Here is a 57,671-nt window from a genome sequence, read left to right as displayed (position 1 = left end):
GAGGCGTACAGGTCTCAGTTTTCTGACATCCTGGATGCCGGAACCACTCCCCGCGGGGCGTGCGCTCACATAACATCGGGCCGTTGCAAACCAGTTGGGTTGGGGGGAGCCGGTGAAGCCGTCGGACACCGAACAGGCGGGTGTGTTCGCCGATCGCCTGGCACGGTTGAACCAGGTGCTGTACGAAGCCGATCTCGGCCGCCCTTTCACCGATCAGGAGATCGCCGATCGCATCGGCCTGTCCGTCAGCCAGGTGGCCAACCTGCGCCACGGCCGCTCCCTGCCGCGTGCGGACCGGGCACATCGCCTGGCCCAGCTCTACGGCGTGCGCTCGGAGTTCTTCTTCCTCCCGGCCGACGCGCCCTACGTCGGTCAGGTCGAAGCAGAGCTGCGTGCCATCGAGGCGGAACGTCGCGGTCTGCCGCACTCCCGCGTACGGCGCTCAGCCGGCGCCTCCCCGGCCGGTCCACCGGACCGAGCGGCGACGAGTGGAGCCGCCCGAAGCGCGAGCAACGAGGGCGCCACCGGAACCGCGGAGGAGGAGGAAGAGGATGAGCGGGTGCGCCGGATCGCCGAAGGAGTGGCGGAACTGCCCGCCGACATGAGGGAGACCGTCGCGACCCTCGTGGACCAGCTCCGGCGCGCGGTCAGCCGGCGACCCGGACGGCCCAACAGGAGCAACCGATGACCGAATCCCGTCTTGTGACGACGTGGCGGATACCCGAGGAGAGAAGAGGGGCCATGGGCATGCGTGCCGAGTGGCAACGGGTGATCAGTGCGCTGGAAGAGCTCGGACTGCCTCGTCACCCCACGATGAACGAGTTGACCACCGCATACGAACATCACACCGGACGTACGTTACGCATGATGGAGAGAGACATCGGGCCGGGCGAACCGTCGGGCGAATGCGAGCAGTTCCTCCTGGAGGACCGGGTCTACTACCCGAAGGGCACGTCCGCCGCGCACCAGGCCCTCGTCCAGTGCCACGAACTGGCCCACCTGCTCCTCGGGCACACCACTCGCCACACGGCCATCAGCCCGGACGTCATCCGGCGCGTCCTCGGCCGTGACCACTACGACGAACCAGCCGAGAGGGAAGCCGAGACCTTCGCCACCCTGCTCTTCCGGGAACTGAACCTCGAACCGCTCGAGGGCGTCGCGGAGCGAGTCGCCCCGGCTCTGACACACCGAGAAGGCCGTCATGCCTAACCCCGAATTACCGTACGACCTGGGGTATTCGGTCATCGCCGTCTGCATGCTCCTCCTGGCCGTCCACAAGACGCGGGCCTGGCTGAGCGAGCGTATCCCCAGTCTCCTCCTCATGGCCGTGGCCGCTCTGGCCTCGGGTTCCGGGTTCCTGACCGCGGCGCCCTACGTCTACCGCGCGATCGACCGCACGAGCGGTACGCCCAACCTGGCCACCTTGTTCGTCTACGGTTTCATCACCGTCTCCTGCGCCGCCTTCTTCCTCCTGGTCCGCCTCTGGTCGCTGCACGACCCGGTTGCGGCCGCCGAGGAACGCCGGGGCACCGAACTGCAGCGCCTGCGCGTCGCCGCCCGACTGGTCGCTCCGGCGTACGCGGTCGTCCTGATACTGATGGCGGTGTTCTTCCTGGCCTCCGGTCTCCCGGCCGGTGAACGGCCGCTCACCTTCGACTCCTCGTACGCGACCGTTCCCTCCGTCGTGGCGTTCCTCATGGTGTACCAGGCGGGCTACGGCTTCGCGTTGTGGTCGATGGCGTACCTCGCCTGGCGCTACTCCCGGGGCGTCGGCGACCCGGTTCTGCGCGGCAGCCTGCGCAGGACCGCGACGGGATGTGTCTTCGTGGCCTTCTACGGCGTCCTGAAGATCATCGCCATCGTGGGCATCATGTGCGGCGTCTCCTCGATGGCGCCGGTGAGCAACTCCGTCGCCCCTGCCTGCGCATCGGTCGGCGGGGTGGTCATCATCGACGGCTGGATCTACGCCGCCCGGCAGGTCCGCCGTCTCAGGCGCCGCGAGTTCCGCGCCCTCGAAAAGCTGTGGAAGGCGGTCACCAGCCACGAGCCGGGCCTCGTCCTGCGTACCAGGGTTCCCCGGTCCGACTGGGGACTCCAGCTCCTCGCCATTCGCCGCGCCGGTGAGATCCGCGACGGACAGTTGTCCCTGCGGCCCTGGCTCTCCGAGCGCGTCGTCTCCGAAGCGCGGCGTGTGGCGGAGGCGGAGGACCTGCGTCCTTCAGAGACGGAGGCCTTGGCGGCCGCGGCGGGGATCCTCTGGGCCCTGCGGGCACGGCAGGACAACGTGTTTCCCGACGTCACGTGTGCCAGCCCACCGGGGATAGGGGTGCCGCCGCACGCGGAGCGCCGGCATCTGAGCCTCGTCGGCAGCTACCTCGACCATCCCCTCGTCGAGCGAATCCTGCGGACCGCGACGTGAGCCGGCGGCCTTCCGCCGCGGGCGCGCCATCGCCGCAGCGCCAGCCCCCCGACGAGGACCCGGAGGCCGTTCTGCGGGAGCTGGCGTTGCGCCACTTCCCCGCCGACTACAAGTTCGGCCTCAACCTCGGCTTCTACCGGACCTTCGCCGTCCCCACGATCGCCCGGGCCCTCGCGCGCACCGAGAAGCTGGAACGGGAGCCGCGATCACGTGCCAAGGCGACCGGGCGACTGGTCTACGCCCTGATCGAGCACGGTCTCGCGAGCCCCGCCGCGCGGGAGGCCGTGTCCCGGCTCAGGACGCTGCACGAGGGGATCGACGCGGGCAACGAGCACTACGTGTACGTGATGTCCGCGTTCTGCGTCTGCCCTGTCCGCTGGATCGACGCCCACGGGTGGCGCCGGACCACACCGCAGGAACGCGCCGCCGCCCACCGGTTCTACGCGCGCCTCGCCACGGAGATGGGAATCGAGGACTTCCCCGCCTCCTTCGAGGGGACCCGGCGGTGGATGCGGGAGTTCGAACGACGTGAGTTCCGGCCGACCCCCGAAGCCGACCGCCTGGTGCGGGCGACCCGTTCCCTCCTGACGGACCGGGCGCCCCGGGTGCTGTCCCCTGTTCTCGACTCCTGCTTCTCCGCGCTCCTCGACGAAGAACTCAGGCGGGCGTTCCGGATCGCGCCGCCAAGTGCCGCCGTACGGTGGGCACTTCAGGCGGCGCTGTACCTGCGGGCGAGGATCCGGGCGTTGCTCGCATCGGCGGAGTGAGCGCGCGGCCGAACGAGTTTCCCACGTCCCCCCCCCGCATCCCACGTCTCCCCGCCTTCTCACGTCCCCTGCTTCCCACGTTCCCCGCGTCTCACGTCAACGGGTTCTCCGCCACGAACCGCCGCAGCTCGGTCGCGAGTGCCGTGGGATTGTCCAGCTGGACGAGCGTGCGGGCGTCGGGGATCTCCACGTACCGCCCGTGCGGCAGCAGTTCCGCGAGGCGCCTGCCGGTGGCGGGCGGCATCATCACGTCCCGCGCGCCCCACGCGACGAGCGCGGGCCGGTCGAACTCCCGCAGCCGCCCGGCCGCCTGGCGGTAGGTGTCCTTGCGGGTGGAGCGCAGGAACCGCGTCAGGTCGCGGCGGATCGCCGCGTCCGTCAGCAGCGGCCCGTACCACTCGCGCACCAGCTCGTACGGGATCGGCCGGTGTGCCATGCCGCCGAGCGAGAACGGCAGTCCCACCAGGAACGGGACCCGGAAGGCCTGGAGCATCAGGAACAGCCCGCCCGGGACCGAGCAGGCCAGCTCCAGCGCCTTGCCCTGCATGCCCGGCGGGTAGTTGTCCAGCGCCTCGCACGACGTCAGCACCAGGCGGCCGACACGCTCGTCCCGTACGCCGACCAGGAGTTGGGCGGTCCCGGCGTCGTTCTGCACGAGGGTGACGTCGCGCAGGTCGAGGCGTTCGAGGAACTCCGCGAGCAGCCCGGCCACCCCCTGCGCCGACAGGTCCGCGTCCGGGCGCGCGGGCCTGCGGTGCGCGCCGATCGGCAGCACGGGCACCACGATCCGGAACTCGTCGCGCAGCTCCCGGACCAACGGGTCCCACACGGAGGCGCCGAACCCCAGGCCCGGCACGAGCACGAGGGTCTCACCGGTGCCGCCCTGTCGCTCGCCGCCGCCCGGCTCTCCGGTGTCGGTGTAGTCGATGACGCCTGCGCTGAGTTCGATCTCGGGCATCGGACGCTGCCGCCTTCCCGCTGCAACGGACATCTCACGTGACGGATCGATCCGTTGGCAGCCTAGACCCGCGCGCCTCCACCCAGGGGGATCGCCTTCGAACCGGTACGGCCGTCCGGGTGGCCGGAGAGACGGGCGGCCGGGTGGTCGGGTGGCCGGGCGGTCGTCAGATGGTCGCCGTGTCGATCACGAAGCGGTAGCGGACGTCGCTGGCCAGCACCCGCTCGTACGCCTCGTTGACCTGCTCCGCGCGGATCAGCTCGATCTCGGCGCCGATGCCGTGCTCCGCGCAGAAGTCCAGCATCTCCTGAGTCTCGGCGATGCCGCCGATCGCCGACCCGGCGAGGGACTTGCGGCCGAGCATCAGCGAGAACAGGTTGAAGGCGACCGGCTCCTCCGGCGCGCCCACGTTGACCATCGCGCCGTCCACCTTCAGCAGCGACAGCAGGGCGCCGAAGTCCATCGGTGCCGACACGGTCGAGACGATCAGGTCGAGGGTGCCGGCCAGTTCCTCGAAGGTCTTCGGGTCGCTGGTCGCGTAGTAGTGGTCGGCGCCCAGCTTCAGCCCGTCGTCCTTCTTGCGCAGCGACTGCGACAGGACGGTGACCTCGGCGCCCATGGCGTGCGCGATCTTGACGGCCATGTGCCCGAGGCCGCCCAGGCCGATCACGGCGACCTTCTTGCCGGGACCCGCGTTCCAGTGCCGGAGCGGGGAGTAGGTGGTGATGCCCGCGCAGAGCAGCGGGGCCGCCACGTCCAGGGGCAGGCCGTCGGGGACGCGCACGACGAAGTTCTCGTCGACGACGACCTTCTCGGAGTAGCCGCCGTAGGTGGGCTCGCCGTCCCTGCCGACGGCGTTGTACGTGCCGACCATGCCCTGGAGGCAGTACTGCTCCAGGCCCTTGCGGCAGTTCTCGCACTCGCGGCAGGAGTCGACCATGCAGCCGACGCCCACCCGGTCGCCGACGGCGAACTTCGTCACACCGGAGCCGACCTGCGAGACCACGCCCGCGATCTCGTGGCCGGGGACCATCGGGAAGATGGCCTCGCCCCAGCCCTCGTGGACCTGGTGGATGTCGGAGTGGCAGATACCGGCGAACTTGATGTCGATCAGGACGTCGGACTCGCCGACAGCGCGCCGCTCGATGGTGGTCCGCTCCAGCGGAGCCTTGGCGGCGGGCGCGGCGTACGCAGCAACAGTGGTCATGCCGAGGGTTCTCCTAGCAGGTTTCCGTCCCCGGTTTCCTGTCCACCGGGCACGGCCCCCAGCCTGCCGGGACTCGCCTGCCCTACCCAGACCACGCCTTCGCGTACGACCGCTGTGCGTACCACTGGCGGTATCAGGCTGCCGGGCGTACGACCAGGAATACTGGACGTATGGAACGCAGTGACCTCACGGATCCCGCAGGCACCGGGGACGCACGGGCGCAGGCCGAGCCCGCCACCGGAGCCGCTGCCGGGCCGACCGCCGACGCTGCCGGAGCCGCTGCCGAGCCCTCCGCTGGAGACGCCGCCGGGCCCGCCGGGGCCGCCGGGCGGCCGCTGGACCGGCGGGCCGAGCTGAGCGAGTTCCTGCGCACCCGCCGGGCCCGCCTGAAGCCGGAGGACGTCGGACTGCCCGACTTCGGCCGGCACCGCCGGGTGCCGGGGCTGCGCCGGGAGGAGCTGGCGCAGCTCGCCGGGGTGTCGGTGGCCTACTACACGCGGCTGGAGCAGGGCAACGGCCGCAACGTCTCGGCGGAGGTCCTGGACTCGATCGCCCGCGCCCTGCGGCTGACCGACGCCGAGCACGCGCATCTGACGCACCTGGCGAAACCGAAGTCGCACAAGAAGAAGGCGGCGGCGGGGCGGCAGCAGCACGTGCGTCCGGCGCTGCGGGAGCTGCTGGACTCCATGGACGGCGTGCCCGCGTACGTCGTCGGGCGCCGCTCCGAGATCCTCGCCTGGAACCGGATGGCGGCGGCGGTCTTCGGCGACTGGGCGCAGCTGCCGCCCGCCGAACGCAACTGGGCACGGCTGGTCTTCCTCCAACCCTCCTACCGCGATCTGTTCGTGGACTGGGAGCAGAAGGCGATCGACATCGTCTGCGCGCTGCGCATGGACGCGGGCTGCCACCCGGACGACCCGCGGCTGTCCGCCCTGGTGGGTGAACTGTCCGTGAAGAGCGAGGAGTTCCGGCGGCTGTGGGCGACCCACGACGTCAAGGAGAAGAGCCACGGCGTCAAGCATCTGCACCACACGCTGGTGGGCGCCCTGGCCCTGCACTTCGAGTCCTTCCGCATGACGGACGGCACGGACCAGTCCCTGATCACCTACCACGCCGAGCCCGGCTCCCCGTCCGCCGACTCCCTTCGCCTGCTGGGCAGTTGGGGCAGTGACGTACCGGAAGCCACCGATCCGGCGGACCCTTCCCCGTCAGCGCGTCACCGGTCGTAACGGCCCTCAGTCGTAAGGGCGTTCGGTCGTCCGGCCGTCCGCCGCGACCTTCCCCATCCGTTCGACGGCCCGCGTGAGGACCGCCGTCGACGTGGCGAAGTTCAGGCGGACATGGCCCGCGCCGCCGGTGCCGAAGGCGGCGCCCGCGCTGACGGCGACCCGGCCGCGTTCCAGGAAGGCGGCGGCCGGGCCGGTGGACGCCGTGACGTCGCCGCGCGCGTCGGCGTCGTCCGCGCCGGGGTCGTCGAGGCCGAGCGCGGTGCAGTCCAGCCACGCCAGGAAGGTGGCCTCCGGACGGACCCAGCCGACCGCGGGCAGATGTGCGGCCAGCAGGTCGCCGAGCAGCCGGCGGTTGGCGTCGAGCCCGCAGAGCACCGCGTCCAGCCACTCGTCGCCGTCCCGGAGCGCGGCCGTGTGCGCCAGCGCACCCAGGTGGCTGGGGCCGTGCCCCACCTCCTCCGGCATCCGGGCGAGGTCGTCCGCCGCGTCGGCACCGGCGATCGCGACGGCGCACTTGAGGCCGGGCAGGTTGAACGCCTTGGACGCCGACATCAGCGAGAAGCCCGCGTCGCCCCCGGGCACATCGAGGTACGGGGTGAAGCGCGCCCCCGGCAGCACCAGCGGCGCGTGGATCTCGTCGGCGACCACGCGTACGCCGTACCGCCCGGCGAGCGCGGCGACGGCCGTCAGCTCCTCACGGGTGTGCGCCACGCCCGTGGGATTGTGCGGGTTGCACAGCAGGTACGCGGCCGGTCCGCCGCGCGTCGCGATGGCGAACGCGGCCTCCAGCGCGCCGGGTTCCAGTCGTCCGGCGGTGGTCAGCGGAGCCTCCACGACGTGGCGGTCCATGTGCTCGACGAACGCGTAGAACGGCGGGTAGACCGGGCAGTTGACGACGACCGCCCCGCCCGGCCGGGTGACCAGCCGCAGCACCTCCACCGCGCCCAGCATCACGTCGGGCACCAGCCGGGTGCGTTCCACCGCGATCCCGTGCCACCCCCAGCGGCGCACCGCGAAGTCCCGCAGCGCCTCCGCGTACCCGGTGCCGGCCGGGTAGCCGGTGTCGCCGCGCGCGAGCGCGTCGCCGACCGCCGCGACGACCGCCGGGGCCGGTGCCACGTCCATCTCGGCCACCCACAACGGCAGCACGTCGGCGGGGTGCGTGCGCCACTTCATGCTGGTGCGGCGGCGCAGTTCGTCAAGGGTGAGCTGCTCGAACGGGTTAGCGCTCGCCATGGGTCGCTCCTCCGGTCCGGCGCGCGGGCGGTGACCTCGATGGTCACGCGCGAGGCGGGGGCGGGCCACCCCTTGGACGGGGCGATCCTGTTCGGGTTGGACTTCGGGTTGGACGGGGCGATCCCCTTTTGGGCGAGCCGTGGCGCCGGTTCGGGGCAGATAGTGGCGCCAGATGGCACCGTGTGGCACCACATGGCGCCATGAGGTCGGCGAGAGACCCTGTGGGTGCGCCCCGGTACAGCTCCGACTCGGGCACGTTTCCGCAGATCGCAGGGCCTGTCCCCAATTCGATGGCATCTGATGCGCCGCCTCGTCTTGCCTGTGGCACCATAATGGTGCCATGATGGCGCTATGGACCTCGCCCCGTATGTCGACATCCTCCGCCGTGAACTCGCGGTGGCCGCCGAAGCCGGTGGGGAGGACGCCCGCGAGCTGGCGGAGCGGCTCACCGCTCCGCTGGAGTCGGCGACCCGGCTGACCATGCTCAACGTGCTTTCCGCCGCGATGGACGAGATCACCCGCGAGCTGGCTCCGGGATCGGTCGACGTACGGCTGCGCGGGCTGGACCCGGACTTCGTGGTGACGCCGCCGCCCGTCGCCGACGCATCCGACGAGGTGGCGGTCGTGCCCGTCGAGGCGTTCACGGCCCAGCCGCCCGACGAGGGCGACGAGGGCGGCACCGCCCGCGTCAACCTGCGTCTGCCGGCCCACCTCAAAGCGCGCGCCGAGGAGGCCGCGGGCCGCGAGGGCCTGTCGGTCAACGCATGGCTGGTACGGGCGGTGTCGGCCGCGATCGACGGCGGTGGCGCGCGGGCGCGTACGCCGAAGTCGGCCCGCGCCGTCGGACAGAACTACACGGGCTGGGTCCGCTAGCCGCACCCGCGCCTACGCCCGCACCCGCGCCATCCGGAACCCCCAGGACTCATGAGGACGGTACAGCCATGCCTGTTTTCGACACTCCCGGCCCGATCGCGGTCACCGCTCACGTGGGCGCGGGGACCCTCCAGTTCACCGCCGCCGACCGCCCCGACACCGTTGTGGAGGTGCGGCCCGGCGATCCGAAGCGGGACAAGGACGTGCGGGCCGCCAAGCAGACCGAGGTCACGTTCGCGAACGGCGAGCTGACCGTCCGGACGAAGGAGCGCACCCTCATCGGGCCCACCGGCACCGTCGACGTGACGGTCGAGCTGCCCACGGGCTCGCGGGTCGACATGACCGGCTCGTGGACCCAGGTGCTCGGCGAGGGCCGGCTGGGCCAGGTCTCGGTGCAGACCTCGGGCGGGGACGTCCGCCTCGACGCGACCGGGCCGCTCCAACTGACCGCCTCCCACGGCTCGGTCTCCGTGGGCCGGGTGGAGGGCCCGGCCGCGATCACCACCAGCTTCGGCGGTCTGCGCGTCGGTACGGTCGACGGGCAGGCCGTCCTGAAGAACTCGCACGGTACGACGACCGTCGGCGCCGCCCTCGGCGACCTGCGGGTGAGTGGCGCCCACGGCGACATCGACATCACGCGGGCCGAGGGTTCGGTCGTCGCCACCACGGCCGGCGGCGCCCTGCGCGTCGACGAAGTCACGCGCGGCACAGTCCAGTTGGAGAATTCGTACGGCGCCATCGAGATCGGCGTCCGCGAGGGCACCGCCGCCTGGCTCGACGTCAGCTCCGCTCACGGTCAGGTACGCAACAGACTCACCGCGTCCGACACCCCGCGGGAGTCTGAAGACACCGTCGAGGTCCGAGCCCGCACCCGCTACGGCAACATCGAGGTACGCCGCCCCCGCGTGTGAGCGCCACCTCCCGAACGCCCGCACCCGGCCCCCGAAGCGTCCTGACGGACGCCATGGTGAGCCGGGTGCGGGCGTACTGCGAGCGCCTGGGATCAGGCCTTCTTGGTCTCCCAGAAGATCGTGTCGATCTCGGCGATGAGGTCCAGCGCCTTCTGGCCGGTCTTCGGGTCGTTCGAACCCTTGGCCGCGCTCAGCGCCTTCAGGGTGTCGTTGACCAGCTGGTGCAGCTGCGGGTACTTCTCGAAGTGCGGGGCCTTGAAGTAGTCGCTCCACAGGACCGAGACGTGGTGCTTGGCCAGCTCGGCGCGCTGCTCCTTGATCAGGACCGCGCGGGTGCGGAAGTCGGCGTCCTCGTTGGCCTGGTACTTCTCCTGGACCGCCTTGACAGACTCGGCCTCGATACGGGCCTGGGCCGGGTCGTAGACGCCACAGGGCAGGTCGCAGTGGGCGCTGACCTTCACCTTCGGCGCGAACAGGCGAGAGAACATGGCTGTCCTTCCTCGTGATCGTCTTTGCAGATGGGACATTACTCCCTGAGGAGGCCCATTTCTCGGGTGCCCCCTGGTGCTTAGGACAAAAGTCTGGTGTCACTCTGGACCCGGTGGAGGATCGGACAGGAGGCGCGGCATGCGCGAGCAGGGGGCAAGGCTGCCGTTCGGGCTGGCGGAGGTCAACGGGCCTTCGATGGTGCCCACGCTGTACCACGGCGACCAGCTGCTGATCCGCTACGGGGGACAGGTGCGGGACGGGGACGTGGTGGTGGTGCGGCACCCCCTGCAACAGGACCTGCTGATCGTCAAGCGCGCGGTGGAGCGGCGGGACGGCGGGTGGTGGGTGCTGGGGGACAATCCGTTCGCCGAGTCCGACAGCAGGATGTTCGGGGCGGTGCCGGACGAACTGCTGGTGGCGCGGGTGCTGGGACGGTTCCGGCCGCCGCGGGGGCTGCGGCGTTCGGTGACGGCGGCGGTGGGGTGGGCGGCGTCGGCGGTACGGCCGGTGCCGGCGCGGCGGGTCAAGGCGCGCTGAGGCGACTTCCGGTCACCACGGCCGCGTGACGGTCACCACGGCCGCGTGACGGTCGCCACGACCGTGCGACGGTCCTGACGGTCACCACGATCGCCTGACGGTCAGACGGTCACCACGATCGCCTGACGGGTCGCGAAGAACGGCTACCGCTGCGCCTCCTGCCGCTTGCGGGCCCGGTACGCGGCCACGTTGGCGCGGGTGGCGCAGCGGTCGGAGCAGTAGCGGCGGGAGCGGTTGGTCGAGGTGTCGATGTACGCGTTGCGGCACGGCGTCGCCTGACAGATGCCCAGGCGGTCCACGCCCAGGTCGGTGAGCTGGAAGGCCAGCCCCATGCATGCCGTCGCCGCGTACGCGGCCGTCGCGTTGGTGGCGTGGTCGGCCAGGTGCATGTGCCACTGCGGGCGGTCGTGCTCGTCCAGGTGGCCGTGGCCGGAGATCTGCGGGCTGACCGGGTACTCCAGCAGCAGCGCGTTCAGCAGGTCCACCGCCCGTACCTCGTCGCCCTCCGCCGCCGCCTCGAAGACCGCGCGCAGCCGGGAGCGCACCCCGCGCAGCCTGGTCACGTCCGCGTCGGTGACCCGGCGCGCGGCCTGCCGGCTGGCCCCGAACAGCGCGCGTACCGCCTCGACGGAGGTCAGCTCGTCCTTCCTGCGCGCCGGCTCCTCGCTGTTGACCAGCCGTACCGCGTAGTCCGAGTAATAGGCCAGTTCCACTTGAGATCCTTACCGGCGCCGTCTAGGGTCGGGATGCGGGGAGTGCGTAATGGGCACGTTCCGTTCCAGGGTATTACATGCGGAGGGGTTCACCATGACGGCGACGACCACGGCACGCGACCCTTACTGGCAAGCATGGCAGGACAGCTGGGACCGGCAGCAGCAGTGGTATCTGCCGGACCGCGAGGAACGCTTCCGGGTGATGCTCGACCTCGTCGAGGCGGTCGCCGGGACCGCGCCGGTCGTGCTCGACCTCGCGTGCGGCACCGGCAGCATCACCGACCGCGTGCTGCGGCGCTTCCCCGACGCGCGCTGCACCGGCGTCGACCTCGACCCGGCCCTGCTCGCCATCGCCCGCGGCCACTTCGCGGGCGACGCGCGGGCCGCGTTCGTCACCGCCGACCTCACCGACCCGGCCTGGACGGACGCGCTGCCGCACCGCTCGTTCGACGCCGTGCTCACCGCGACCGCCCTGCACTGGCTGCGCGCCGAACCGCTGCGCACGCTGTACGGGCAGGCCGCGACCGTGCTGCGGGACGGCGGCGTCCTGATGAACGCCGACCACATGCCCGACGAGAGCACGCCCCGGCTCAACGAGGCGGAACGCACGCTGCGCCACGCCCGCCAGCAGCGGGAACGCGCGGAGGGCGTCCTGGACTGGGAGTCCTGGTGGCGGGCGGCGGCCGAGGACGAACGGCTCGCGGACGCGGTCGCCCGCCGCTTCGAGATCTACGGGAGCCACTCGGACGGGGAGGTCCACCCGCCCCGGTGGCACGAGGAGGCGCTGCGCGCGGCCGGGTTCGGGGAGGCCCGCACCGTGTGGCGGTCGGTGACGGACGCGGTGGTGCTGGGTCTGCGGTAATGGCCCCGGACGTGCGGGAGGCGGGCGTGATCCCACGCCCGCCTCGCCGTGTTCTTCCGGTCGTACGACTACCTGCGCGCGACGCCCTCCGCGCGGGCCGCCGCCGCGACCGCCTTCGTCACCGCGGGGGCGACCCGCTCGTCGAAGGGCGACGGGATGACGCAGTCCGCCGCCAGCTCACCGTCGACCACCGCGGCCAGCGCTTCGGCCGCGGCGATCTTCATGCCCTCGGTGATGCGCGAGGCGCGCACCTGGAGGGCGCCGGCGAAGATGCCGGGGAAGGCCAGCACGTTGTTGATCTGGTTCGGGTAGTCGCTGCGGCCGGTCGCCACGACCGCGGCGTACTTGTGGGCGACCTCCGGGTGGATCTCCGGGTTCGGGTTGGCCATCGCGAAGATGAACGCGCCCTTCGCCATCGTCGCCACCGCCTCCTCGCGGACCGTGCCGCCGGAGACGCCGATGAAGACGTCGGCGCCGTCGAGCGCCTCCTCCAGGGTGCCGGTCAGCTCCGCGTTGTTGGTGAACGAGGCCAGCTGCCGCTTGACGTCCGTCAGGTCGGTCCGGCCGACGTGCACCACGCCCTTGCGGTCGGTCACCGCGACGTCGCCGATGCCCGCCTCGACCAGGATGCGGGCGATCGCCACGCCCGCCGCGCCCGCACCGGAGATGACCGCGCGCAGCTCGCCCAGCGAACGCCCGGTCAGCCGGGTCGCGTTGCGCAGCGCGGCCAGCGTCACCACGGCGGTGCCGTGCTGGTCGTCGTGGAAGACCGGGATGTCGACCCGCTCCTGGAGCTTGCGTTCGATCTCGAAGCAGCGGGGCGCGGAGATGTCCTCCAGGTTGACGCCGCCGAAGGAGGGCGCCAGCCGGACCACCGTCTCCACGATCTCGTCCACATCGGTGGTGGCCAGCGCGATCGGCACCGCGTCCACCCCGCCGAACTGCTTGAAGAGGATCGCCTTGCCCTCCATCACCGGCAGCGACGCCTCGGGACCGATGTCGCCCAGGCCCAGCACCGCCGTGCCGTCGGTGACCACCGCGACCACCTGGGAGCGCCAGGTGTACTCGTGGACCAGCTCCGGCTGCTCGGCGATGGCGGTGCAGACCTTGGCGACGCCCGGCGTGTAGGCGAGCGACAGGTCGCCGCGGTCACGCACCGGAACCGTCGCGGTGATCTCCATCTTGCCGCCCCGGTGCAGCGCGAACGCCGGATCGATCAAGTCCTGCTCTTCCTGCATGTCGCTGTCGCTCCGGGGATTGACGATCTCCGCTGCCACAATTGACCCCTTTGTCTAATTTTCGTATGAGGGTACGGCCGTCGCCACCGGTCGCACACGGGTGACGGGGCCCTGGAAAAGAGGGGTGAAGGGTCCGTTCTACCGGAAGGAGGTTTCCGCTGACGAGTCGGTATAGGTTCCCTGCCGTGTCTCGGCCCCAGGTCGAGCTGAGGGGATGCCCCGGAACGAGGCGTGCTCGACGCCGACGACGGCGGGACGACCGGGGTGAGGGACTCGGTCTGCGGTCGCCCATCGTGGTCCGGCCATGGTGTACCGGCCCGATGAGGCTTCGGGGATCGCCCGTTCGTCGATTTTGCCACACGTCGCCGTACGGTCACGGGGTGAGTTGCGTCGCTTCCCGGAGCGGGCCCTGGCCGCTCCGGCGCGCCACGGCTACGTTCATGGTCATGTTCGCCGCCTACGCCGCATCGATCGACCGCGACCAGCCGCTCAACGGCCTCGAACTGGGGGAGCGCCCCGACCCGGAGGTCCGTCCCGGCTGGACCACCGTCACCGTGGAAGCGGCCTCCATCAACCACCACGACCTGTGGTCGCTGCGCGGGGTCGGGCTCGGCCAGGAGAGCCTGCCGATGATCCTCGGCTGCGACGCGGCCGGACGCGACGAGGACGGCAACGAGGTCGTCGTCCACTCGGTCATCGGCCAGAGCGGCCACGGCGTCGGCCCCCGCGAGCCGCGCTCCATCCTGACCGAGCGCTACCAGGGCACCTTCGCCGAACGCGTCGCGGTGCCCGCCTGGAACGTGCTGCCCAAGCCGAAGGAACTGTCCTTCGCCGAGGCCGCCTGCCTGCCCACCGCCTGGCTGACCGCGTACCGCATGCTCTTCACGAACGCGAACGTCCGCCCCGGCGACTCGGTGCTGGTGCAGGGCGCGGGCGGCGGCGTGGCGACCGCGGCGATCGTGCTGGCCCGCGCGGCCGGCCTGCGGGTCTACGCGACCAGCCGCGACGAGGCCAAGCGGGTGCGCGCGGTGGAACTGGGCGCGCTGGAGGCGTACGAGCCCGGCGCGCGGCTGCCGCAGCGCGTCGACGCGGTCATCGAGACGGTGGGCGCGGCCACCTGGTCGCACTCGGTCAAGGCACTGCGGCCCGGCGGCACCCTCGTCATCTCCGGCGCCACCAGCGGCCCGAGCCCCAAGGCGGCCGAACTCAACCGGATCTTCTTCCTGGAGCTGAAGGTGGTCGGCTCGACCATGGGCACCAAGGACGAGCTGGAAGGTCTTCTTCACTTCTGCGCCACGACGGGCGTGCGGCCGGTGATCGACTCGGTGCTGCCGCTGGACCGGGCGCGCGAGGGGTTCGAGAAGATGTCCCGCGGCGACCTGTTCGGCAAGGTCGTCCTCACCGTCTGAAAGAACCGCGCGCGGCGCGGCCGACCCCCGTACGGCCGCGCCCTCGCGCGCGGTTCAGCCCTTGTCGTGCAGCAGCCGGGCGATGTGGGCCGCGGCCGTGGACAGATGGCGGCGGGCCTCGCGCAACTGCTGGGCGGTCACGCCGTGGTCGCGGGCCGCGTCGCGCACGTCGTCGCGGAAGCGGTCGAGCAGCCGTTCCAGGTCGCGGCGCGGGTCGGCGGACGGCTCACCGGTCTCGGCGGCCCACTCCGGCCTCGGCCCCGGCTCGTCGGCGCGCTCCACGGTGACGTCGGCCTCCGGTCCCGCGCTCGCGGTCTCCTCCTGCGGCGGGCGGCCGAAGCGGCTCATCTCGCGGGTGAACTCCGCCAGTCCCTCGCGCATGGCGCTCTGCAGGTCGCCGCGGCGGGCGTGATCGCGCACTTCGTCCTGCACCTTGCGGACGATCCGCTGCATCTCCTCGACCGCCCGGGACTGCGCCTCCTTCGCCTGCTGGCGCGCGGTGCGGGCCTCCTCCTTGGCGCGACGGCTCTCCTCCTTCGCGCGGCGCGCCTGGTCCTTCCACTCCTGCTTCCAGAAGCGGAACTCCTCGGTGCCCGCCTCCTCCACGCGGGTGCCGCCGTGTGCCTGCCGGGTCGCCTCGCGCAACTCCCGGCGCAGATCGCCCGCGACGCCGCGTGCGTCGTCGCGGATCTCGGCGGCCAGCTCCGAGACCGAGTCCCGGATCTCCTGCTCCAGGTCCACCAACTCGCCCTGGCGGGACGCCAGTTCGGCGCGGCCCGCGTCGGTGAGGGAGTAGACCTTGCGGCCGCCCTCGGTGGTGTGGGTGACCAGGCCCTCCTTCTCCAGCTTGGCCAGCCGCGGGTAGACGGTGCCGGCCGAGGGCGCGTACAGGCCCTGGAAACGCTCCTCCAGCAGCCGGATCACCTCGTAGCCGTGGCGCGGGGCCTCGTCCAGCAGCTTGAGCAGGTACAGGCGCAGGCGTCCGTGCGCGAAGACGGGGGCCATGTCAGGCGTCCTTCCGCAACGAGAGGGGTTCGTCGGTCTCCCGTGGCGGCCTGCGCAGCAGCGCGATGGCACCCGAGACGGTCGTCGCCTTCAGCAGCGCGTCGCCCTTGCCGACCCGGCCGGAGATGCGCTTGGCACCCCACTGGCCGGTGACCCGCAGCTCCTCGAACGCGCAGGTGACCGCGCCGCTGGCGGTGTTGGCGTCCACCCGCGCGTCACCGGGGTCGGGCAGCCGGATGGCGATCTCGCCGGAGACGGTGTTGAGGTGGACGTCGCCGCCGCCCGCCGGGTCCAGGTCGAGTGCCATGTCACCGCTGACGGAGTCCGCCTTCACCCGTGCTCCCGTGCCCTCGACGACGGTCAGGCCGCCGGAGACGGTGCTGAACTTCAGGTCACCGGAGAGGGTCTGCGCCTCCAGCGCCCCCGAGACGGTGCTCGCGTCCACCGGGCCGCTCACCCCTACGAGGGTGGTGCCGCCGTTGACGCCACGCACCGCCGTGCGGCCGCTGATGCCGGTGACCACGGCCTCGGCCGAGACCACGCCGACCTCGACCCGGGTCGCGGCCGGGACGGTCAGCGAGACCACCGCGTGCCGCTTCCAGCTCTTGCGGTCGAGCCAGCCCAGCAGGCCCTTCCAGGGCAGGTCCTCGTACGCGATGGTCAGCTCGGAACCGTCCCGGGTGACGATCAGCGGCGGCCCGTCGACCTCGGAGACCTCCAGGCACGCGCCGGGGTCCTCGGTGCCGACGACGTTGACCGTGCCGCCGACGATCCGGACGTGGAGATCGGTGACCGGCCCTTCGAAGGGGATCTTCTGCCGTTCCGAGACGGTCCAACTCTGCGCTGACATCCAGGCCTCCCGCTGGCGACTGCGACGACGCAACATATCGCGTCGTCGACCTTCACGATATATCGCGTATCGCGAAAGTCAAGGCGCCGCGTGTGCGGGGGTGCGGCGGCGGCTACTCGTCGTCGTCCTCGTCGTCCAGCCGGGCCAGCCAGGTGGCCAGCCGCTCCACGGGGATCTCGAACTCCGGGTTGAGGTCCACGAACTCGCGCAGCCGCTCCGAAAGCCACGCGAACGTGACCTCCTCCTCGCCGCGCCGGCTCTCCAGCTCCTCGATGCCGCGATCGGTGAAGTACAAGGGGTGCTCCGCAGGTGATGAAGGGGTGAAAGGGGTGTTGGGGGCCAGGATAGGTGGGGTGCGGGGGGTTGTGTGGCGGGGTGGCCTGCGGCTTTACGGGGGTGTGGTAGCCGGGGTCCTTGTGCGGAGTGTCGCGTCTGCGCCGCTTCGCGGCGGCCTGGTGGGCGGAGGGTTACGTCTGCGCCGCTGCGCGGCTTGAGGGGCAGGAGGGGAGGGGCTCCTGCGCTGCGCGCTCCGCTTGATGGCCGTTCGCTTCGCGCCCGGCTCGGTCTGGCCGGGGTCGCAGGGTTCCTGGTCTGCGGATTGGTTGTCACCCCGTTGTCGGTGACAAGGGTTTTCGTCAACCTGGCATGCCGGAAAAGCTTGTCTCCGGCAACGGGGTGACAAGCGTTTCCCGGACTACGCTGCCGGTCGCGCAGCGGACGGCCCTCAGCGCAGCGCGCAGCGCGTTAGCCCCCCGCCCTTCCGCCCCCTCAAGCCGCGAAGCGGCGCAGACGTAACACTCCGCCCAAACGGGCCGCCGCGCAGCGGCGCAGGCGTGACACTTCGCGAAAGCAGGCCCCATGCAGAGGCCCGCCACGGAGCGACCCGGCGCGCAGCGGGAACCTCTCGCGCCCCCGGGCTTCAGCGGGCTAGCCTGATCTTGCGTCAACTTTGCTTACGGGGTCCGCGGGTTGGAGGGCGGTGGCGATGGGGGAGCTCGCTCGGCTGATCGAATTGCCGGACGGCACGCAGGTGTGGGCCCGGATGTCGCCCGTGCCGTTGCCGGACGCCGCCGATGCGGAGGACGACTACGGCGACTACGAGGACGTCGGCGCGCTCGACGGCGCGATCGCCCGGGTGCGCAACCTGCGCGCGCTGATCACCGGGGTCGCCGCCTCGGTGCGGGACGCGGCGGCGCAGGCCGCGCCCGACGAGGTCAGCGTGGAGTTCGGGGTCGAGTTCGCGGTCAAGTCCGGCGCGATCGTCAGCGTGCTGGCGGACGGGGAGGCGACCAGCGGCCTGAAGGTCACGCTGACCTGGCGGGACCGGTTCCGCGAGCCCGCCCCCGTACCGACGCAGCAGCAACAACCGCCCCAGCCGCCGCCCCTGCCGGCCGTGCCGCCCGCGCCCGGAGGCGGCGATGCCTGACGGGGGCCGCGGGTGAGCCCGCCGTCCGAGGCCGAGAGCAGACTGCGCGAGCTGGCCCGAGAGGTCTCCGTCGCCATCCAGGCCGCCCCGTACGGCACCGCGCCCTTCTGGGGCAGTGGACTGCTCGTCGCGCCCGAGTGGGTGCTGACCTGCGCGCACGTGCTGGTGCGCAAGGACAGCCTGGGCCGCAAGCGCTGGGCGGGCGACCACGAGATCGGAGTGCGGATCGGCGAGCGCACGGTGCCGGGCCGGGCGGTCTACGCGTTACCCGACCCGGACACGATGACGGCGGGGCGGGAGTTCGGCGACGAGCGGGAGTACGAACTCGCCCCCGATCTCGCCCTGATCAGGCTCACCCAGCCGGTCCGGCACGGCTGCGTGTGGCTCAGCGACCGCGCGGTGCCGCCGGTCAGCGCCCGGGTCGCGGCGCTCGGCTGGCGCGGGCCCGGCGGTGAACTCGAACCCTGGGACGGCACCTGCACCGTCCCCGGCAACGACTCGCTGCACGTCTTCCGGCTCGGCCCCGACTCCGAGATCCCGGCCGGCGTCTCCGGGAGCCTGGTGGTCGACCTCGCGCACGGCAGGGTCGTCGGCGTGGTCAAGGCGCGGCGTCGCACCCGTGACGGCGGCAAGGCGGTGCTGCTGACGGCGCTGCGCGCGCTGACCGAGTCCGAACCGCTCGCTCCGGCGCTGGCGTTGGGCGCCGACCCGTACCAGGAGCTGGTGCGCGCCCACGACCGCTGGCACTACGAACGCCAGCAGCCCCGGGCCTCGGCCCGGGCGACCTGGATCGACGTGCAGGGGCAGCTGTCCGACGTGATCGGCGAGTGGACCCCGTTCGACCGCGCCCGCGCCCTCGGACTGCTGGCCGAACTGCCGCCGCCCAGCAGCGCCGGTGTCGTACAGCGCCTGGTGGAACGGGTGCTGGGGCCCGGCACCGTGCACGATCCGCTGCCGGTCGCCTGGCGGGACGGCCACGGGCTGCTGTACGAGCCGGACGACGGCAAGCAACTGCTGGCGTTCGTCACCTACTTGACGCTGGTCGCCGACGAGGTGCAGTCGCAGGATCCGGAAGGCGCCGCGCGGGTACGGGAGTTCGCGATGAGCCGGGCGATATCGCTGCCCGCGCCGGACCGCCAGCGGCTGGTGGAACTGGAGCGCGCCGATCCCGAGCGGGAGGGCGGCGCAGGGCCCGCCTCGGTGCTGGTGGCGCTGGCGCCAGTGGTGTGGGAGGAGAACCTGCCGGTGCGTTTCCGCTGGGAGATCCAGCTGGTGCGCTCGGCCGAGGACCGGCAGATCACCACGGTCTGCGACGAGCGCGACGGCGTGGAGTTCGACGAGGCCGTCGCGCAGGTCCAGGAACCGCTGGCGCTCGCCCTGGACCGCGCCGACCGCTCCGGCCACCCGGCCACCGTGGAGATCGCGCTGCCCGTCCACCACTTCGACACCGCCGCCCATCTGTGGGTGCCCGGCGGAGGGCTGCGCGACCGGCCGCACCGCCCGGCCCGGCCGATGGGCGCCCGCCGGCCGGTGGTGATGCGCGACGTGGAACGCGTGCCGCCCACCCCGGAGTGGCGCGAGCGGTGGGCGGGGCTGGGCAGGCGCGGAGGGCTGACCCCGTTGCCGTTGCAGGTGCTCGACCGCACGCCCGGATACGGCAAGTTGCGCAACGCGCCGCCGGAGTCGGTGCCCGTGCTGTGCGGGCCCGCAGGGCAGGGCGAGGGCCTGAGCATCATGATGGACGTGCTCGACGCGGGCCACGGCGTGGCGCTGTGGCGCGGTGCGCCGCACCCGCGTGCCGAATGCGGCCCCGACTGCGTGGCGTTCCGGCACGTCACCGACGCGTTGCTGGCCGGGGTCGGCGACGCGGCCGGACTCCCCGAGGCGGTACGGGCGTTGCGCGCCCAGGCGCACGATCTGCGCCAGGGCGCGCCGGACGGGCGGCCGTCGTGCGCCGAGCAGTTGGTGCTGCTCTACGACGACGCCGACGCGCCGTTGCCCGATCTCGGCGCGGGGTACGGGGCGCACGCGTGAGGCGCTCCCACCCGCGTCCGGAAACCGTCGTTGGAACCGTCCTGGCTGGGTACTGTCATAGAAGGGGGTTCCGCGTGCGGTATCCCCTTGTGTGCGTGACGGACACGTATGTGCGCGCGAGCGCGTGCGGCGTGCGTGACCGCGGCGGCAGTGCCCTCGAACCCCGGGCCCCGGCCCGTACCGCGACGAGGAGCGCGATGTGAACGAATGGCTGATCTACCGAGGCACCGGCCAGCCCCACGGGGGGATAGACCGTCTGCCTGCCCCGCCGCCGTGGCGCAATTTCGACGGGCACCCGGTGGTGAGCGCCCCGGCGCCGATCGACACCGCGTCCACCCGCAGGCTCGGCCTCCAGCAGGACCTGGCCGAGCAGTACCGCCCCCGGCCGACCGAACTGGAGCTGGTCAACGCCGCGTTGTATCTGCGCAGGCCCCTGCTGGTCACTGGTGAGCCGGGGTGCGGCAAGAGCACCCTCGCCCACGCCGTCGCGCACGAACTGGGCCTGGGCCGGGTGCTGCGCTGGCCGATCGTCAGCCGCACCGTGCTGCGCGACGGGCTCTACCAGTACGACGCCCTGGCCCGCCTCCAGGACCTCCAGCTCGCCCGCACCGCGCAGCCGGAGCAGTGCCTCGGCCCCGGCACCCAGGAGACCTCGCCCGGCGACGGCATCGGCCGCTACATCCGGCTCGGCCCGCTCGGCACCGCGCTGCTGCCCGCCGCCCGCCCCCGGGTCCTGCTCGTCGACGAACTCGACAAGAGCGACATCGACCTGCCCAACGACCTGCTCAACGCCCTGGAGGAAGGGGAGTTCGCCATCCCGGAGCTGGAACGCATCGCCGACCGCCACCCCGAGGTCGAGGTGCAGGACGACGACGGCGGCCGGGTCACCGTGCGCGGCGGGCGGATCCGCTGCCGCGCCTTCCCGTTCGTCGTGCTGACCAGCAACGGTGAACGCGACTTCCCCGCACCGCTGTTGAGGCGCTGTATCCACCTGCGGCTCGACACCCCGGACGAGGACCGGCTCGCGGCGATGGTCCGCGCCCACTTCGGGCCCGAGGCCGCCGAGCGCAACCGGGCCATCATCCAGCAGTTCCTGGACCGCAGGCCCGGCGAGCAGCGCTCCGCGGACCAGTTGCTCAACGCCATCTACCTCACCCAGCAGGCCGGGGACGAGGACGTCGGCACGCGCGAGCGCCTCGCCGACGAACTCATGCAGCCCCTCAACCGGGTGAGGTGAGCCGTCGTGGCCCCCGGCTCGGACCTGTTCGCGCAGCTCGTGGCGAGGCTGCGCCGGGCGGGGATCGCCACCGACGCCGAGGGGCTGGCGGACGCGCTGTGGTTGTCGGGTCAGATGGCCGCAGGCGACCCGGACGCGGCCACGCAGGGGCAGGATCCGGCCACAATCGGTGACGACCGGTCTGGTGCGGTGGACGGTGCCGGGACGGGCGATCAGGCGCCGCCCGGGCACGACGCGTCGACGGGCGACAGGAGCGGCGAGGGCGACGAAGGCGGCGACGGCGCCGACGCGGCCAACCCGACCGTGCCGATCCACGCCGTGCGCGAGACCGAGCCGATCACGCTGGACGAGGCCCTCCAGATCCGGGTGCCGGTCGCCAACGCGTTCCCCCAACTGCTGCCGCTGGAGCGGGCGTTGCGTCCCCTGCAACGCTACCGGCCGCACGTCAGGGCGCGCCGCGGCAGCGAGCTGGACGAGATGGCGACCGCCGAGACCAGCGCCAGGAGCGGCCACATACTGCCGGTCTTCCGCGAGGTCAGGCGGCGCGACGCGCGGCTGCTGCTGGTCATGGACGACTCGCCGTCGATGGTGGTCTGGGACCAGATGCTGGAGGAACTGCGGCTGGTCTGCGAGCAGGTCGGCGCGTTCCGCGACGTCGCCGTGCACTACCTGCGCCCGCGGCCCGACGGCGAACCGGGGGTGGCGGCGGGACGCGGCGGGGACGAGACGCTCTCCCCGGCCGACCGGCTGCGCGACCCGACCGGGCGCACCGTCACGCTCCTGCTCAGCGACTGCTCCGGGCTGCTGTGGCGGCGCGGCGCGGCGCAGCGGCTGCTGCACCGGTGGGCGCGCACCGGCCCGGTCGCGGTGCTCCAGCCGCTGCCGCAGCGCATGTGGCGGCGCACGCTGCTGCCCGCCGAGCCCGGCGTGCTGCGCGGGACGTCCGCGGCGGGCGGTCGCCTGGAGTTCCTGCCCCGCAGGCGCCGTTCGCCGGAACACTCGCCGGGGGCGCTCGCGGTGCCGGTGCTGTCGCCGACCCGGGGCGCGCTGGGCGCCTGGGCGCACGCGGTGTCCGGCACCACCCTGGCCACCCTCGACGCCGCCGCGGCCTGGGTGCACGACCGGCACGTCGGCGCCGCGCCGCCGCCGCGCCGCGAGCGCACCGCGGAACAACTCGTGCAGGACTTCCAGGCGGTCTCCTCGCCCGCCGCGCAGCACCTGGCGGTGTACCTGTCGGCGGCGCCGCTCGCGTACCCGGTGATGCAGCTGGTGCAGCGCGCGATGATGCCGCAGACCGGACCCATCGAGATGGCCGAGGTGCTGCTCAGCGGGCTGCTGCTGCGGCAGGAGGACACCCCGGCGGAGACCCTGCGCCGCGAGGGCGGGCCGTGGTACGACTTCGCGCCGGGCGTGGAGGAGGTGCTGCTGCGCCGGCTGGGCCTGGGCGAGGCGACGCTCGTGCTCAAGCACTGCTCGCTGTACGTGGAGCGGGTGTTCGGCCGCAGGGCGCGCAACTTCCCCGCGATGGTGGTCGGTTACCTCTCCGGCGAGGGCGGGCCGCCCGACCCGGGGGAGAGCGGCGGCGTGCCGGTGCCCCGGCCGTTCGCCGAGGTGCCGCAGAAGGTGCTGCGCCGCTTCCAGCCCGGCGGCGTGGGACCGGCCGTGCTCGACGCGTACGGGCAGGACCCGGCGGCGGTGGCGGTGCCGTCGGGCGGGGTGCCGTTCGGTCATCAGGGGCGGGTGGTGGAGGAGGCCCGCGAGCGGCTGGCGAAGTTCCACGAGCGGCGCACGATCCGCGACCTGTGGGAGGCCATCCGGTTGCTGCGCACCGCGCCCGCCGACGAACGGCAGCCCGCCAGGACCGTCCCGCTGCGCACGCTGCTCGCCGAGTGCCTGCTGAGCCTGTGGGAGGCGCGGCAGGGCGACGACGCGCTGGCCGAGGCGGAGCGCACCGCGCGGTCGGCCGCCGAACTCGCGGACCGGGCCGCGGTGCCGGACGCCGCGGCGGGCCGGGCGCACCTGGTGCTGGGCCGGGTGCTGCGGGTCGTGGCGGGCCAGTCGCCGCCGCACTCCGCGGGCGCCGCGCGCTCCCTCGCCGACGCCGACGCGAGCCTGACCCGCGCGGAACACTTGCTGCTGGGCGCGCCGGACGACCTGCTCGCGGCGCGGTTGTGCCTGGTGGACGTGGCGAGGGAGCGCTACGCCCTCACCGGTGACCGCCATCTCCTGTACGGCGCCCAGGCGTTGCTGGACGTCGTCCTGGAGTCGTGGCCGCCGGACGCCCCGATGCCGCGCGGCCCGCTGTCGGTGCGCGGCGCGCTGCTGTCGGCGCTGTCCGAGGACGCGACGCGGCGGGACGCCACCGACGAGGCGCGGGCGTTCGCCCTCCAGGCGGTGGCGGACTTCGAGACGGTGGCGGACGCCGACGCGACGAGCGAGGAGGCGCCGGAGCGCGCCTCGCGGGTCGCCGCGCTGCTCGACCTGGCCGCCGCCCGTGCGATGGCCGCCGGTGACCAGGGCGCCCCGGAGGCCGTGGAGGACCTGGAGCGGGCGTTGCGGTGCGCGCACGACGACGGCGATCTGCGGCTGGAGTGCCTGCGCCGCCTCGGACTCGCGCACGCCGCCCGCTACGCCCGCACCGCCCGGGTCACCGAACTCGCCGAGGCGGACGACGCGTTGGCCGCCGCCCAGCGCCTGGTGGCCACCGACGACCCGGCCCGCGCCGACCTGCTGGTGGACCGCGGCAGGGTGCTGGTGGAGTGGGCGGGCCGGGGCGGCGGGATCGCGGTGGCCACCGACGCGGTGCGGGTGCTGCGCGAGGCGCTGGCGCAGACGCCGGAGAGCCATCCGCTGCTGGCCGAGCGGCGGTTGCTGTTCGGCCGGGCGCTGCGCCGCCGGAACGAGGCGGGCGGCGCGCTGACCGACCTGCACGAGGCCGAGTGGATACTCGCCCGCGCCGCGCGGGCCGCCGCCGACCCGGCCCGCGCCGATCCGGCCACGGCGGCCGAGGCGTGGCTGGAGCGCGGTGACGTGCTGCTCGGCCTCGCCTCGGGCGCCCCGGAACGGCTGGACGCGGCGGCCGAGTCGTACCACCGCGCGGCCGGGCAGGCGGCGTCGGCGGGCGATCAACTGCTCGGCGCGCGCGCCCACCACTGCCGGGGCACGGTCCTGGAGGAGACGGCGGGCCCGGCGCGCGCCCTGGAGTCGTACCGCGCGGCCTGGGCGCTGTGGCAGCACGCCGGCGCGGCCAGGGGACCGCAGGCCCGCTCCACGCTGGAGCGCATGCGGGCGCTGGGCGACACCGTGTGACGGGCGGCGCGGTGACGGGACGGACGGGACGACAGTGGGCGAGAGGTTTCCCGGCGGCCACCACGGGGGTATCCCGGTCCGGTCGGCTCGACGGGCGGTCGGCTCGACGGGCAGTGAGGAGTACGGCGTGATGAACCATGCGGTCGGCGCCGCGCCGGGCGGTGCCGGGGCGACGCTCCCCGAACCCGGCCACGGCCCGGCCCCCAGCCGCGAGGCGCTCCCCGACTTCACCGGGGTCGACCTCGACGACCTGCTGCCGCGCGTCAGCCATCCGGCGCTCGCCGCCGTGCTGCCCGGGCTCGCGGCCCGCTCCCGCAGGCCGGGCGAGGCCGCCGCGTACCACGAGGACGCCCCGGACATGCGCGCGGTGGACTGAACGCCCGCTCTACGAGGACGCGTTGGGCGGACATCCGGTCGCAGTGCTGGCCGAAATCGTCAGGCTTTGAGTCAACGAGCGTGCCTAACCGGTCAGTTGTGGTCACGAAACGTTTTTCCAGCCTGCCGCGCGGCGATGCCCGGCATGGGACCGCCCGCCGACGGTCGACAGCGGGGGATGCCCGCCGGACAGGAGGTGACGCCGTGCCCGCAGCCGTGCCCCTCGTACCCTTCGCGCCCCGCGCGCCCTTCCGGCAGTTCGTGCTCAAGGTGCGGGGCCGCTGCAACCTCAGCTGCACCTACTGCTGCCTCTACCACGGCCGTGACACCGGCTGGCGGGACCGCCCGGCGCGGGTGAGCGAGGCCACCATGGCCCGCACCGCGCAACGCGTCGCCGAACACGCCCGCGCCCACGGCCTGCGCGAGCTGCGCATCGACCTGCACGGCGGCGAACCCCTGATGTCCGGCCCCGGCGAGGTGCTCGCCTACACCGCCGCGATCCGGGAGGCGGTCGGCCCCGACCGGGTGGTGCACGCCGCCGTGCAGACCAACGGCACGCGGCTCACCCGCTCCGCCCTCGCCCGGCTCACCGAGGCGGGCATCGGCGTCGGAATCAGCCTGGACGGCGGCACCGCCACCCTCAACCGCCACCGCGTCGACCACGCCGGACGCCCCTCCTGGCCCGCCGCCTCCCGCGCCGCCCGGCTGCTGGCCGAGCACCCCGAGGCGTACGCGGGACTGCTGTGCGCGGTCGACGTGCGCGCCGACCCCGCCGAGGTCTACCGCTCCCTGCTCGCGCTGCGCCCGCCCCGGCTCGACCTGCTGCTGCCGCACGCCAACTGGTCCAGCCCGCCGCCGCGCCCCGAGGACGCCCCGCGCTCGGCCACCCCGTACGGCGACTGGCTCGCCGCCGTCTTCGACCTGTGGTGGAACCGCGACCCGGACGAGCGGCCGCACCCGCGCGTGCGGCTCTTCACCGAGATCGTCGGCCTGCTGCTGGGCGTGCCGAGCGCCACCGAGTCGGTGGGCCTGTCGCCCACCGTCGCCGTGGTCGTGGAGACCGACGGCTCGATCGCCCAGATCGACTCCCTCAAGGTCGCCTACGACCGCGCCACCGTCACCGGACTCGACGTCCACCACCACAGCTTCGACGAGGCGCTGGCGCACCCCGGCATCGCCGCCCGCCAGCTCGGCGCGGCCGCGCTCGCCGCCGTCTGCCGGGGCTGCCCGGTGGTGCGGGTGTGCGGCGGCGGCAACTACGCGCACCGCTACCGCGAGGGCTCGGGATTCGCCCACCCCTCCGTGTACTGCGCCGACCTCGAACGGCTGATCCGGCACATCGCGCACGCCCTGTCGTCCGCGCTGCCGCACGACACCGTGCGCGCGTCGGCGGCCCCGACGGCCGCCCCGGCGGCGGTGAACTCCACACGGGTGGACGTCATCTGACGTGGCGTCGGCCGGTCGCCGGTCACTTCGGCTATCGTGCGAAGACCACCCTTGGAACTGTTGGAACCCCGTTGGAACCCGAGCGGCCCGCGGGCCGCGACCGGCGAGGTGAGGGGAGAGTCCCATGGCTCAGCGGACGTCGGACGGGCAGGAAGCCGACCACTTCACCATCAGCCACGCCGGGTACAACCGGCCCTGGGCGACCTGGATCGCCCACCAGCTCGAACGCCTCGGCCACCAGACCTCGTTGCTGCGCTGGGACCCGCCGCTGAGCGTGCCGCTGACCGACGCGCTGCGCGACCTGCTCGCCGCGCCCGGGCGCGTGCTGCTGGTGCTGGACGACTGGTACTTCTCCCTCGGCCCGCGCACCGACACCGAGTGGACGCAGGCGCTGGGGGAGGTGGTGCCCGCCGACGCCGAGCGGTTCGCCGCCGTCAGCGTCGCGACCCGCGCGCTGCCGCCCACCGCCGCCGCGCTGCGCCCGGTCGACCTGCGCGACCTCGACGAGCACGAGGCGCGCCGCCGGATACTGCGCAGGCTCGGCATCGACCCGGCGACCCAGGCCGACGAACCGGCCGGCGCCGCCGTCCCGCGCTTCCCCAACGACCCCCCGGCGGTGTGGAACGTACCGCGCCGCAACGTGCGCTTCACCGGCCGCGACGCGGTGCTGGAGGAGATCCACCGGCGCTTCGAGGAGGGCGGAAGGCAGGGCGCCCGGGTCGCGTTGCGCGGCATCTCCGGCGTCGGCAAGAGCCAGATCGCCATCGAGTACGCGCACCGCTTCGGCAACGACTACGACATCGTGTGGTGGGCCAACGCGGGCTACCGCGCCACCGCCCGCGAGCAGTTCGCCGACCTCGCCCCGCGCCTCGACCTGCCCGCGGGCCAGGAGCTGGGCGAACGCATCCGCGCGGTGCACGAGGCGCTGCGCACCGGACGCCCGTACCGCCGCTGGCTGATCGTGCTGGACAGCGCCGACGACCTCACCCAGATCGAGGACCTGGTCCCCGAGGGCAACGGCCACGTGCTCGTCACCACCCTCACCCAGGACTGGGCCGCCGCCGGCAGCGTCACCGAGGTCGAGGTGGCGCCGTTCCGGCGCGAGGAGAGCGTCGCGTACGCCAGGCGCCGCGCGCAGCGGCTCACCGAACCGGAGGCCGACCAGCTCGCCGAGGCCGTCCAGGACCTGCCGCTGCTGCTCAACCAGACCGCGGCCTGGCTCGCCGCCAACCCCATGCCCGCCAAGGACTACATCGAGCTGATCCGGCGCGGCGAGGCCAACCAGATCGGCATCCGCATCTCCTCGGACTACCCGATGGGATTCCAGACGACCTGGTCGATAACGCTCAACACCCTCCAGGACAAGCACCCCGAGACCGTCGAACTGCTGCACCTGCTCGGGCTGTTCTCCCCGGAGGCCATCCCGGTCCGGCTCATCGAGTCGGCCCGCCCCGACAGCCTGCCCGAGCACCTCGCCGCGCTCGCCGCCGACCCCATCCGCTGGCACACCGCGCTGCGCAGGCTCTCGGAGTCCACGGCCGTGCGGATGGACTACGTGGAGGCGCACGAGTCCGAGCCGTTCGTGGACCAGGTCGCCATGCACCGGCTCTACCACGGCTTCCTGCTGTCCACCCTCAGCGAGGACCGCCGCGAGACCCTGGCCGCGGTCGCCGCCCGGGTGCTCGCCGACGCCGACCCCCGCAACCCCACCGACACCCGCTCCTGGGCCCGCTACGCCGAACTGCTGCCGCACCTGGAGACCGCGGGCGTGCTGTCCGGCACCGAACCCGGCAGCCGCGAACTGGTCCTCAACTGCGTGGAGTACCTGCGGGTGCGCGGCGAGAGCCGCACCGGCCTGCGGCTGTGCGAGCAGGCCGTGGCCCGCTGGCGCCCCCGGCTCGCCCCGGACGACCCCGACCTGCTGGTCCTGGTCCACCAGCACGCCAACATGCTGCGCCGCGCCGGGCGTTACCAGGAGGCGCAGGCGATGGGCCGGGCCGTCGTCGAGCAGCTGTCCGCGGAACGCCGCCCCGACGACCCCGACCTGCTGCGCGCCAAGAACGGCCTGGGCGGCACGCTCGTCGCCCTCGGCGCCTACCAGGAGGCGCACGACATCTTCGCCGACTCGGTCCGCGCCTGGAGCGAGATCCTCGGCCCCGAGTCGATGCGCACCATGCAGGACCGCAGCAACCTCGCCAACGTCCTCGCCCTGCTGGGCCGTTACGAGGAATCGCTCGCCGCGCACCGGGACATCCTGCTGGTGCGCGAACGGGCGCTGCGCCCGCGCCACCACCGCACCCTGCTGTCCGCGCAGCGCTACGCCTGGACGCTGCGGCTGCTCGGCCGCTACACCGAGGCCACCTCCCGCCAGGAGCTCAACGTCCGCGTGCTGCGCCAGGTCATGGACCGCTACACCCCGCAGTCGCTGTTCGCCGAGCACAACCTCGCCCTGTGCCTGCGCCGCGGCGGGGACATCGCGCAGGCGCACACGCTGATGGCGGGCGTGGTGGACCGCTGCGTGCAGCGGCAGGGACCCCGGCACCCGGACACCCTGCTGGTGCAGGCCGACTACGCGACGTTCATCCGGCAGCACGGCGACCTCGACCGGGCCCGGGAGCTGGCCACCACCGTCGCCGAGCGCTACCGCGAACTGACCGGCCCCGGCCACCCGTTCACCGTCGGCACCGAGGGCAACGTCGGCCTGGTGCTGCGCGCGTACGGCGAACGCGACGAGGCGCTGGCCGCCGCGGAACGCGCCCTGCACGGCATGACGGAGGCCGTCGGCGCCGCCCACCCCTGGACGCTGGGCTGCGCGCTCAACGCCTCCGGCGCCCGAAGCCTCGCCGGGGACGAGGAGGGCGCCCTCCGACTGAGCCGCGAGACCGTCACGCTGGCCAAGACCTCGCTGGGCGAGACCCACCCGCTCACCCTGTCCTGCCGGGCCGCGCTCGCCGACGACCTGCGCGCGCTGCGGCGCACCCAGGAGGCGTCCAAGGTGGAGACCGAGACCCTCCAGCAACTCGCCGAGACCCTCGGCCCGCAGCACCCGCACACCCAGTCGGTGCGCCGCAGGAAGCGCCCGTACTGGGACTTCGAACCGCAGCCCGGCTAGCCCGGCCAGCACGAAGAACGGCTGGAACGACGAAGGAGGGGCGGGGCCGACGGCCCCGCCCCTCCTTCACCACATCACGCGTCAGATCTCGAAGACCTCACGCACCAGCTGCTGCTGCTCCTGCTGGTGGCGCTTGGCCGAGCCCACCGCGGGCGACGAGGAGGACGGGCGCGACACCCGGCGCAGCCGGTCCGCGTTGTCCGGCGCCGCGCCGAGCACCAGGTCGAGGTGGTCGATCAGGTTGAGCGCGATGAACGGCCAGGCACCCTGGTTCGCCGGCTCCTCCTGGGCCCACACGAACTTCTGCGCCTTGGTGAACGGCGCCAGCGCGGCCTGGATCTCCGCGCCGGGCAGCGGGTAGAGCCGCTCGATGCGGATCAGCGCCACGTCGTCCGCCTTGCGGGCCTCCCGCTCCGCCTTCAGGTCGTAGTAGACCTTGCCGGAGCAGAACACCACCTTGCGCACGTCGTCCGCGTTGACCGTGTCGTCGCCGATGACCGGGCGGAAGCCGCCGGAGGTGAACTCCTCCACCTTCGAGGTCGCCGCCTTCAGCCGCAGCATCGACTTCGGGGTGAAGACGATCAACGGCTTGTGGTGCGGGTTGTGGACCTGCCAGCGCAGCAGGTGGAAGTAGTTCGACGGCAGCGTCGGCATCGCGATCGTCATGTTGTTCTGCGCGCACAGCGTGAGGAAACGCTCCGGGCGGGCCGAGGAGTGGTCCGGGCCCTGGCCCTCGTAGCCGTGCGGCAGCAGCAGCGTGACGCCGGAGGTCTGGCCCCACTTCTGCTCGGACGCCGAGACGTACTCGTCGACGACGCTCTGCGCGCCGTTGACGAAGTCACCGAACTGCGCCTCCCACAGCACCAGCGCCTCGGGCCGGGCCAGCGAGTAGCCGTACTCGAAGCCCATCGCCGCGTACTCGCTCAGCAGCGAGTCGTAGACGTTGAACCGGGCCTGCTCGTCCGACAGGTACAGCAGCGGGGTGTAGTCCTCGCCGGTGACCCGGTCGACCAGCACCGCGTGCCGCTGGCCGAAGGTGCCGCGGCGGGAGTCCTGGCCCGCCAGGCGCACCGGGGTGCCCTCCATCAGCAGCGAGCCGAACGCCAGCGTCTCGCCGGTCGCCCAGTCGATCGTGCCGTCCTCGACGGAGGCGGCGCGGCGCTGGAGCTGCGGCAGCAGCCGGGGGTGGACGGTGACCCGGTCGGGCAGGTTGACCTGCGACTCGGCGATCCGCTTGACGACCTCCTGGGAGATCGCGGTGTCCACGTGGACGGGGAAGTCCGGCAGCGTCTGCGGCTCCGGCGCCTCGGCCGGGGTGGCCTGGGTGGCCTCACGGACCTCCGTGAAGACCTTCTCCAGCTGGCCCTGGTAGTCCTGCAGGGCCTGCTCGGCCTCTTCCAGGGTGATGTCGCCGCGGCCGATCAGCGACTCGGTGTAGAGCTTGCGCACCGAGCGCTTCTTGTCGATCAGGTCGTACATCAGCGGCTGGGTGAACGAGGGGTTGTCGGCCTCGTTGTGACCCCGGCGCCGGTAGCAGACCAGGTCGATCACGACGTCCTTGTTGAACGCCTGGCGGAACTCGAAGGCCAGCCGCGCGACGCGGACCACGGCCTCCGGGTCGTCACCGTTGACGTGGAAGATCGGCGCCTCGATCATGCGGGCCACGTCGGTGCAGTACATCGACGAGCGGGAGGCGGCCGGGGCGGCGGTGAAGCCGACCTGGTTGTTGATGACGATGTGCACGGTGCCACCGGTGCGGTAGCCGCGCAGCTGCGACATGTTGAGGGTCTCGGCCACCACGCCCTGGCCCGCGAAGGCCGCGTCGCCGTGCAGCTGGAGAGGCAGCACGGTGAAGTCCGTGCCGGCCTTGCCGATGATGTCCTGCTTGGCCCGCGAGATGCCCTCGACGACCGGGTCGACGGTCTCCAGGTGCGAGGGGTTGGCCGCCAGCGAGACGTTGATCTGCTCGCCGTCCAGGCCGGTGAAGGTGCCGGCGGCGCCCAGGTGGTACTTCACGTCGCCGGAGCCGTGCATCGACTTCGGGTCGAGGTTGCCCTCGAACTCGCGGAAGATCTGCGCGTACGACTTGCCGACGATGTTGGCCAGCACGTTGAGGCGGCCGCGGTGCGCCATGCCGATGACGACCTCGTCGAGGCGCGACTCGGCCGCGGAGTCGATGACCGCGTCCAGCAGCGGGATGACGGACTCGCCGCCCTCCAGCGAGAAGCGCTTCTGGCCGACGTACTTGGTCTGCAGGAACGTCTCGAACGCCTCGGCGGCGTTCAGGCGGCGCAGGATCCGCAGCTGCTCGTCGCGCTCCGGCTTGGTGTGCGGGCGCTCGACGCGGTCCTGGATCCACTTGCGCTGCTTGGGGTCCTGGATGTGCATGTACTCGATGCCGACGGTGCGGCAGTACGAGTCGCGCAGCACGCCGAGGATGTCGCGCAGCTTCATCAGGGACTTGCCCGCGAAGCCGCCGACGGCGAACTCGCGCTCCAGGTCCCACAGGGTCAGGCCGTGCTCGGTGACGTCCAGGTCGGGGTGCTTGCGCTGGCGGTACTCCAGCGGGTCGGTGTCGGCCATCACGTGGCCGCGGACCCGGTAGGAGTGGATCAGCTCGAAGACCCGGGCGGCCTTGGTGACGTCGTCGTCGTGACCGGCGTCGATGTCCTGGCGCCAGCGGACCGGCTCGTAGGGGATGCGCAGCGACTCGAAGACGTGGTCGTAGAAGTCGCCCTCGCCCAGCAGCAGCTGGTGCATGATGCGCAGGAACTCGCCGGAGGCGGCGCCCTGGATGACCCGGTGGTCGTAGGTGCTGGTGAGCGTCATCACCTTGGAGACGCCCAGCTTGTTCAGGGTGTCCTGGGAGGTGCCCTGGAACTCCGCCGGGTAGTCCATCGAGCCGACGCCGATGATCAGGCCCTGGCCGGGCATCAGCCGCGGCACGGAGTGCACGGTGCCGATGCCGCCGGGGTTGGTCAGCGACGCGGTGACACCGGTGAAGTCGTCCATCGTCAGCTTGCCGACGCGGGCGCGGCGCACGATGTCCTCGTAGGCCTGCCAGAACTCGAAGAAGTTCAGCGTCTCGGCCTTCTTGATCGCCGCGACGACCAGCTGGCGGTCGCCGTTGGGCTTGACCAGGTCGATGGCGAGACCGAGGTTGACGTGCTCGGGCTTGACCAGGGTGGGCTTGCCGTCCTTCTCCGTGAAGGAGTGGTTCATCGACGGCATCGTCTTGAGCGCCTGCACCATCGCGTAGCCGATGAGGTGGGTGAAGGAGACCTTCCCGCCCCGGGCGCGCTTGAGGTGGTTGTTGATGACGATGCGGTTGTCGAACAGCAGCTTCACCGGGATCGCCCGGACGCTGGTCGCGGTCGGCAGCTCAAGGCTGGCGTTCATGTTCTTGGCGACCGCGGCGGCGGGACCGCGCAGCGTCACGTATTCCGGGCCGGACTCCGCCGCGCCGGTGGGCTGCTCGGCGGCGGGCTTGGCGGCCGCGGGCTTGGCAGCGGCGGGCGCGGGGGCCGCGGGAGCCGGCACGGGGGCGGGCTTGGCCGGGGCGGGCTGCGCGGGAGCGGCCTGCGCCGGAGCAGCCTGCGTCGCGGCGGGCTTGGCCGGGGCGGGGGCCGCGGGCTGCGCCGTCTGCTGTGCGGGGGCAGACGGAGCCGGGGCGGTCGCGGACACCGGGGCCTTCGGCGCGGCGGCCGGGGCGGCGGCCGTCTGCGCGGGCTGCGCGGCGGTCGCGGCGCTGTTGTCAGCCCCCGGCTTGTAGTCGGCGAAGAAGTCCCACCAGGCCCGGTCTACCGAGTTCGGATCCTGGAGGTACTGCTGGTAGATCTCATCGACGAGCCACTCGTTCGCTCCGAAACCGGCGACGGGGCTCGCGCCCTGTCCGTCGGGGTCGGTCGAGACACTCGAGGTGTTGGGGGACTGTGACGACACGGCGGCAACCGCCCTCTTCCGCTTCACAAGGTGGTGGACAGCGGAAATAAAGGCTACGCCTACCGGGAGGGTCGGCGCAGGTTACGAGGGGCCGTCGTCGCGTACGTCACACTCTCGGGCGGGTTTGGCGGCGGTCTTTGGCGGGAAATCGGCATCCTTTTGGGCGCCTGCGCGCCGCCGTAGCGGTCACCCAGGCGTGGATGCGGCGTCTGCCTGCCGGATCCCGGTTTCCGGTCGAATCTCCCGTTCGAAGACCTTTCGAGAGCCTACGTCAACTGGCTGACGTGCTCTTTCCCGGAAGGGTGAGCTGGATGCGGCAGCCCCGTGTGGATTCGGCCACGCGGATCCGGCCACCGTGCAGCTCCACCGCCCAGCGGGCGATGGCCAGGCCCAGGCCCGTGCCGCCGTCGCTGCCCGAGCCGTGCGGAGCCTTGACGCTGCCCCGGCTGAAGCGCTCGAAGACCTTCGACCAGTGCGCCTGCGGGATGCCCGGGCCCTCGTCCAGCACCTCCAGCTCCAGGCTCTGCGGATCCGCGCCCCGGCGGGCCTTCACCGTCACCCGGCCGCTGGGCGGGCTGTGCTTGACCGCGTTGTCCACCAGGTTGGAGACCACCTGGTGCAGCCGCTCGGCGTCCGCGTACCCGGTCAGGTCCAGCGGGTGGACGTCCAGGTGCAGGTGGACGTCGCCGCGCGAGCGGGAGTGCGACGGCGAGGCCATCGCCACGCCCGGCTTGATGCTCGCCGCCTTCAGCACCCCGGAAAGGAACGGCCAGACCTCGAAGTGCCGGGCGTTGAGTGGCACCACGCCGCTGTCGAGACGCGACAGGTCCAGCAGGTCGGCCACGAGGCGGCCGAGCCGCTCGGTCTGCTTCAGCGCGGTGCGCATCGTCTCCGGGTCCGCCTCGCTGACGCCGTCCACCACGTTCTCCAGCAGGGCGCGCAGGCCCGAGATGGGCGTGCGCAGCTCGTGCGAGACGTTGGCGACCAGCTCCTTGCGGTGGCGGTCGGCGCTCTCCAGGTCGGCGGCCATGCTGTTGAACGTGATGGCCAGCTCGCCCAGCTCGTCGCGGCGCCCGGTGCGCACCCGGCGGCTGTAGTCGCCCTGCGCCATCGCCCGGGCCACCGCCGTCATCTCGCGCAGCGGCGAGGTCAGGCCGCTGGAGACGAACTGCATCAGCAGCATCGAGGTGATGATCGAGAAGATCGTGATGACCCGCAGCTCGGTCTGCGATCGGATGGCCACGAGCACCAGCAGGGTCGTCAGGAAGACCGAGCTGATCACCAGCAGCCCGAGCGCCGCCTTGATCGACCGGAACGGGTCGACCGGGCGCAGCCCCTCCCAGGCCCGGTGCCACAGCCCCGGCCGGTCCTCGTCGTCACGGGAGTCGTCACGGGAAGTGCGCGCCATCCGGCGCACCGCCTTTCGCCGCCCCTACGGGGCGGGGGTCTCCAGCGCGTAGCCCACACCGTGCACGGTGCGGATGCGCTCGGCGCCGATCTTGCGGCGCAGGGCCTTGATGTGGCTGTCGACGGTACGGGTGCCGGAGGCGTCGGCCCAGTCCCACACCTCGGCCAGCAGCTGCTCACGGGAGAGCACGGCGCGCGGGGTCTGCGCCAGGCAGGCCAGCAGGTCGAACTCGGTCGGCGTCAGGTGCACGTCGTCGCCGCGCACCCGCACCCGGCGCTGGGCGTGGTCGATGGACAGATCGCCCAGCTGGAGGGTGCCGCCGCGCGGGCTGCGGGCCGCGACCGTGGCCCGCTCCACCCGTCTGAGCAGCACGTGCACCCGGGCCGCCAGCTCCCGCATGGAGAACGGCTTGGTCATGTAGTCGTCCGCGCCGACCCCGAGCCCGACCAGCATGTCGGTCTCGTCGTCCCGCGCGGTGAGCATCAGCACCGGCACCGGCCGCAGCGCCTGCACCCGGCGGCAGACCTCCAGGCCGTCGTAGCCGGGCAGCATGATGTCGAGCACCAGCAGGTCGGGCTGCCAGGCGTGGGCGGTGTCCACGGCGGCCGGGCCGTCGCCCGCGGTGTGCACCGAGAAGCCCTCGGCGCGCAGGCGGGCCGCGATCGCGTCGGCGATCGTCGGGTCGTCCTCGACGACGAGGACCCGCCGCTGGGTGGCCGGCGGTGGGGTGCCGGATCCGCCGTTCGCGGTAGTCGTCTGTGTGTTGTCCATCGGGCCCGCCCCTACGTGGTCGCGCTGCTTGGCATGCAGCGTAAAGGGCGGGCCCGGCCTGCGGCTACGTCGGCCCTGACGGGCGCCGGGCCAGATGCACCGCATCCGGGACACCCCGGGCAACCGGCACGGGGATGGTCTGGACCTCTGCGAATCCCGCGGCGCGCAACGCGTCCTCGAAGCGCGTCGACGGCCGGGCCGACCAGACCGCCAGCACGCCCTCCGGCGCCAGCGCCCGCAGGCACCCGGCGAGACCGCCCGGGGAGTAGAGGGAGTCGTTGGACTCGGTGACCGTCCAGTCGGGCCCGTTGTCGATGTCCAGGCAGAGCGCGTCGTGGGCGCCGTGCGCGCCGCGCAGGTGGTCGAGCAGGTCGCGTTCGACGACGTCGACCCGCGGATCGTCCAGCGCCCCGGCGGAGAACGGCGCGAGGGGGCCGTCGCGATGCCAGTCCACGACGGCCCGCTCGCGTTCCACGACGGTGATCCGCCCCCAGCGCGGCTCTGCGGCGGCCTCGGCCAGCGAGAAGCCGACCCCGAGGCCGCCGATCAGAACGGAGGGACCGCCGACCGGTTCCGGGCGGTCGCCACCCGCCGACGTGGGGCCCGTCGACGCGGGGTCCGTCTGCGCGGGGTCCGTCGCCGCGCCGCCCGTCAGCGCGTCGAGCGCGGCGCGGATCAGCAGGCGCTCGGAGCGTCCGTCGGAGGTGTCCATCAGGAAGCAGCCGTTGGCGATGATCTCGAAGTGCCCGCCGCGCCTGCGCAGCACCACCTCGCCGTAGGGTCCTTCGCGCCGCTCGACGGTCTCGGCCGCCGGTTCGATCACGTCAGGCATGCGCCTCAGGCTAGCCGCGCGGCCCCGGTGAGCCGACCGCCACCGGCTGATCGCTCACAGCGAACACCGCTTGGGGAACATCAGGGGCATCAGAAGCATTGAGTCGGCATAGCTCAACTTCATTGCCTAGGGAGAGATCATGGCTTCAGATGCGCAGGGAACCGGCGGCCCGGTCGCGGGCGAGGTGCTGACCCTTCCCGTACTACCGCTCGACGACGAGGTCGTGCTGCCCGGCATGGTCGTACCGCTCGACCTGTCCGACAGCGAGGTCCGCGCCGCGGTCGAGGCCGCGCAGGCTGCCGAGAGCAACCGCGCCGAGGCGTCGCGTGTTCCCGGCATCCGCTCCGGCGCGGGCTCGCGCAAGCCCAGGGTGCTGCTGGTGCCCCGGGTCGACGGCCAGTACGCGGCCGTGGGCACCCTCGGTGCCGTCGAGCAGGTCGGCCGCCTCGCGGACGGCGACCCCGGCGCGGTCATCCGCGGCCTGGGCCGGGTCCGCATCGGCGCCGGCACCACGGGCCCGGGCGCGGCCCTGTGGGTGGAGGGCACCGAGCTGACCGAGCCGGAGCCCACCGAGGCGCCCGGCACCGTCGCCGAACTGGTCAAGGAGTACAAGGCGCTCGCCACCGCCTGGCTGCGCAAGCGCGGCGCCTGGCAGGTCGTGGACCGCGTCCAGGCCATCGACGACGTCTCGCAGCTCGCCGACAACTCCGGCTACTCCCCGTTCCTCACCGGCGAGCAGCGGGTGCGGCTGCTGGAGACCGTCGACCCGGTGGCCCGGCTGCGGCTGGCCATCGGCTGGCTGCGCGACCACCTCGCCGAGCAGGACGTCGCCGAGTCGATCCGCAAGGACGTCCAGGAGGGCATGGACAAGCAGCAGCGCGAGTTCCTGCTCCGCCAGCAGATGGAGGCCGTCCGCAAGGAGCTGGCCGAGCTGAACGGCGACCCGGGCAACGAGTCCGAGGACTACCGCGCCCGCGTCGAGGCCGCCGACCTGCCGGAGAAGGTCCGCGAGGCCGCCCTGAAGGAGGTCGACAAGCTGGAGCGGTCCTCCGACGCCTCCCCCGAGGGCGGCTGGATCCGCACCTGGCTGGACACCGTCCTGGAACTGCCGTGGAACACCACGACCGAGGACGCCTACGACATCGCGGGCGCCCGCGCCGTGCTGGACGCCGACCACGCGGGGCTCGACGACGTGAAGGAACGCATCGTCGAGTACCTGGCCGTGCGCAAGCGCCGCGCCGACAAGGGGCTGGGCGCGGTTCAAGGTCGTCGCGCCGGGGCCGTGCTGGCGCTGGTCGGGCCGCCCGGGGTCGGCAAGACCTCGCTGGGCGAGTCGGTGGCCCGCGCGATGGGCCGCGAGTTCGTGCGCGTCGCCCTCGGCGGCGTTCGTGACGAGGCGGAGATCCGCGGTCACCGCAGGACGTACGTGGGCGCGCTGCCCGGCCGGATCGTGCGCGCGATCAAGGAGGCCGGGTCGATGAACCCGGTGGTCCTGCTGGACGAGATCGACAAGGTGGGCTCCGACTACCGCGGCGACCCGGCCGCGGCGCTGCTCGAAGTCCTCGACCCCGCGCAGAACCACACCTTCCGCGACCACTACCTGGAGGTCGAACTCGACCTGTCCGACGTGGTGTTCCTGGCGACCGCCAACGTCCTGGAGACCATCCCGCAGCCGCTGCTCGACCGTATGGAACTGGTCCGGCTCGACGGCTACACCGAGGACGAGAAGGTCGCCATCGCCCGCGACCACCTGCTGCCGCGGCAGTTGGAGCGCGCGGGTCTGGCGGCGGACGAGGTCGCGGTGGACGACGAGAGCCTGCGCAGGCTCGCCGGCGAGTACACCCGTGAGGCGGGCGTACGGAACCTGGAGCGCGCGATCGCCCGCACCCTGCGCAAGATCGCGGCGCGCCAGGAGCTGGGCGAGGCCGAACTGCCGGTCACCGTCGGCCCGGACGACCTGCGCGACCTGATCGGCAGGCCGCACCACGTGCCCGAGTCGGCGCAGGACCCGAAGGAGCGGCGCACCGCCCTGCCCGGGGTCGCGACCGGCCTCGCGGTGACCGGCGCGGGCGGCGACGTGCTGTTCGTCGAGGCGTCGCTCGCCGACCCCGAGACCGGTGGCACCGGCCTGACCCTGACCGGCCAACTGGGCGACGTGATGAAGGAGTCGGCGCGGATCGCGCTGTCCTTCCTGCGCTCGCGCGGCGCCGAACTGGAGCTGCCGGTGGGCGACTTGAAGGAGCGCGGCATCCACCTGCACGTCCCCGCGGGCGCGGTGCCCAAGGACGGCCCGAGCGCGGGCGTGACGATGACGACCGCGCTGGCGTCGCTGCTGTCGGGGCGCCGGGTGCGCGACGACGTGGCGATGACCGGTGAGGTGTCGCTGACCGGCCGGGTGCTGCCCATCGGCGGTGTCAAGCAGAAGCTGCTGGCGGCGCACCGGGCCGGGGTCACCACGGTGATCATCCCCAAGCGCAACGAGCCGGACCTGGACGACGTCCCGGCCGAGGTCCTCCAGACGCTGGACGTGCACGCGGTCTCCGACGTGCGCGAGGTCCTGCGGCTGGCCCTGGAGCCCGCCCGCGAGCACGACCGCACGGCGGTGGCCGCCGCCTGACGGGGCGCCATTCCCCCAGGGCGAAGGGCGCCCGCCGCACCCCGGACGAAGGGTGCGGCGGGCGCTCTCGCGCGGGCGGGGCCGGGCGGTGCGACAGCCTTCTGCGCCGCGCGCCGGGCGCCTATCCTGAGATCTCTCGTCTGTTCAGGGGGCGTTGTGACAGAGCCGTCGCGGAGGATGCAGAAGGCACTGACCCGGGCCGGGTACCGCACGACCAGAGAAGTCGAGTACGGAGAAGAGACGATCTTCCTCTGGCATCCCGGCTACCACGACGGGATGATGGCGATCGGTTGGGCCGTCGGCTTCGCCGGATGGGGGACCTACGCGCGGGACAACCGTGGCGAGAGCGTACGCCTCGGCCAGGCCTCCGATCTCGATCAGGCCCAGGCCGCCATCGTCGCGTGGGACGACGAACGCAAACGCCAGTACTGACCTGGCGGTGACCACCCCCGGAGCGCCCGGGTCCGTCAGCGGCATGGCGTCCCCCTAGCCCTCGTCCTCCGCCATCCACGCGTTGAGGCGGCCCAGCAGCCGCGCCAGGTCCGTCACGTCGGTGCGCTCCCACCGGCTGAGCCTGCTGCGGTAGCGCTCGCGGCGGGCGTCGCGGACGGCGGTGAAGCGGGTGAGGCCTTCGGGCGTCAGCCGGACCAGGAACGCCCTGCCGTCGGCCGGGTCGGGCGCGCGGCTGATCAGGCCGAGTTCCTCCAGGGCGCGCAACTGGCGGCTCATCGTCGCCTTGCCGACCCGGAAGTACGCCGCGAGATCCGTCGCCCGCTCGGCGCCGATCTCCTCCAGCCGGACCAGCAACCCGTAGGCGGCGGGCTCCAGTTCGGGGTGGACCGCGCGGGCCATCTCCCCGGAGGAGGCCCGAGCCCGCCGGAACAGCACGGTCAGCTCACGCTCCAGCCCCTCCATCTCCCGCCCGGACGGGGCGTGTTCCTCCGCGCCACAGGGCGCGCTCCGCCCGCGCCCCGCGGGCGCGTCTCCTTCCGGCCGGGCGAGCCCGCCCGCCTCCGGCCCGTCGGGCCCGCCCGCCTCCGGCCCGTCGGGCCCGCCCGCCTCCGGCCCGTCGGGCCCGCCCGCCTCCGGCCCGTCGGGCCCGCCCGCCTCCGGCCCGTCGGGCCCGCCCGCCTCCGGCCCGGCCGGCCCGCCCGCGCTGGCGTCCCCGCCCGGTCGTGCGGCGCCCTCGTCCCGGCCGGCCGCGTCAGCGTCCCGCCCGGAAGGGGCCCCGGCGTCCCGCCCGGAAGGGGCCCCGGCGTCCCGCCCGGAAGGGGCCACCGCGTCCCGCCCGGAGGGGCCTTCGTGGTCCACACCACTCCGCCGCGCGCCCCGCCCGTCCTGCTCGTCTCCGGCCTTCCGCACGTCAGTGCCCTTTCCCGCGGCTGAAATTTTCTTCCAGCGCCCGCCATTGCCGCAGCTCTCCCAGTATTTCGCAGGATTAGACCATCGGCAGTGGCCGGACCCCCTTCCACCCCCGCGTTCTACGCGCGTACCTTCCAAAATGTCATGGCCACACCAAGGAACAACCCCCCTTGCCCTTGGAGGCACTCATGAACGACGCCGGACGCAGCCCCCGGCACCCCCGCCGCAGACCCCGGGGCGCCGCGCGCGTCACCACGGTCACCGGCGCGCTGCTCTCCCTGTTCGCCCTGCTGCTCGCCCTCCCCGCCGCCGCGTCGGCCGCGACGAACGGCGCCGGTGCCTCGCCGGCCTCGGTCACCACGAGCCGCGACCACGTCACCCACCCGCAGCTCGACTGGGCCGGTTCGACCATCCCCTCGCACGAGGGCGGTGGTTCGCACGGCGGCACGGTCACGCCGGACGCCACGCTGACCTCCGGCATGGACGTCAGCGCGTACCAGGGCAGCGTGGACTGGACGACCGCCTGGAACAACGGCGCCCGGTTCGCCTACGTCAAGGCCACCGAGTCGACCACGTACACCAATCCGGACTTCACCCAGCAGTACGACGGCTCCTACGACGTCGGGATGATCCGCGGCGCCTACCACTTCGCGACGCCCGACACCTCCGGCGGCGCCGCGCAGGCGGACTACTTCGTCAGCCACGGCGGCGGCTGGTCCGGCGACGGCAAGACGCTGCCGCCGATGCTGGACATCGAGTACAACCCGTACGGCGCCGAGTGCTACGGGCTGAGCCAGAGCGGCATGGTCGGCTGGATCTCGGCGTTCGTCAACGAGGTGCACGCCAGGACCTCGCGGTGGGCCACCATCTACACGACGACCGACTGGTGGACGACCTGCACCGGCAACAGCTCCGCGTTCGCCGGCAACGACCCGCTGTTCGTGGCCCGTTACTCCTCCAGCGCGGGCACCCTGCCCGCCGGGTGGGGCTACTACACCTTCTGGCAGTACGCGGACTCCGGGACCTTCCCCGGCGACCAGGACTACTTCAACGGCGCCTACGACCGGCTCCAGGCGCTGGCGAACGGCTGACCGCCTCGCCCTGAAGGGGCGCGGGGAACTGCGCGACCGGCCACGGCGGACCGGAAGGCAGTCACCCGCCGTGGGGCCCACGGCTGTCCGCGAAGCACCGGACGGCGTCGGCCGAGCGCGCAGTTCCCCGCGCCCCCTTTCGTGGGCACCCTTCCCGGGTGCCCCGTTGCCGGGCGCTCCGGCTCAGAACTCGACCAGGCCCGCTGTCGCGTCGTCCGAGCGTTTGCCGCGCGGGAAGCGGGCGCCCTCGGGGTCGGCCGCCTCCTCCCGCCGTACGCGCTCGATCAGTTCGCGGGGTCCCGCCTTGCGCAGTACGGCCATCGCGCCGGGCCAGTCGGCGCGGGCGAAGACGTCCACCAGGCGGGTGGCGCCGTCGGTGAGCCCGGCCAGGGCCCGTACCGACGCGCGCGGCCGGGCGCCGGTGACGGCGCGCTCGGCGACCGCCGGGTCCGCCGCCGCCGTGAAGAAGCCGCCCTCCGCGTTGCGCAGCGCCTCGACCGCCCGGCCCCACTCGGCCGCGGCGGCGGCGCGCTCCGCCGAGCCGCGCGGCAGCGCCCGTACCGCCGCGCGCAGCGTGCCGACCGGCTCGGGCAGCCGGTCGAGCCGGTCGTCCACGACCGCGGTGACCTGGCCGGTGACGTCCTCGACCAGCAGCACCGAGTCCGACAGCACGAGATGCTCGACCGTCTCGTCGTCCCACCGGACGGCCACAACGGTTGCCTGCGGCGTGTACTTATGAGAAAGGTCACACCTTTCGGCGTGTCGTCGCGCGGTGCGCTCGATCGCCGCCGCCAGGCACTCACGCAGAGTCATATTCCGTGCCGAAGTGGACAGTTCGAGCAGGGCGCCGCCCAGCCCGGCCACGTACCAGGGCACCCCGTGCTCGCAGCCCGTGCCGTCCGGATGCGGGGTCACGCCGTCCAGCACCACCATGACGCCGCCCAATCCGGAAGCGGGCAGCGCGAACGACACGAAGTCCTCGTTGGGGCGGCCGGTGGAGCCGGGTTCTGTGGCGGCCTCGATGCGCATGGGTCCAGTCTGCCCGAGCCCTCGTTCGAACACCTGATCCCTCCCGATCCGTGGCCGGTTCGTGGAGATCCGGTGTGTGATGCCCGGGATCCGGATGCGGGTGGGGCATCCTTCCAGGAGCCCGGCCGCTTCGCCAAACCGCCCGCGAGACGGCGGAAGTGTGGGCGACCGCGCCGAGTTGAAGGTCAACTTCCGGTTGTTGTTCACTCCTTCGGGTATCGCGCTGGGGATGACCGCCACCCCCTCCCGCGGGGCTGCGATGGTCGGAACCATGCCGGGGTGAGGCCAGAAGCGGGCGTGCGGGACCGTCGCGAGACACACGCGCACCACGACCCGTGCGCGGCAACATACGCGTAATCACTACGCACCGGGGGAAGCGCCGGGGTGACATCGTGTCCTGCCCGGCGCGGTGCCCAACTTGAGGTGTCGTCATTTCGGCTGCACGGAACGGCTGTACCGACGGACGAGACGGATTGTGAGAACCGGTGCGGACAACGCGGAGAGGGCGCGGTTCGGCGCGCACGCAGACGCCGCCGGCCATGAGCGGGCCGGCCGTCGCGGAACACCCCGGGCCGGCCCCCGCGCCCGGCGCGGCGGAGGGGACGGCGGCCCAGGGCGGGCCCACCGGCCCGTCCCGCAGGGGCCGTTCGCGCCGCCGGGTGCGCTCCCGGCTGATCGGCGCGCTGCTGGTCTCGCTCCTCGCCGTCGTGGCCGCGTCCGCCCCCGGGCTCGCCGCCGCCACGGGTGACCTCACCCAGTCCGGGCGGCTGCTGAAACTCACCCAGCTCAACACCTCCGCCATCGCCCTCTCGCACGCACTCGCCGACGAACGCGACGACATGGCCGCCTACGTCGCCGCCGGGCGCACCACCGCCTCCGGGCACGGGGTCAGCGAGGACGAGCGGGCCGGCGTCGACCGCCAGGCCCAGCAGGTCGAACAGGCCGCCGCCGCCCTGGACACCGGGGGCTCGCCCGACCTGGCGCGGACCACCGCGACCGTGCGCCAGGAACTGGCCGCGCTGCCGCGCGTCCGCCAGAGCGGCCTGTCCGGCACCGGCTCCGCGCGCGACGCCTTCGACGCCTACACCCCGGTCGTCTCCGCGCTGGACGCGGTCAGCGGCGCGCTCGCCCGCGCCCTGCCGTCCCGCGCCGCCGACCCCGACACCAGTGCCGGGCCCGCGCTCGCCACCGTCGTGCAGCAGGCCTCCGCCGAGCACGGGCTGCTGGTCGCCGCGCTCACCGCGGGCGGCGCCTCCTCCGAGCTGGTGGCCGAGGCGCAGCAGGCCCGGGTCGCCGAGCAGGCCGCGTACGCGCAGTTCGACGCGACCGCCTCGCCGACCGCGCGCACCCAGTACACCCAGACCGTCACCGGCACCGACGTGACGACCGCCGAGGACTACCTGCGGCAGCTCACCGACGCGCCCTACCTGTCGGCCGCCGACAACCGGCTGAAGACCTCCGACGTCGACGCGGCGCTCGCCGCCCGCATCGACCGGATGCGCGCCGTGCAGTCCTCGCTGGCCGCCGCCGACACCACCCGGCTCACCTCGCTGCACGCCGACGACATGACCGCGCTCGAACTGCGCGCCGCCCTGGTCGCGTTGTGCGTCCTGCTGGTGGTGGCCGCGGGCGTGCAGTCCTCGCGTTCTGTGGTGCGGCCGCTCGCCCGGCTGCGCCGCTACGCCTCGGCCCCCGCCGGGCCGCCGCCGGTCGGCAGCCGCGACGAGATCGCCGACGTGGCCCGGGACGTCGAACGGCTCACGCAGGACGCCGTGTTGCTGCGCGAGCAGGCCGCGGAACAGGCCAGGGAACGCGAACGGCTCATCGCGGTGCGAGCCAGGACCGCGGCGGAGCACGAGGAGATGCGCCGCGGGCACGCCGCTCTCGCCGCCCAGCACGCCGAACTCCTTGCCGAACGCGACGAGTTGCTGAGCAGGGCGCAGCGCCATCAGGGCACCGCGCACGGCACCTTCGTCAACCTCAGTCTGCGCAGCCTCTCGCTGGTGGAGCGCCAACTGGCCCTGATCGAGGGCCTGGAGAACCGCGAGCAGGACCCGGACGAGCTGGAGACGCTCTTCAAGCTCGACCACCTCGCCACCCGCATGCGGCGCAACGGCGAGAGCCTGCTCGTGCTGGCCGGGGCGGAGAACACCGGCGGCGCGATGGCCAAGCCGGTGCCGCTCATCGACGTGGTGCGGGCGGGCATCTCCGAGATCGAGCGCTACGAGCGGGTGCGCATCCCCTTCCTGCCGCGCACCCAGCTGGTCGGCTTCGCCGCCGACGACGTGAGCCACCTGGTCGCCGAACTCATGGAGAACGCCACCGCGTTCTCGCCGCCGCAGGCCGACGTCCAGGTCTCCGGCTGGCTGCTGGAGAACGGCGAGATCATGCTCTCGGTGGAGGACCAGGGGATAGGCGTGCCGCCGGACCGGCTGGGCGACCTCAACCGGCTGCTGGCCGACCCCGACCCGGACGAGTCCGACGCGCCCGCGGGCCTCGGGCTGTACGTGGTGGCGCGGCTGGCCGCCCGGCACGGGGTGCGGGTGCAGTTGCGCGAGCAGAAGCAGGGCGGGGTGGCGGCCGTCGTCGTCGTCCCGCGCTCGCTGGTGGTCGGCTCGGCCGATCCCGACGCGCCGGTGCCCGACCTGATCATGCCGGACGTCACCCCGGCGGTCGGCACGCAGGACCCGGCCCCGGCCGCGTCGGCGGCACCGGGCCACCCGACGATCCCGGCGCAGGCACCGCGGACGGAAGCCCCGCAGGCGCGGTGGACGGAAGCCCCGCAGGCCCCGGCTCCGACGATCCAGGCTCCGCAGGCCCCGGCCCCGGCCCCGCAACCGCAGGCCCCTGCGCGTCCGGTGGTGTCCGGGCCGCCCGCCCCCTCGGCGGGCGACCGCATCGGCCCGCCGACCGTCGCGGGCACACCGGTGGCCGGAACGCCGCTGAGCACGACGCCTGCCGCCGGTACGCCGCTGAGCACGACGCCCGCCGCTGGAACTCCCGCCGCAGGCACGCCCGTTGCCGCCGCGCACGCCGCGCACGTGGTGGACGAGCACGCCCGGCCGCCCGGCGGCGCCGCTCCCGCCGGACGCGAGCCCGCCCGCCCCCGACACGGCCGGCACGCCGCGCCCCGGCCGGACGTCCCGCCGGTGGACAGCCTGCCGGTGGCCGACGCGCCGCCCACCCAGGGACCGGGTACCGCGGGCCAGGCGGACGCGGGGGCGTCCGTCGTCGGGCTGCCCAAGCGGGTGCCCCGGGCCAGCGGGCTCACCGGCGAGCCGCCCGCCCGGCAGCGGGTGCGCCCGGTCGACGCCGACGCGCTGCGCCGCAGGCTGGGCGGGTTCGCCCAGGGCCTGCGCGACGGGCGCCGCGACGCCGAGGCGGAGGCCACCGGGACCGTGGAGCTACCGCTGCCCGGTCCGATGCCCGGGCCGGTGCCCGGACCACGTACAACGGGGGACCGCAGCGACAGTGAACCCTCCGAGGAGGCACGCGGGTGAACACGTCGAACACGCAGGCCACGCCGATCCCGGTCCGCGACAAGGGCACCGGGCGGGCTCCCCGCCCGGACGACGGCCCCCGGCACGGCGGCGCGCCGGGCGGCACCGCGCACAGCGCCGCCGCCCGCAACCTGCGCTGGCTGCTGGGCAACCTGGTCGAGGAGGTGCCCGGCGTCCGCTCGGTCGCCGTGATCTCCTCCGACGGCCTGCTGCTGTGCTCGTCCGAGGCGGACGGCGACGACCCGGCCGCCCCCGGCGAGCGGGCCACCGGCCCGGGCACGGCGGGCGGGGACCTGGCGACCGTGGTGTCGGGGCTGGCCTCGCTCACCGACGGCGCCGCCCGGCTGATGTCGGCCGGCACCGTCAAGCAGACGGTCGTCGCGATGGACAACGGCTGCCTGTTCGTCATGGCGATCAGCGACGGCTCGCTGCTGGGCGTGCACGCCTCGCCGGAGTGCGACATGAGCGTCGTCGCGTACCACATGGCGCTCTTCGTCGGCCGGGCCGGACACGTCCTGACGCCCGAACTGCGCAGTGAACTGAGCCGTTCGGGCCGCACCGACGAAACGTCCGGCGCGTACGGCGCGTACGGCAGCGCGGGCAACGACCAGGCCGACCCCAACGACCGGACGGGAAGCGGGCGTTGATGGGGCCGCACGGCCTGCCGATCCGTGGCACGGACCGCAAGCCCGCCCGGGTGCGCCCCTACGCGCTCACCGGCGGTCGCACCCGCTTCGCCCACGTCCTGCTGGTGGAGACCTTCGTCGCCACCATCGACGGACCCGAGGGACGGCCGGAGCTGACCTCCGGCGGCATCGGCGCCGGAGTGATGCCGGAGCTGCGGGCCATCGTCGAACTGTGCCGCAGGATGCGCTCGGTGGCCGAGATCTCGGCGCTGCTGCGCATCCCGCTCGGCGTGGTGCGCGTCCTGCTCAGCGATCTCGCGGACACCGGCCGCATCCGCGTCTACGGATCCCCGCAGGGACCCGTCCAACCCGATCGCGCACTGCTGGAAAGGGTGCTCAGTGGACTTCGCAGGCTCTGACACGGCGGCGCCCGCCGCGAGGGACACCGAGGCGCCCGCCGCGAGGGACACGGCGGCGCCCGCCACGGAGGACAGGGTGGCGCCCGCCGCGCCCGCCGCCGGGCTGCCGCCGCTTCCCGACGCCGACGAGGACATCCAGGAGTGGCAGAAGGACACCAGCCGCGCCCCCACCACCGCCAAGATCGTCATCGCGGGCGGTTTCGGTGTCGGCAAGACCACCTTCGTCGGCGCCGTCTCCGAGATCACCCCGCTGACCACCGAGGCGCTGATGACCCGCGCCAGCGAGGAGACCGACGACCTGGCGGCCACCCCGGACAAGCTGACGACCACCGTCGCCATGGACTTCGGGCGCCTCACCCTTGACCAGGACCTGGTGCTCTACCTGTTCGGCACGCCCGGCCAGCAACGCTTCTGGTTCATGTGGGACGACCTGGTGCGCGGCGCGATCGGGGGTATCGTCCTGGCCGACACCAGGCGGCTGGAGGACTGCTTCCCGGCGCTCGACTACTTCGAGAGCTGCGGGCTGCCCTTCATGGTCGCCGTCAACCACTTCGAGGGAACGGCCGGTCACGGGGAGGACGACGTGCGCGAAGCGCTGTCGGTGCCCGAGCACATCCCCGTGCTGGTCTGTGACGCCCGCAAGCGGTACTCGGTGGTCGAGGCCCTACTGACGCTGTGCGGGCACGCGTTGAGCACGCTCCCGGAGTAACCCGGCGCCGTACCGCACCAGCCCAATCGTCCGAGGAACACCCATGCGCAAGATACTCATCGTCGGAGCCGGCCAGTCCGGGCTCCAACTCGCCCTGGGCCTTCAGTCCCACGGCTACGAGGTCACGTTGATGACCAACCGCACCGCGGACGAGATCCGCACCGGCCGGGTGATGTCCACCCAGTGCATGTTCACCACCGCACTCCAGCACGAACGCGACCTGGGCCTGAACCTGTGGGAGAGCCAGACCCCGCGCATCGAGGGGCTCGGTGTGTCGGTGGCGGGCCCCGACGGGTCTCGCGTCATCGACTGGGTCGGGCGGCTGCGCGGCTACGCCCAGTCCGTCGACCAGCGGGTGAAGATGGCCGGCTGGATGGAGGCGTTCGCCGAGCGCGGCGGCCAGGTGGTCATCCACGGCGCTGCCGTCTCCGACCTCGACTACTTCGCCCGCCGCTACGACCTGGTGCTGGTCGCCGCGGGCAAGGGCGAGCTGGTGTCGATGTTCGGCCGCGACGCCGCCCGCTCCCCGTACGACGCCCCGCAGCGGGCGCTCGCCGTCGCCTACGTGCACGGGCTCGGGCCGCGCCCCGAACACCCCGACTACCACGCGGTGCGCTGCAACCTGGTGCCGACCGTCGGCGAGATGTTCGTCATGCCGACCCTGACCACCTCGGGCCCGGCCGACATCCTGTTCTGGGAAGGCATCCCCGGCGGCCCGCTCGACGTCTTCGAGGGCGTCAAGGACCCGCGCGAACACCTGCGTCTCACGCTGGAGCTGATGGAACGGTTCCTCCCGTGGGAGTACGAGTGCACCCGCGGCGGCGTCGAACTGACCGACGCGGGCGGCACGCTGGCCGGGCGCTACGCGCCGACCGTGCGCAACCCCATCGGTGAACTGCCCTCCGGCGGGCTGGTGCTGGGCGTCGCCGACGTGGTCGTGGCCAACGACCCCATCACCGGCCAGGGTTCGAACAACGCGGCCAAGTGCGCCGCCTCCTACCTCGACAGCATCCTCGCCCACGGCGACAAGCCGTTCGACCGCGACTGGATGCACACCACCTTCGAGCGCTACTGGGGCTACGCCCAGCACGTCACCAAGTGGACCAACGCGATGCTCGCCCCGCCGCCCGAGCACGTGCTGAACCTCATCGGTGCCGCCGGGCAGCTCCAGCCGGTCGCCGACCGGTTCGCCAACGGCTTCGACAACCCCGAGGACTTCGAGAACTGGTTCTTCGACCCGGAGCTGGCGCAGGCCTACCTGGCCGGCGTGAGCTGACCGCCCCGGCTCCCCGCGCGCTCAGCCTCAGCCGGCGCCGTGCCCGTGCGGCGCCGGCCGGGCGGCCGCGACGGGCGCGGCGGGCAGGGCGTAGGAGGACACCGGCGCCGTCGAGGGGTCCGGCCGCACCGCGCCCAGGATCGGGTTCGCGGCGATGGGGGAGACCTTGACCCTCGCCCCGGGGTGCGGCGCCTGCACCACCAGGCCGTGGCCGATGTAGAGCGCGACGTGGGTGGCGTGCGGGAAGTAGACGACCAGGTCGCCGGGGCGCAGCCGGTTCAGCGGGACCCGGGGCAGCCGCGCCCACTGCTCCTGGCTGGTGCGCGGGATCGCCCGCCCGGCGTGCTGCCAGGCCTGCGAGGTCAGCCCCGAGCAGTCGAACGCGTTCGGCCCCTGCGCGCCCCACACGTACGGCTTGCCCAACTGGGCGAACGCGTAGGAGATCGCGCGGGCGCCCGGCCGGGTGGGCGTACGGGTCAGGCTGCCGAGCTTGCCCGAGGTCAGCAGGGCCTGCTGCGCCTGGTCGTCGTCCTGCTGCTCCAGCGAGTCGACCTGCGTCATGCGGGTGCCGCCGACCGAGGCGACGGTGCGCTCCACCTCGGACAGGCTGCTCTTGACCTCGTCGCGGTCCTGCTGCTGCTGGGCGGCGAGCTTGCGGACCGCGTCCAGGGCGCTCCTGGCCTGGTCGGTGGTGGTGCTCAGGGTCTGCTCGCCGCTGCGCAGCCTCCGCATCAACGCGACCTCGCTGTCCGCCGCGCGGCCGAGGATGTGGCCCTGGTTGAGCGCCTCGGACGGATCGCGGCTGAGCAGCAGGGCGACGTACGGGGAGACGCCGCCGCTCTGGTACTGCATGCGGGCCAGCGCCCCGGCCGCGTCGCGGGCCGCCTGGACGGCGCTGCGCTGATCGGCCAGCCGCTTGCTCAGCGTGGCGTACTGCGTCTGCTGCTGGTCGAGCTTCTCCTTGGTGCCGTTGTACGTCTCGGTGGCCTGCTCGGCCTTCTGGTACAGCGACTGGAGCCGGGAGAGGAGTTCGGGCGTGGAGGCGCTCGCGAGGTCGGGGCCGGAGGCGTTGGGGTCGGCGTCCCCGGCTGCGGCGCCCCCGGCTGCGGCAGGATCGGCTGCGGCGCCCCCGGCTGCGGCGGGATCGGCGCCGGGGCCGTTGGCTGCGGGATCGGTCGCTGTGGGGTCCGTGGTTGCCGGGTCGGCGTCCGGGGCCGTCGCGTCGGGGTCGGCCGTGCCGGGGTCCGAGGCGTCCGGGTCCGTCGTGTCCGGGGCCGTGGCCGACCTGGTGCTCGCGGAGCCGGACGGTGACGGGTCGTCGGAGGCGCCGGGCGGCCCGGGGTCGGCGAGGGCGGCGGCGGGCAGCGTCAGCGCGGTGGCCGTGACGAGGCCCGCGCAGAGCAGCGCGGCCCGCGTCCACCTCCGGGATCGGCGTGCCACTGACATGCCCTCACCTCCGCTTGGTCCGCGTGGTCTTCGCTGATCATGCCCGCAGCCGCATCCTGCCATGATTCGTCATATTTTCGGCAGGGCTCGATGGGGGATCAGCGCCGCGCTTCACCCGGAGGGCGGTGGGTCGCGATGAGGCGAGAGCTGGGCGGAGGGCGCGCGCCGGTGCCGGCGAACGGCCGGAGCGGGAAGGCGTGACCGGCGGCGCGCCCACGCAGGACGAGCCAATCGCCCCGGCATATGACTGTCAACGTTTCCGGCGAGTACGCGGCCGGGCGCCCGGTTCTCACGGGTCATCGGCCGGCGGCGAGGAGGGACTCCGCGACGGACGTGCGGGCGTACAGGACCGAGCGGCCGGCCCGGTGGGCGGTGACCAGACCGGCGTCGCGCAGTGCCGTGAGGTTCTGGGAGACCCCGGCCTTGGAGATCCCGGTGCGTTGCGCCAGTCGCGTCGTCGTGGCCGGAGTCTCCAGTTCGGTGAGCAGGAGGGTCCGCGTCCGCCCGAGCACGGCGGCGGTCGCGGCGGTGCCGGTGGCCGTGCGGCGTTCCCACAGCGTGCCGGTGCCGCGAGCCCGGTAGGCGAGTTGTGGCGGGTCGGGGGGAGCGATCCGCGTGGACAGGCCCGGCCCCTTGAAGGCCGAGGGAACCAGGAGCAGCCCCGCGCCCGCCGTCTCCCGGGACAGGAACCGCCGCGAGCGGACCAGCCGCAGTACGTCGTCGCTCCAGCTGACCTGAGGGTGCAACTCGTCGAGGAGGTGGCCGACTCCGTACTGCGAGACCTGCCGGGCGCGGTGGAGGACGTCGGCCTCCAGCACCGTGCGGATCCGTGCCCAGTAAGGAGCGAGCGCCAGCTCCCAGTAGGTCTCGATCTCCTGCGCGACCCGCGCCAGGCCGGTGCGCGGATCGGCGTGCAGGGACCGCAGCCGGGCTCCGATGCCGCCCCGGTGGTGTCCGAAGTGGTCGAGGTCCCGGCGGACTCGGCAGGCGGGAGAGGCCACGACCGCGGCCAGCTCCTGCGCCAGAGTGGGCGCCGGACCCGTGGGCGCCGGGTTGAGGAAGTCTGGGACGTAGCCGGTGGGCGGGACGAGGTCGGCGAGCCATCCCTCGCCCAGGCCGGCGGCCGCGACCCGTGGCCGGACCTGCTCCAGCCAGCGCCGGTGCACCGGGTCCACGGCGCCGGAGGCCAGCATCCGGACGCTGCTCCCGACCTGCCACAACGGCGAGACGGCGAACCGCACCCGCGCCACGTCCCGCGCCGAGAACGCGAGTTCCGCCACGCCGTGAGCCCCCCTTGAGGATTCACCCATACCTGAATCAATGGCGGTCACCCTAGCGGGTGGACATCCTTCCGGCATGACCTCGCAGACGATCACCGCCGCCGCGTCGGGAACCTGGACGCTGGGAGACCTGACGGTCAACCGGATCGGCTTCGGGGCGATGCGCCTGCCCCAGACCGGCACGGCGCTCGTGACCGACGCCGTCCCCCGCGACCGGGACCAGGCGCTCGCCGTGCTCCGTCGCGCCGTCGAGCTCGGCGTGAACCACATCGACACCGCCGCGTTCTACTTCTCCGCGCTGCGCTCGGCCAACGAACTCATCAACCGGGCCCTGAGCCCCTACCCGGACGACCTCGTCATCGCGACCAAGGTCGGTCAGCCGCGCGACCCGTCGGGAGCGTGGCTGCCGCACGCCGGGCCGGAGCAGTTGCGCGGGCTGGTGGAGGAGAACCTGCGCCAGCTCGGCCGTGACCACCTGGACGTGGTGAACCTGCGCGTCGTCGGCACCGGATCGATCGCCGAACGGTTCGGTGTGCTGGCCGGACTGCGCGAGGCCGGACTCATCCGCCACCTCGGCCTGTCCAACGTCCACCCCCACCACCTCGCCGAGGCCCGGGCCATCGCGCCCGTGGTCTGCGTGCAGAACATGTACGGCCTCGGAGTGCGGCCCGACCAGGACGCGTTCGTCCGCGCCTGCGGCGAGCAGGGTGTCGCCTTCGTGCCGTTCTACGCGATCGCCGCCACCGGGCGCCAGGCCGGGGCGAGCGGGAGCGACCACCCGGAGGTCCTCGCCGTCGCCCGGGCACACGGCGCCAGTCCCGCGCAGGTCAGGATCGCCTGGACCCTGCACCGCGGCCCGCACGTGCTGTCCATCCCCGGCACCGGCGACCTGGACCACCTGGCGTCGAACGTGGCCGCGGGCGCCCTGCGGCTCTCCGGGGACGAGGTCGCCCACCTCGACGACTCCGTCCACCGTCAGGATCCCTGAGTGGCGCTCAGGCCCCGCCGCCCGCGTCCGACCCGCTGGTCCCCGCCTCCGCCTCGCCGTCCCCGCCCGCCGCGCCGCCCCCGGCCGGGCGCCCCGCGTGGCGGCTCCACGGCCACCGCAGACGGCCCGACGACGCGTCGCCCTCCGGGTCGAAGTCGTACCGCCAGCGGCTGCGGCGCGGGCGGCTCGCCGGGGCCAGGCGGTAGACCAGCACCGTGCCGGGCGCGCCGTCCTCGCCCGGGACCGGGACGCGGTAGACCTTCGGCGGCTTGCCGGTGGCGCCCACCAGCACCGCGATCACGCGCCCGTCCAGCGGCCCGCCGCGGAACTCCGTCTCCTCGCTTCGCACCCCTTCAGCATCGCACCCCCCACCGACAACGCCGCCGTCGGCGGTCCGCTCACGCAAGCAGCCCGGAACTGACCCACAGCCTGCGCCCCGGACCGCGCAGCACGCCGATCTCGTCGAGGAACTCGGTGAGCCGCCGGGCGGACCGCAGCATCACCTCGCGCCGGTGCGGGCTGCGCCGGGCCTGCTCGACCGCCTCCGCCGCGTTCAGGCCCACCGACGCGTACACCTTCGGGCTGATCAGCGACGCGGCGACCACACGGGCGGTCTCGCCGGACATCAGCCGGGTCAGTCCCGCCTCCCAGCGCGGCGCGGTCGCCATCTGGCGGCGCAGTTCCTCGCGGGCGTAGCGCACGTGCCGGGACTCCTCGACCACGTGGATGCGGGTGACCCCGCGCACCAGCGGCTGGACGCGTTCGTCGGGGAAGGTCTGCCGCTGCATCCAGTCGAGGATCTCCTCGACCAGCAGCGTGGCGGTGAACGAGCCGGGCGTGGTGGAGACGGTCTTCATCAGCCGGGCCATGGTGTGGTGCAGCGGGGTCGGCCGGTAGACGGGCGTGCCGTACTTGCGTACCAGACGGGCGAACATCATCGAGTGGCGGCACTCGTCCGCGGTCTCGGTGAGCGCGTAGCGCACGTGGCGGCTGGTCGGGTCGATGTCGTAGATGTGCCGCATCAGCAGCTGCATCAGGATGATCTCGAACCAGATGCCGGTCGAGGCGAGCGAGGCGGACTCGTGCTTGCTCAGCTCGATCCGCTGCTCGTCGGACATCCGCCGCCACAGCGGGGTGTCGTAGAGCGAGCACAGTTCCGGCGGCCAGAACCACCGGCCCTCCTCGAAGGGCGCGTCCCAGTCGAGTTCGGTGTCCGGGTCGAACGAGTGCCGGGCGGACGCGTCCAGCAGCCGTTCGGCGACCTGCTCGCGTTCCCTGAGCAGGCCGATTCCGTCGCGGGTCGTCGGGTCGAGCGCTGTCATACCACCGCCACCTAGGTGTTACCTCCGGTCACACTGCTATGGGACCGCCCGTCGGCAAGGGGCGTCAATACCCCGCGCGCACCCGGCGGGACAAGGGCGCACGCCGTGCCGACGCCTCGGCGGCCGACCTGTTGACCCCGCGCCGCCCTTCGTGTGACGCTGCGAACCGCCCACCGTGACAGCACAACTGTCAAGCAGCGTGGACCTGTCGGGGTCCTGTGAGCGTGAGGAGGCGTCGGTGTCGACGCAGGAGCTGTACGCGAGCGGTCCCGGGGACCACGGCTGGTCCGTCCCGGCCGCCGGCCAGGCCCGGTTCACCTGGGAGTACGACGACGGCAGGGACCGGCTGCTGGCCCTGTACCAGAAGGGCAAGGACAAGCAGTGGGACGGCGCCCGGCGCATCGACTGGGACATCGAGGTGGACCCGTACGACCCGCTCGGCGTCCCCGACGAGAACATGACCGTCTTCGGCACCCGCTACTGGGACGCGATGAACGAGCGCGAACGGCGGGAGCTGCGGCGGCACTTCGCCTCCTGGCAGTTCAGCCAGTTCCTCCACGGCGAGCAGGGCGCGATGGTGTGCGCCGCGCGCATCGTGGAGTCGGCGCCCGACCTGGACGCCAAGTTCTACTCCGCCACCCAGACCATGGACGAGGCGCGGCACGCGGAGATCTACGCGAGGTTCCTGCACGAGAAGGTCGGGATGCTCTACCCGATCAACGACAACCTCCAGTCGCTGCTGGGCGACACGCTGCGCGACTCGCGCTGGGACATGCCCTACCTCGGCATGCAGGTGCTCATCGAGGGCCTGGCGCTGGCCGCGTTCGGCATGCTGCGCGACACCACCGACAAGCCGCTGCCCAAGCAGGTCCTGGCGTACGTGATGCAGGACGAGGCGCGGCACGTCGCCTTCGGGCGGATGGCGCTGCGCGACTACTACCGGCAGCTGTCCGACGCCGAACTGCGCGAGCGCGAGGAGTTCGTCATCGAGGGCTGCTACCTGATGCGCGACCGGCTGCGCGGCGACGAGGTGCTGACCAACTTCGGCATCCCTGCCAAGGAGGCCGCCGAGCTGAGCGAGCGGTCCGAATACCTCCAGCTCTTCCGCAAGCTGCTCTTCAGCCGCATCGTGCCGTGCGTGAAGGACATCGGCCTGTGGGGTGAACGGCTCCAGCGCGCCTACCTGGACATGGGCGTCTTCGAGATGGGCGACTCCAACCTCGACCTGCTGATGGCGCAGGACGAGGAGATCGCCGAGAAGCTGGACGCCGAGCGCTTCGCGGCGGAGGAGGCCGCCCGCACCGAGGAGGTCGCCGAGGCGATCCGGCAGGGCGCGGGGCCGGACCAGGACTGACGCGGCGGGCGCGGGCGGCGACGCACGCGCCCGCGGAAACGGCTGACGTGGCGCGCTACTTGCCCAGCACCGCGCGCATCACCGCCTGCGCGATCGGCGCCGCGTCGCCGCCGCCGGAGATGTCGGAGCGGTCTGCCGCCGCGTCCTCGACGACGACGGCCACCGCGACCGGCGCCACCGGCGCGTCGTCGGGGCGGGCCCAGGCGACGAACCAGGCGTACGGCGTACCGGAGTTGCCCACGCCGTGCTGCGCGGTGCCGGTCTTGCCGCCGACGTCCACCCCGGGGATGGCGGCGTTGGACCCGGTGCCCTTGGTCACCACGTCCGACATCATCCGCTGCAACTGCACCGCCGTCGACGGGTCCATCGCCTGCCCGAGCGCCTGCGGGCTCGTCGTGGTGAGCGTGCGGCCGCGCGAGTCGGTCTGCCGCGCCAGCACGTACGGGGTCATCAGCTCGCCGTCGTCCGCCACCGCCGCGGCCACCATCGCCATCTGCAATGGGGTGGCCCTGGTGTCGTACTGCCCGATCGAGGACAGCGCGAGCTGCGCGCCGTTCATCGAGGTGTCGAAGACCGACTCGCTGACGCCGGACGGGATGTGCAGCCCGGGGTCGTCGAAGCCGAAGGCGCGCGCGGTGCGCACCATGGCGTTCAGCCCCACGTCCACGCCGAGCTTGGCGAAGACCGTGTTGCACGAGACCTGGAAGGCGTAGGCGAGCGTGGCGTTCGCGCAGCCGCTCGCCTCGTTGCCCAGCCGGGTCGAGGTGTCCGGGAGGGTGTACGGGTCGGGGGAGTGGGTCGGGGCGTCGACGTCCGTGATCGTGTCGGCGTCCAGCGCGGCGGCGGCGGTGACCACCTTGAACGTGGAGCCGGGCGGATAGGTCTGGCGGATCGCGCGGTTGAGCATCGGCTGCGCGGGATCGCCGGTCAGCCGCGTCCAGTCGGCGGTCGCGGCCGTCCCGGTGGCCGCGAAGCCGCCCGGGTCGTAGGACGGCGACGAGACCAGCGCGAGGATCCTGCCGGTCGCCGGTTCGAGCGCGGCCACCGCGCCCTTGCGGCCGTCCAGACCGTCGAACGCGGCCTTCTGCGCGGCGGGCAGGATCGTGGAGTGGACCCGGCCGCCGGGGTTCTGCTCGCGGGCGATCGCGTTCCACAGCGGCACCCGGGCCAAGCGGGGATCGGTGCCCGACAGCACCGCGTCGCCCGCGTTCTCCAGCAGCGTCGTGCCGTACGTCTGCGAGGCGTAGCCGGTGACCGGCGCGTACAGCGGTCCGCTGGTGTACGTGCGCGCCCAGCGCAGTTGCCCGCCGGTGCGGCGGTTGCCGGTGAGCCGGGTGCCGCCCGCGTAGATCTCGCCGCGCGGCTGGGCGTAACGGGTGAGCACAGCACGGCGGTTGGCCGGATTGCCGTTGTACGAGGAGGAGTTGACGACCTGCACCCGGGTGGCGTTGACCAGCAGCGCGAACAGCAGCAGCCCGAGGAACGCGGCGGTGTGCCGGACGTAGCGGATCACACGGTGTCCTTTCCCGCGGCGGAGGCCGTGCCCGGTGGGGCGACCACCCCCGGTTCCCCGCGGACCGGGCGCGGCGTCCTCGCCGAGTCGCTGAGGCGGATCAGCAGGGCGACGATGACCCAGTTGGTGACCACCGACGAGCCGCCCTGCGCCAGGAACGGCATCGCCATGCCGGTCAGCGGGATCAGGTCGGTGACGCCGCCCGCGATCACGAAGACCTGCAACCCCAGGATCGCCGCCAGGCCCACCGCCAGCAGCCTGCCGAACGGATCGCGCACCGCCAGCCCCGACCGCAGGCCCCGGGCCACCAGCAGCGCGTACAGCAGGAAGAGCGCGGACAGCCCGACCAGGCCCAGTTCCTCGCCCGCGGTGGCCAGGATGAAGTCGGACTTCGCGGCGAACCCGATCAGGATGGAGTGGCCCTGGCCGAGCCCGGTGCCCAGCAGCCCGCCCGCGCCGAACGCGAACAGCGACTGCGCCAGCTGCCCGGCGCCCCGGCCCGCGGCGATGCTGGCGAAGGGGTGCAGCCAGTTCTCCACCCGGC

48 protein-coding genes are annotated in these 57,671 nt (G+C 73.1%); 27 read left to right on the top strand and 21 right to left on the bottom strand.

From position 1 onward, the window contains the following. The first annotated feature begins 112 nt into the window (after positions 1-112). The 4 genes from K7472_RS25670 (at position 113) to K7472_RS25655 (ending at position 3,186) form a co-directional block, all read left to right on the top strand. The gene (locus K7472_RS25670) at positions 113-688 is read left to right on the top strand and encodes a helix-turn-helix domain-containing protein (protein WP_222980933.1); all 576 of its coding nucleotides are present in this window, start codon (positions 113-115) and stop codon (positions 686-688) included. A gap of 179 nt (positions 689-867) precedes the next feature. Continuing rightward, positions 868-1,209, top strand: a complete 342-nt coding sequence (locus K7472_RS25665; RefSeq protein ID WP_222980932.1) for a hypothetical protein — start codon at positions 868-870, stop codon at positions 1,207-1,209. Further along, complete coding sequence (locus K7472_RS25660) at positions 1,202-2,419, top strand: MAB_1171c family putative transporter (RefSeq protein WP_222980931.1); 1,218 nt, start codon at positions 1,202-1,204, stop codon at positions 2,417-2,419. The genes K7472_RS25665 and K7472_RS25660 overlap by 8 nt, the downstream gene beginning before the upstream one ends. Continuing rightward, positions 2,416-3,186 (top strand): oxygenase MpaB family protein, encoded by a 771-nt coding sequence (locus tag K7472_RS25655; protein WP_308014089.1) that lies wholly within the window; start codon positions 2,416-2,418, stop codon positions 3,184-3,186. Before K7472_RS25660 ends, K7472_RS25655 begins: the two co-directional genes overlap by 4 nt. A 91-nt stretch (positions 3,187-3,277) precedes the next feature. Here K7472_RS25655 and K7472_RS25650 read toward each other — a convergent pair whose 3' ends face one another. Both K7472_RS25650 and K7472_RS25645 read right to left on the bottom strand, forming a co-directional pair. Beyond that, entirely contained in the window at positions 3,278-4,144 is an 867-nt protein-coding gene (locus tag K7472_RS25650; RefSeq protein WP_222980930.1) for an alpha/beta fold hydrolase, read from the bottom strand. A 166-nt stretch (positions 4,145-4,310) separates the two neighbouring features. Then, positions 4,311-5,351, bottom strand: a complete 1,041-nt coding sequence (locus K7472_RS25645) for an NAD(P)-dependent alcohol dehydrogenase (protein ID WP_222980929.1) — start codon at positions 5,349-5,351, stop codon at positions 4,311-4,313. Between the two features lie 170 nt (positions 5,352-5,521). Between K7472_RS25645 and K7472_RS25640 the strand changes: the two genes are divergently transcribed. Then, entirely contained in the window at positions 5,522-6,580 is a 1,059-nt protein-coding gene (locus tag K7472_RS25640) for a helix-turn-helix domain-containing protein (RefSeq protein WP_222980928.1), read from the top strand. 6 nt (positions 6,581-6,586) lie between these two features. Here the strand turns inward: K7472_RS25640 and K7472_RS25635 are convergent, their stop codons facing one another. Then, positions 6,587-7,816: a MalY/PatB family protein gene (locus tag K7472_RS25635; RefSeq protein ID WP_222980927.1), complete on the bottom strand. Its 1,230-nt coding sequence runs from the start codon at positions 7,814-7,816 to the stop codon at positions 6,587-6,589. Between the two features lie 351 nt (positions 7,817-8,167). Between K7472_RS25635 and K7472_RS25630 the strand changes: the two genes are divergently transcribed. Beyond that, positions 8,168-8,689, top strand: a complete 522-nt coding sequence (locus tag K7472_RS25630; RefSeq protein ID WP_222980926.1) for a hypothetical protein — start codon at positions 8,168-8,170, stop codon at positions 8,687-8,689. Between the two features lie 68 nt (positions 8,690-8,757). Beyond that, positions 8,758-9,600, top strand: a complete 843-nt coding sequence (locus K7472_RS25625; protein WP_222980925.1) for a DUF4097 family beta strand repeat-containing protein — start codon at positions 8,758-8,760, stop codon at positions 9,598-9,600. A 92-nt stretch (positions 9,601-9,692) separates the two neighbouring features. Here K7472_RS25625 and sodN read toward each other — a convergent pair whose 3' ends face one another. Further along, complete coding sequence (gene sodN, locus K7472_RS25620) at positions 9,693-10,088, bottom strand: superoxide dismutase, Ni (protein ID WP_222980924.1); 396 nt, start codon at positions 10,086-10,088, stop codon at positions 9,693-9,695. A gap of 139 nt (positions 10,089-10,227) precedes the next feature. Here sodN and sodX point away from each other — a divergent pair, with 139 nt between their 5' ends. Further along, positions 10,228-10,626: a nickel-type superoxide dismutase maturation protease gene (gene sodX, locus K7472_RS25615; RefSeq protein WP_222980923.1), complete on the top strand. Its 399-nt coding sequence runs from the start codon at positions 10,228-10,230 to the stop codon at positions 10,624-10,626. 143 nt (positions 10,627-10,769) lie between these two features. On the opposite strand, the gene K7472_RS25610 is transcribed toward sodX, so the two are convergent. Beyond that, entirely contained in the window at positions 10,770-11,339 is a 570-nt protein-coding gene (locus tag K7472_RS25610) for a CGNR zinc finger domain-containing protein (protein ID WP_222980922.1), read from the bottom strand. Between the two features lie 94 nt (positions 11,340-11,433). Here K7472_RS25610 and K7472_RS25605 point away from each other — a divergent pair, with 94 nt between their 5' ends. Next, the gene (locus K7472_RS25605; RefSeq protein ID WP_222980921.1) at positions 11,434-12,201 is read left to right on the top strand and encodes a class I SAM-dependent methyltransferase; all 768 of its coding nucleotides are present in this window, start codon (positions 11,434-11,436) and stop codon (positions 12,199-12,201) included. 68 nt (positions 12,202-12,269) lie between these two features. Here K7472_RS25605 and K7472_RS25600 read toward each other — a convergent pair whose 3' ends face one another. Continuing rightward, positions 12,270-13,478: an NAD(P)-dependent malic enzyme gene (locus K7472_RS25600; protein ID WP_222980920.1), complete on the bottom strand. Its 1,209-nt coding sequence runs from the start codon at positions 13,476-13,478 to the stop codon at positions 12,270-12,272. A gap of 407 nt (positions 13,479-13,885) precedes the next feature. Between K7472_RS25600 and K7472_RS25595 the strand changes: the two genes are divergently transcribed. After that, positions 13,886-14,848: a zinc-binding dehydrogenase gene (locus K7472_RS25595; protein ID WP_222980919.1), complete on the top strand. Its 963-nt coding sequence runs from the start codon at positions 13,886-13,888 to the stop codon at positions 14,846-14,848. 54 nt (positions 14,849-14,902) lie between these two features. Here the strand turns inward: K7472_RS25595 and K7472_RS25590 are convergent, their stop codons facing one another. The 3 genes from K7472_RS25590 to K7472_RS25580 all read right to left on the bottom strand — a co-directional run bounded on the left by K7472_RS25590 (position 14,903) and on the right by K7472_RS25580 (position 16,998). Next, positions 14,903-15,853, bottom strand: a complete 951-nt coding sequence (locus tag K7472_RS25590) for a PadR family transcriptional regulator (protein ID WP_222980918.1) — start codon at positions 15,851-15,853, stop codon at positions 14,903-14,905. Position 15,854: 1 nt separating this feature from the next. Continuing rightward, positions 15,855-16,703 (bottom strand): DUF4097 family beta strand repeat-containing protein, encoded by an 849-nt coding sequence (locus K7472_RS25585; protein ID WP_222980917.1) that lies wholly within the window; start codon positions 16,701-16,703, stop codon positions 15,855-15,857. Between the two features lie 112 nt (positions 16,704-16,815). After that, positions 16,816-16,998: a DUF6104 family protein gene (locus K7472_RS25580; RefSeq protein ID WP_222980916.1), complete on the bottom strand. Its 183-nt coding sequence runs from the start codon at positions 16,996-16,998 to the stop codon at positions 16,816-16,818. Positions 16,999-17,688: 690 nt separating this feature from the next. Here K7472_RS25580 and K7472_RS25575 point away from each other — a divergent pair. The 7 genes from K7472_RS25575 to fxsT all read left to right on the top strand — a co-directional run bounded on the left by K7472_RS25575 (position 17,689) and on the right by fxsT (position 29,642). Then, positions 17,689-18,129 carry a CU044_2847 family protein gene (locus K7472_RS25575; protein ID WP_222980915.1) on the top strand — a complete coding sequence of 147 codons (441 nt, stop codon included), beginning with the start codon at positions 17,689-17,691 and terminating at the stop codon, positions 18,127-18,129. A gap of 12 nt (positions 18,130-18,141) precedes the next feature. Next, positions 18,142-20,163 carry a VMAP-C domain-containing protein gene (locus K7472_RS25570; RefSeq protein WP_222980914.1) on the top strand — a complete coding sequence of 674 codons (2,022 nt, stop codon included), beginning with the start codon at positions 18,142-18,144 and terminating at the stop codon, positions 20,161-20,163. A 199-nt stretch (positions 20,164-20,362) separates the two neighbouring features. Further along, positions 20,363-21,400, top strand: coding sequence for an AAA family ATPase (locus tag K7472_RS25565; protein ID WP_222980913.1), 1,038 nt, complete (start codon positions 20,363-20,365; stop codon positions 21,398-21,400). A 6-nt stretch (positions 21,401-21,406) separates the two neighbouring features. Beyond that, positions 21,407-24,709, top strand: a complete 3,303-nt coding sequence (locus tag K7472_RS25560; protein ID WP_222980912.1) for an SAV_2336 N-terminal domain-related protein — start codon at positions 21,407-21,409, stop codon at positions 24,707-24,709. Between the two features lie 130 nt (positions 24,710-24,839). Beyond that, positions 24,840-25,085, top strand: coding sequence for an FxSxx-COOH-like cyclophane-containing RiPP peptide (locus K7472_RS25555; RefSeq protein ID WP_222980911.1), 246 nt, complete (start codon positions 24,840-24,842; stop codon positions 25,083-25,085). A gap of 203 nt (positions 25,086-25,288) precedes the next feature. Next, complete coding sequence (locus K7472_RS25550; RefSeq protein ID WP_222980910.1) at positions 25,289-26,530, top strand: FxsB family cyclophane-forming radical SAM/SPASM peptide maturase; 1,242 nt, start codon at positions 25,289-25,291, stop codon at positions 26,528-26,530. Between the two features lie 124 nt (positions 26,531-26,654). Further along, positions 26,655-29,642 (top strand): FxSxx-COOH system tetratricopeptide repeat protein, encoded by a 2,988-nt coding sequence (gene fxsT / locus K7472_RS25545; protein WP_222980909.1) that lies wholly within the window; start codon positions 26,655-26,657, stop codon positions 29,640-29,642. A gap of 81 nt (positions 29,643-29,723) precedes the next feature. Here fxsT and K7472_RS25540 read toward each other — a convergent pair whose 3' ends face one another. The 4 genes from K7472_RS25540 to K7472_RS25525 form a co-directional block, all read right to left on the bottom strand. After that, on the bottom strand, positions 29,724-33,584 hold the full coding sequence (locus K7472_RS25540; RefSeq protein ID WP_222980908.1) for a multifunctional oxoglutarate decarboxylase/oxoglutarate dehydrogenase thiamine pyrophosphate-binding subunit/dihydrolipoyllysine-residue succinyltransferase subunit: 3,861 nt from the start codon (positions 33,582-33,584) through the stop codon (positions 29,724-29,726). Between the two features lie 271 nt (positions 33,585-33,855). Further along, a complete protein-coding gene (locus K7472_RS25535) occupies positions 33,856-34,992 on the bottom strand; it encodes a sensor histidine kinase (protein WP_222980907.1) in 1,137 nt (378 codons plus the stop codon). A 24-nt stretch (positions 34,993-35,016) separates the two neighbouring features. Then, positions 35,017-35,763 carry a response regulator transcription factor gene (locus K7472_RS25530; protein WP_222980906.1) on the bottom strand — a complete coding sequence of 249 codons (747 nt, stop codon included), beginning with the start codon at positions 35,761-35,763 and terminating at the stop codon, positions 35,017-35,019. A gap of 64 nt (positions 35,764-35,827) precedes the next feature. Continuing rightward, positions 35,828-36,595, bottom strand: coding sequence for a spermidine synthase family protein (locus K7472_RS25525; protein WP_222980905.1), 768 nt, complete (start codon positions 36,593-36,595; stop codon positions 35,828-35,830). A 139-nt stretch (positions 36,596-36,734) separates the two neighbouring features. Here K7472_RS25525 and lon point away from each other — a divergent pair, with 139 nt between their 5' ends. Then, the gene (lon, locus tag K7472_RS25520) at positions 36,735-39,212 is read left to right on the top strand and encodes an endopeptidase La (RefSeq protein ID WP_222980904.1); all 2,478 of its coding nucleotides are present in this window, start codon (positions 36,735-36,737) and stop codon (positions 39,210-39,212) included. A 156-nt stretch (positions 39,213-39,368) separates the two neighbouring features. After that, positions 39,369-39,644 (top strand): hypothetical protein, encoded by a 276-nt coding sequence (locus K7472_RS25515; protein WP_222980903.1) that lies wholly within the window; start codon positions 39,369-39,371, stop codon positions 39,642-39,644. Positions 39,645-39,698: 54 nt separating this feature from the next. Here K7472_RS25515 and K7472_RS25510 read toward each other — a convergent pair whose 3' ends face one another. Beyond that, positions 39,699-40,127 carry a MarR family winged helix-turn-helix transcriptional regulator gene (locus K7472_RS25510; protein ID WP_222980984.1) on the bottom strand — a complete coding sequence of 143 codons (429 nt, stop codon included), beginning with the start codon at positions 40,125-40,127 and terminating at the stop codon, positions 39,699-39,701. A gap of 635 nt (positions 40,128-40,762) precedes the next feature. On the opposite strand from K7472_RS25510, the gene K7472_RS25505 reads away from it, so the two are divergent. Beyond that, positions 40,763-41,665 carry a GH25 family lysozyme gene (locus tag K7472_RS25505; protein ID WP_222980902.1) on the top strand — a complete coding sequence of 301 codons (903 nt, stop codon included), beginning with the start codon at positions 40,763-40,765 and terminating at the stop codon, positions 41,663-41,665. A 183-nt stretch (positions 41,666-41,848) separates the two neighbouring features. Here K7472_RS25505 and K7472_RS25500 read toward each other — a convergent pair whose 3' ends face one another. After that, positions 41,849-42,694: a protein phosphatase 2C domain-containing protein gene (locus K7472_RS25500; protein WP_222980901.1), complete on the bottom strand. Its 846-nt coding sequence runs from the start codon at positions 42,692-42,694 to the stop codon at positions 41,849-41,851. A 539-nt stretch (positions 42,695-43,233) separates the two neighbouring features. Between K7472_RS25500 and K7472_RS25495 the strand changes: the two genes are divergently transcribed. The 5 genes from K7472_RS25495 (at position 43,234) to K7472_RS25475 (ending at position 49,224) form a co-directional block, all read left to right on the top strand. Then, positions 43,234-46,194, top strand: coding sequence for a sensor histidine kinase (locus K7472_RS25495; protein WP_252396231.1), 2,961 nt, complete (start codon positions 43,234-43,236; stop codon positions 46,192-46,194). A 131-nt stretch (positions 46,195-46,325) separates the two neighbouring features. Beyond that, entirely contained in the window at positions 46,326-46,841 is a 516-nt protein-coding gene (locus tag K7472_RS25490) for a roadblock/LC7 domain-containing protein (protein ID WP_252396242.1), read from the top strand. Then, complete coding sequence (locus K7472_RS25485) at positions 46,841-47,239, top strand: DUF742 domain-containing protein (RefSeq protein WP_109452101.1); 399 nt, start codon at positions 46,841-46,843, stop codon at positions 47,237-47,239. Before K7472_RS25490 ends, K7472_RS25485 begins: the two co-directional genes overlap by 1 nt. 76 nt (positions 47,240-47,315) lie before the next feature. Further along, positions 47,316-47,948 (top strand): GTP-binding protein, encoded by a 633-nt coding sequence (locus tag K7472_RS25480; protein WP_222980900.1) that lies wholly within the window; start codon positions 47,316-47,318, stop codon positions 47,946-47,948. 43 nt (positions 47,949-47,991) lie between these two features. Continuing rightward, on the top strand, positions 47,992-49,224 hold the full coding sequence (locus K7472_RS25475) for a styrene monooxygenase/indole monooxygenase family protein (protein WP_222980899.1): 1,233 nt from the start codon (positions 47,992-47,994) through the stop codon (positions 49,222-49,224). A gap of 27 nt (positions 49,225-49,251) precedes the next feature. Here the strand turns inward: K7472_RS25475 and K7472_RS33280 are convergent, their stop codons facing one another. Together K7472_RS33280 and K7472_RS25465 are read right to left on the bottom strand one after the other, a co-directional pair. Then, positions 49,252-50,670 carry a C40 family peptidase gene (locus K7472_RS33280; RefSeq protein ID WP_222980898.1) on the bottom strand — a complete coding sequence of 473 codons (1,419 nt, stop codon included), beginning with the start codon at positions 50,668-50,670 and terminating at the stop codon, positions 49,252-49,254. A 296-nt stretch (positions 50,671-50,966) separates the two neighbouring features. Next, positions 50,967-51,980, bottom strand: a complete 1,014-nt coding sequence (locus K7472_RS25465; RefSeq protein ID WP_222980897.1) for a DUF5937 family protein — start codon at positions 51,978-51,980, stop codon at positions 50,967-50,969. Positions 51,981-52,026: 46 nt separating this feature from the next. Between K7472_RS25465 and K7472_RS25460 the strand changes: the two genes are divergently transcribed. Further along, a complete protein-coding gene (locus tag K7472_RS25460; protein ID WP_222980896.1) occupies positions 52,027-52,938 on the top strand; it encodes an oxidoreductase in 912 nt (303 codons plus the stop codon). A 7-nt stretch (positions 52,939-52,945) separates the two neighbouring features. Here the strand turns inward: K7472_RS25460 and K7472_RS32955 are convergent, their stop codons facing one another. Both K7472_RS32955 and K7472_RS25450 read right to left on the bottom strand, forming a co-directional pair. Continuing rightward, a complete protein-coding gene (locus K7472_RS32955) occupies positions 52,946-53,287 on the bottom strand; it encodes a DUF8847 domain-containing protein (RefSeq protein WP_308014087.1) in 342 nt (113 codons plus the stop codon). A 49-nt stretch (positions 53,288-53,336) separates the two neighbouring features. Further along, entirely contained in the window at positions 53,337-54,260 is a 924-nt protein-coding gene (locus K7472_RS25450; protein ID WP_222980895.1) for an AurF N-oxygenase family protein, read from the bottom strand. Positions 54,261-54,498: 238 nt separating this feature from the next. Here K7472_RS25450 and K7472_RS25445 point away from each other — a divergent pair, with 238 nt between their 5' ends. Beyond that, complete coding sequence (locus K7472_RS25445) at positions 54,499-55,614, top strand: ferritin-like domain-containing protein (RefSeq protein ID WP_222980894.1); 1,116 nt, start codon at positions 54,499-54,501, stop codon at positions 55,612-55,614. 55 nt (positions 55,615-55,669) lie between these two features. On the opposite strand, the gene K7472_RS25440 is transcribed toward K7472_RS25445, so the two are convergent. Both K7472_RS25440 and K7472_RS25435 read right to left on the bottom strand, forming a co-directional pair. Beyond that, on the bottom strand, positions 55,670-57,127 hold the full coding sequence (locus K7472_RS25440; RefSeq protein ID WP_222980893.1) for a penicillin-binding transpeptidase domain-containing protein: 1,458 nt from the start codon (positions 57,125-57,127) through the stop codon (positions 55,670-55,672). Next, the coding region (locus K7472_RS25435) for an FtsW/RodA/SpoVE family cell cycle protein (RefSeq protein WP_222980892.1) at positions 57,124-57,671 on the bottom strand (548 nt) is incomplete at its 5' end. The genes K7472_RS25440 and K7472_RS25435, both read right to left, overlap by 4 nt.

The organism is Streptantibioticus parmotrematis (genome assembly GCF_019890615.1).
Taxonomy (GTDB): Bacteria; Actinomycetota; Actinomycetes; order Streptomycetales; family Streptomycetaceae; genus Streptantibioticus_D; species Streptantibioticus_D parmotrematis.
The sequence above is the reverse complement of the archived record's forward strand: the minus strand, read 5'-3'. Positions and strand labels throughout refer to the sequence as shown.

Excerpts from the sequence above, each read along its gene's own strand:
- K7472_RS25665 (WP_222980932.1), top strand. The coding sequence starts at position 868 with ATGGAGAGAGACATCGGGCCGGGCGAACCGTCGGGCGAATGCGAGCAG.
- K7472_RS25660 (WP_222980931.1), top strand. The coding sequence starts at position 1,202 with ATGCCTAACCCCGAATTACCGTACGACCTGGGGTATTCGGTCATCGCC.
- K7472_RS25650 (WP_222980930.1), bottom strand. The coding sequence starts at position 4,144 with ATGCCCGAGATCGAACTCAGCGCAGGCGTCATCGACTACACCGACACC.
- K7472_RS25645 (WP_222980929.1), bottom strand. The coding sequence starts at position 5,351 with ATGACCACTGTTGCTGCGTACGCCGCGCCCGCCGCCAAGGCTCCGCTG.
- K7472_RS25640 (WP_222980928.1), top strand. The coding sequence starts at position 5,522 with ATGGAACGCAGTGACCTCACGGATCCCGCAGGCACCGGGGACGCACGG.
- K7472_RS25635 (WP_222980927.1), bottom strand. The coding sequence starts at position 7,816 with ATGGCGAGCGCTAACCCGTTCGAGCAGCTCACCCTTGACGAACTGCGC.
- K7472_RS25630 (WP_222980926.1), top strand. The coding sequence starts at position 8,168 with ATGGACCTCGCCCCGTATGTCGACATCCTCCGCCGTGAACTCGCGGTG.
- K7472_RS25625 (WP_222980925.1), top strand. The coding sequence starts at position 8,758 with ATGCCTGTTTTCGACACTCCCGGCCCGATCGCGGTCACCGCTCACGTG.
- sodN (WP_222980924.1), bottom strand. The coding sequence starts at position 10,088 with ATGTTCTCTCGCCTGTTCGCGCCGAAGGTGAAGGTCAGCGCCCACTGC.
- sodX (WP_222980923.1), top strand. The coding sequence starts at position 10,228 with ATGCGCGAGCAGGGGGCAAGGCTGCCGTTCGGGCTGGCGGAGGTCAAC.
- K7472_RS25605 (WP_222980921.1), top strand. The coding sequence starts at position 11,434 with ATGACGGCGACGACCACGGCACGCGACCCTTACTGGCAAGCATGGCAG.
- K7472_RS25595 (WP_222980919.1), top strand. The coding sequence starts at position 13,886 with ATGTTCGCCGCCTACGCCGCATCGATCGACCGCGACCAGCCGCTCAAC.
- K7472_RS25590 (WP_222980918.1), bottom strand. The coding sequence starts at position 15,853 with ATGGCCCCCGTCTTCGCGCACGGACGCCTGCGCCTGTACCTGCTCAAG.
- K7472_RS25585 (WP_222980917.1), bottom strand. The coding sequence starts at position 16,703 with ATGTCAGCGCAGAGTTGGACCGTCTCGGAACGGCAGAAGATCCCCTTC.
- K7472_RS25575 (WP_222980915.1), top strand. The coding sequence starts at position 17,689 with ATGGGGGAGCTCGCTCGGCTGATCGAATTGCCGGACGGCACGCAGGTG.
- K7472_RS25555 (WP_222980911.1), top strand. The coding sequence starts at position 24,840 with ATGAACCATGCGGTCGGCGCCGCGCCGGGCGGTGCCGGGGCGACGCTC.
- fxsT (WP_222980909.1), top strand. The coding sequence starts at position 26,655 with ATGGCTCAGCGGACGTCGGACGGGCAGGAAGCCGACCACTTCACCATC.
- K7472_RS25535 (WP_222980907.1), bottom strand. The coding sequence starts at position 34,992 with ATGGCGCGCACTTCCCGTGACGACTCCCGTGACGACGAGGACCGGCCG.
- K7472_RS25530 (WP_222980906.1), bottom strand. The coding sequence starts at position 35,763 with ATGGACAACACACAGACGACTACCGCGAACGGCGGATCCGGCACCCCA.
- K7472_RS25525 (WP_222980905.1), bottom strand. The coding sequence starts at position 36,595 with ATGCCTGACGTGATCGAACCGGCGGCCGAGACCGTCGAGCGGCGCGAA.
- lon (WP_222980904.1), top strand. The coding sequence starts at position 36,735 with ATGGCTTCAGATGCGCAGGGAACCGGCGGCCCGGTCGCGGGCGAGGTG.
- K7472_RS25510 (WP_222980984.1), bottom strand. The coding sequence starts at position 40,127 with ATGGAGGGGCTGGAGCGTGAGCTGACCGTGCTGTTCCGGCGGGCTCGG.
- K7472_RS25505 (WP_222980902.1), top strand. The coding sequence starts at position 40,763 with ATGAACGACGCCGGACGCAGCCCCCGGCACCCCCGCCGCAGACCCCGG.
- K7472_RS25500 (WP_222980901.1), bottom strand. The coding sequence starts at position 42,694 with ATGCGCATCGAGGCCGCCACAGAACCCGGCTCCACCGGCCGCCCCAAC.
- K7472_RS25495 (WP_252396231.1), top strand. The coding sequence starts at position 43,234 with ATGAGCGGGCCGGCCGTCGCGGAACACCCCGGGCCGGCCCCCGCGCCC.
- K7472_RS25485 (WP_109452101.1), top strand. The coding sequence starts at position 46,841 with ATGGGGCCGCACGGCCTGCCGATCCGTGGCACGGACCGCAAGCCCGCC.
- K7472_RS25475 (WP_222980899.1), top strand. The coding sequence starts at position 47,992 with ATGCGCAAGATACTCATCGTCGGAGCCGGCCAGTCCGGGCTCCAACTC.
- K7472_RS33280 (WP_222980898.1), bottom strand. The coding sequence starts at position 50,670 with ATGTCAGTGGCACGCCGATCCCGGAGGTGGACGCGGGCCGCGCTGCTC.
- K7472_RS25465 (WP_222980897.1), bottom strand. The coding sequence starts at position 51,980 with ATGGGTGAATCCTCAAGGGGGGCTCACGGCGTGGCGGAACTCGCGTTC.
- K7472_RS25460 (WP_222980896.1), top strand. The coding sequence starts at position 52,027 with ATGACCTCGCAGACGATCACCGCCGCCGCGTCGGGAACCTGGACGCTG.
- K7472_RS25450 (WP_222980895.1), bottom strand. The coding sequence starts at position 54,260 with ATGACAGCGCTCGACCCGACGACCCGCGACGGAATCGGCCTGCTCAGG.